Origin of the sequence: Gemmata sp. SH-PL17 (assembly GCF_001610855.1) — a bacterium.
In the GTDB taxonomy this organism is placed as follows: domain Bacteria; phylum Planctomycetota; class Planctomycetia; order Gemmatales; family Gemmataceae; genus Gemmata; species Gemmata massiliana.
In genome coordinates this window covers 1,669,104-1,726,774 of the sequence record NZ_CP011271.1, presented here as the reverse complement: position 1 = coordinate 1,726,774, position 57,671 = coordinate 1,669,104, and the positions used below count along the sequence as shown (strand labels likewise).

The following is a 57,671-nucleotide window of genomic DNA, read 5'->3' as shown; positions in this document are numbered from 1 at the left end:
ATCCGCATTTTGCACGACGTCGCGGGCCAATCCCGCGAGAGAAACTGATCCGGGTGAGCGTCGAGCTGCTTCCAAAAGCAAGTCAGCGAGCTCGGATTCATGTCCGTCTGGGAATGCAGCTGCGAGCACCGAAATGGGGTAAAGGGCGTTGAGGAATCGCTGAATGTCTTGGAATCGCTCCCCGTACGTCCCTGAGGACTGTCTGCCGGTGTGCGCGAAACTGTAGTAGTCGATGTTCAAGGCTACGATCACACCGGGCCGCACCTTCCCCAAGTCAACCACGTTCGTCAGCGATTCAGGCAGTAAGGCGTGCACCGCTACCATTCGGTGCTTGGCTTCCGTGCAGGTGTTTGAGTCCGGTTCGACTCGCTGGTAGAGCGTCTTGCCCCGTACAAGCGCTCTGGCGACGACATCGCTGTTGGCCGTGTCGCTAATCGGAGATGCATATCTGACGGTGCGGGAATGCACTTGCCACCCGTCATCGCCAAACTTAGCGACGCGATCCAATCCGTAGTCCGAGTAAGATTCGCACACTCGCACTGTCATCATGCATCTTGCCGTGTCATTCCGGTGACACACCATCACACACGCCGAAGTGTCATCAGTGGATGGGCCGAGGCGGGTAGCCGCCTCGCAAAGACGCCGACTAACACCAATTGGCATTAGACAAATGACTTCGGCCACCTCGACGGCTGCCGCTCGCGACGGCAGCGTGAAATTCCGGTAGAGTACCCCACGGATGTCGGCCTCAATATCTGTCCAGGTTTCTCGGAGGGACAGCCACCCTCCTGCGGGCGCGTTTTCTGTTCCTACGCCGACCGTGCTCATGGTTTCTCCTTCGAGTCGATTAGGACACTTCTGGCGCGGGGGGCGTGACGAGCACGGTCGGCGGGGACGCCAGCCAACGCCGAATCACCCACACAGCGGTGTACACTAGGGGCGAGCACAGCAGCAAGCACATCGTTTTCACCACCAACTGACCGACGAAGATGTCGAACACCGGACCCGTGCCGATGAACGCGACAGTGACGAACACGACCGTATCGAGCGCTTGGCAAAAGAGCGGAACGACCGTCTGCCGGAGCCACAGTTGTCTGGGGACTACCTGCTTCAGCCGAGCGATTAGGACGACATTAAGCATCTGCCCGACCACGTAGGCGCACAGTCCAGCGAAGAAGAGCCGCGGGGCGGATCCGAGGACGAACGCATACGCATGCTGAGCGTTCATCCCGCCCGACCCGGACCAGCACGGAGCGGCCGGAGCGGCGATTCCGATCGTGTAAATGATGGTGGCGATCAGGTTTCCAATCAGTCCGGCTCGGAACGCCAGCATTCCGCCTGTTCGGCCGAAGAACTCCGTGTTCACACCACCGAGAGCGAAGAGAGTGATGAAGCTGAACACGGTAGCCGATGCAGCGTAATCAAACGGAAGCCAGATAATTTTGCAGCCACCGGCCGTGCTGGCGATACTGATCGACACGCTCAGCCCGATGAGGGTTGCCAAAAGTGCGGCTTCTCGCGTAACAGGAATGGTCTTTTGCTGGTTGGTCATGGCAGAATCCTTTGCTCACAGTGGCACCGAAATGGGTGAAGTAAACTCATCAACAGGGGCGGTTAGCGGCTCCAAACGAACGCATCCATCAACACCGGGTGATTGGACAGTATGCGGTTGAAGAAGGCGACCAAGGCAGTGGTAGCCTTCTCACCCAGTGTCATGTTGATCGGGAAATCCACCGCATTGCTCCCGGTTGGGTAATGCGCGAACGCCCGACAAGGAGATCCCCGGCCTCCGTTGGCTGACCGATACACGCAGTACTTCGTGAAGGGATCCGTGTAACCGAACTCAGCGTGCGGAATCCCGATGATATTTCTCGAACTGTTCTTCGGGCCGCTTTTCTCTTGAATCGCACCGATCGCGTTCTGAAATGCGGTGAATCCTCGTTGGAACTCCTCAGGGTGTTGGGGCCGAAACCCTGCCTTTCGGAGGAAGTCGTAGAGCTCGATGTTCGGCCACAGGTAAACGAAATACGCCCCCCGAGCGGCAGCCTCGGCGATCAAGCGACCGAACGTGGCCCAGACACTGACCCCGAACTCGTACGGCACATCATCCCAGCAGTACAGGACGAAAAGATCTTTCTCGTGCATCGACCGAAAGAGGGTATCGATGTGCCAGCTAAAATTTGTGTCGAGGCGGTGGACTAGTTGCTCGCCGCGCTGGTCGTGGTACTCCAGAGAGTCTTCCAGAGTTTTCGGCGCGTGCTCCGGTTGGGGGGGGTGATTTAGTCGGGTAGCGTCGCCAGTGCGAACGAGGGTAAAATTGTAATCCTCTTTCAATTTCACCATATTTGGCTCCCGGCCGAAGTGCTTGGCTAGAGCCATGAGCACTTGGTCCGGGAACGCATTCCGCTTCAGCCAGGTTCGCAGCGTGTTCTCCGGCACACCGACGGATTTAGCCAGAAAACTAAAACTGTGCTTTCTCGCCTTCGCCTCATGGCGGATGAAGTCGCTGAACATCTTTCGCTGGCTAGGAGTTGCATTCTCGATCGGTTCATTATTTTTGGCTGGCATTGCGACACGCTGTTGAAGTCGGAGGAGCGGCCATCGGAATCACACCGATGACCAGTCCCATTTGTTTGAGAGATCGAAGGCAACCCGACGTGAGGGTCACTTGACACAAGCAGATTCAGAGTTCATCTGAGTCCGCGGCTGCCACTCGCCGCGGCTCGCCACCGCCAGCGACCGTGCCGGAAATGTGTTTTGACTTCCAGTTGATAATTCCGCCGAGAGCGAGCGCGCCGATACCAAGAGCAAGAGCAACGAGGCCGATAATCCCGATGATCGCGACGTTGGGGTCCACATGAGCCTCCTAGTGGATGAGTTGGAAACAGACTAAGCATAACGACTCAGAAGCGGTCATGATGGTTCTGAACCACTCATGAACCAAATAGTAACGCGGTCGACTCATCCGTCAACGCGAACTTGGCGAGATTTTGAAAATACTTCCGAGGCAGATTTGCTGTTGTGACTGGAGAGATTCGGTTCGTCGTCTTCGACTTAGTGGTGCATAAGTGACCGGTTTTGACTGGCAATGGCAGTGAAAATGGCTGAATTTAAGGGCAAATAGCCGTCCTAGACCGGTCGCCTTGTACCCAATGACTTCCCGCCGCGCAAGCAAACGCCCGTGCAGCACCGCGACCTCATCCACCGGAAATTAGCCCGTATCCGGCTTTCCTCTCCCCCAGCTCATCAGCAAACACGGCGATGGGCTCCGCGAGTAGCCTGGCACGACAGTGCGAGGGGTCAAATCGCCATCTTCATCGCAATCCGTCTGCCGACGCAGTGCCACCGACTCGAATCGATGGCGCGGTCTTGCGCATTCGGTGTTTATGGTGCATAAAGGACGTTCGGAACCATAAAATACCAAGTCTTCTGGCCCCTGAGGTTCATCGAGTGACTGATCGCCTTGCGTCGCACTCAAATAAGTCTCCCTTTCCGATTTGAGCGCTCGGTGCGGATCTTGTGGTCGTCCCGGCTGGTGAACCAGAATGAGATTCCGGGCCTCGGTGCAGTGACGCGCGGGTTCAATGCAATGGAGAAATGATCGCATTAGACCGGTCTCGTTGTGGAGTGCGGCGGCCGCGCGGGTGGCGTCGCAGTCGTGCCTGTTGACGCCCACGCTGTCGGGAGCGCGGAACTCCGGCAGCGGTTCGGTCGCATTCGGGTGACTCGCTGAGATTAACCACTTCGTCACTTCTACCGAATTGATCGGCGAAAAACGCTTTACCGCTCCCCAGAGACGCGCTCGACCCACTTGCGATCGGGTTCGCCCTTGAGCGTGTCCACCTCCACCCGCAGCCGGGCGATCTCGTCGCGCTGGCGCTCGATGATCCGGTACGCCAACTTCTCGCGCGGCTTGCCCCCCAGCAACCACTTGTAGTGCTTGAGGAAGGCCGCCACCTGGGCGTCCGGGACGGGTGCGCGTCGGGCGTTCATCTCTCGCTAGTAGCACGATCAGAAAGTTCTTTCAACCCCCACGCGAACGCGCTACGACTGGCCGCTCTGGTGCGGCTTTTTTGTCGCGTTCCGTCGGGTGGTCCGGCGGAATCAAGTGGGCCGGGCGAGTGCTGGTAACACTCCCCGGCCCGTGGCCCTGTCGTGAAAGGACAGGACGATGGCCACGATACGTTCGCTGTTGGCCCTGGGCAACGCCAAGCTCGGGCGCGCGATCCACCACTTCGATCTGCCCGCGGTGTCCACGTGCCCCGGGCGCTCGAAGGTGTGTGAGGCAGCATGTTACGCCACGCGCGGGCGATTCCACACCGGTTTGGTGCGGGACCGGTTGCGCTGGTGCCTCGCGCAGTCGAAGCGCCCGGACTTCGCGGACCGCATGGTGCACGAAGTTCGGGGTAAGGGTGCGTTGGTTGTTCGGGTCCATGTGTCTGGGGATTTTTACGACCCCGAATACGCAGGCAAATGGCTCTCGGTTTTCCGACGGTGCCCGACCGCCACGTTCTACACCTACACGCGCTCCTGGCGCGTGGGGGACGTGGTGCCGGTGCTGGAACAGATGGCCGGGCTCGGGAACGTGCGCCTCTGGTTCTCCGCGGACGCCGAGACCGGGTCGCCCGATCCGCTCCCCGAGTGGGTCCGGGTGGCGTGGCTCCAGACGGACCCGGACGAACCGGTCGCGGGGAACTTGGTGTTCCGGGACGAACCGGTTCGGGGCACGCGCCCGCGCACGGCCCTGCCGGTGGTGTGCCCGAACGAGACCCCGGCCGGGCACCGGTTCGGGGTCAACTGCGGCAACTGCGGGCACTGCTGGAAGGCGTGACCGCGCCCCCACACCCAACCGGGTGTGGGGGCTTCTTTGAATATGAAAAAGGTCCCACCTCTCGAGCCTGCGGCGCCGAGCATGCCGTTGACACGCACTCCGGACCGGAGCGCACGTATTAAAGAAATGGCGAGTAACGATTTCTGAGCGGTGAATCACAGGCGGTGCCAGAACCGGCTGCCGATTTTGCCTCAAAACAGGTCGCTGGAGCCCGGCTCGGGTCAACCTCGGGCTCAAGAGGGGGAGGATCGTCCCCCTCGGAAGATCGCCTCTGGCCGTCGTCACCGTGCCCCAACCGTGATGAGGGCACGGTGACGGCGGCCGACGGCGACGGAGGGGGACTCAAGGGCGAATGCTCGCTAGCTGTCGTTGGCGCAAAGCACACTTTCTCAACGCCTTGTGCGAAACCGGGCGCCGGCGAACGGGCCGAGATTACCCGCCCACGGACCCGGATGAGAAAAATCGTGCGCGGTTTGCCCCCGCCCGGGACATGATGTGGCCATGCGACGCGTTTTCGACCTCTGGCGACGGTTCGGTGCGGTTCCGGCGAGCGGCGTACCGGACGACGAGTTGCTCCACCGGTTCGCCCGGAACCGGGACCCGGACGCCTTTGCCGCGCTCCTGAACCGGCACGGCCCCCTCGTCTACGGCGCGTGCCGCCGGCTCCTGCCCGACCCGCTCGACGTGGAAGACGCGTTCCAGGCCGCGTTCCTCGTGCTCGTGCGCCGCGCCGAGGCGCTGCGCGGGCGCCCGGTGGGGCCGTGGCTGCACCGGGTCGCCGTGCTCACGGCCCGCAGCCTCCGGAGGCGGAACGCGGTCCGGTTCGCGAACGCGAGCGCGCTGGTGGAAGTCGCGGCCCGGCCGAGCGCGCCCGATGCGCGGCTCGACGTGGACGCGGCCCTGTCGGCGCTCCCGCGCAAGTACCGGGAGCCGGTGATCCTGTGCCACCTCCAGGGGTGGACGCGCCGGGAACTGGCGGACCACCTGGGGTGCCCGGAGAGCACCGCCGCGTCGCTGGTGGCCCGGGGGCTCGCGAAGCTCCGGCACCGGTTGGCCGGGTGCGACCCGGCGGTGGTGCTCGCCGTAGCCGGGTCGGCGGTCGTGCCGCCTACCCTGACTGCCGCTGCGGTTCGAGCCGCGATCGTGTACGCGACGTCGTTTTCGGACGCGGCCGTTCCTCCGGCCGTGGCCGCCCTCACGAATGGAGTCCTGCGCATGGTTCGGCTCAAGAAACTGGCCGCGGTAAGCACGGTTCTGGTGGCGGTGCTGGCCCTCGGGGCCGGGTTGGTCGGCTGGCCCGCACCCTCCGCGCGCGCCCAACCCGGGCAACCGAACGTACCGGCGAGTGATCGGGCGAAGGTGGAACGGGAACTGGAGGCCGCGAAGCGCCGGGTCGAGGAGCTGGAGGCCGAGCGGAAACGGTTGGCCGAGGCCGAACAGAATGCGACCCCGCGCCTGCTGATCGAGGTCGGGGGCGGCCCGAGCCCGCGGATCGTGGTGACCGAGTTCAAGGCCGGGGGCAAGGCGGTCGGCACGATCGAGACGACGAGCCTCGAGATGCTGGGCCGGTTCCTGGCGCGCAGCCGGAACGATACGGCCGGTCCCAAGACCTTAAGCGTTCGCGTCGACGAGCGGTGCCCGCAGGCGGTCCTTAAAGAATTCGTGGCCACGGTCAAGGCCGCCGGGTTCGATCCCCTTCCCTTCACGGTCGTGGACGCTGTCAGCGGGCCGGCGCCGGTGGAGCTCGGAGCGAAGAGCTTACCGCCCTATGTGATCGAGCCGCCGGACATGCTCTCGGTCGAGGTCGTGGTGAAGCGGAAGGATCCGAAGAACCCCGTTACCGTACCGCTCCCGGTGCAACCGATCAGCGGGCCGTTTCAGGTGCGCCCGGACGGGACCGTGGGGCTCGGGTACTGGGGGAACGTGGCGCTCTCCGGGCGCACCCTGGATGAAGCGGTCGGGGTAATCCGGTCCCACGTGGCCGGCAGCGGGGCGCTTAAGAACCTCGGGATCGGGGCGGATGCGCTGGCCGTGATCGTGGACGTGGTGGCGTACAACAGCAAGCGGTACTACGTCATTCTCGGCGGGGGTGATGCCGGTGACCAGGTCATCGCGCTCCCGGTCACGGGCTCCGACACGGTTCTGGACGCGCTGGCGAATTCCCAAATCGCGCAGGTGGCGATCAAACCCGGCACCGAGATTTCGCTCGCTCGCATGGAAAAGGGCAGCAAGGAGTGGAAGATTCTGCCCGTGGATTGGGTGGCGCTCACACAGCACGGGATTACTCACACCAACTATCAGCTGGTGCCCGGGGACCGGATCCACGTGAAGCCGAAGAAATGACGGACCGGTTCGGATCGCGTGAAGGGGTTCGTGCGAGCCGCCGACCGCAAATCGGAACGACCCGAAAGGGGCCATACGTTCGGTTCAACTTGGTTCGCCCGTTCCAAATGTGAGCCGTTCGGCCGGTGGGTTTGCCCACCGGCCGTGACTCTTTGGGAGTGAGCGCCGGCGCAATTCGGCGGCCCGGGTCGTCGCGATCTGGCGCGCGAGGATCTCGAGCGGACTTACCGACGAGGGGGCGCCCGAAGGCCCTTGTAGCAGCCAGGCGCGCCGTTCACTTCGGCTCGATCGAACGAGTGGCCGCTTTTCGGTACGTTCCGGGTTCCGATCAGGAACGTGTTGCGCGGGCGGAAGGAACGTGTCAGTGTCGCGGGGCTGCGGGCGTCGAGAGCGCACCTATGCAAGCAAGGTCGGGGCTCTTCGGCAAGATCGCTTGATGACGTGGGGATTATAAGCCCGCGGATAGTACAGCGGGATGAACCGCCCGGTCCGCAGCAACCATTTATACAGAGTCAAGGACGCTACTCCGACGGGTTCTGATACCCTCGTAGCTCCATTCTGGTTCGAGCACACGCAACGCGCGGACCGTTACCTCGCACCGGGCCGGGACATCGACCGGTTGCAACCGGTGCCCGGTTACGTCCTCATTTCCGCCCGGCTCCATCTCGTCACCCGCGGCACGCCGGGCCTAATTACCCCGCCTCGATCAACCGCGCAGTGAAGCGGTCCCGAGCACCGCGCATCCGGTGTCGCGCCGCGAGCGAGCTTCCGAATCCGACCGGATGGGCGTGCGGGAGTGGCCGTGTTCTCCTGCCGTCATCGGGCCCGGCCCTCGGGTCTTTGGTGTGGGACGCTGAACCGGGCGCCGGGGGCCGCAAGGACAATGACGGTTCCTCCGCTGCGCGGCCCCGCCGTAATTGTCCGTGCACCCGCGCTGCGCTCCCGGCTCGACCCGGTTCTGGTCACGGTCCCACAAGGCCCGAGGGTCGGGCCCCACAACGCAACGAAGGAGAAACCTCATGTCACAACCCGCACACAAGATCCGCACTGGCGCACTCCAGGTCACGATCTGGCGCAACCCGGCCGAGAAGGGCAACTGGTACTCGGTCAAACTTACCCGCGGGTACAAGACCGACGACGGGTGGCGCGAGACCGACAGTCTGGGTCACGACGACCTGCTCGCGGGAGCGAAGCTGTTGGACCTGGCGCACACCTGGGTGATGCACCAACTCGAGGCCGACCGCAAGGGCCGCAAGCTGTCCGAACAGGTCATGAAGTAACCACCCATCGGGCGGGCCAACGGCCCGCCCCACCGGGTACGATCGGCGGTTAATAGTGGCTCCTCGGTCGCGTTCCTCGCATCCCGAGCGAGGGAACGGCCGCGATTGGGGAGCACCCACAGGCGACCGAGTTCGGCGGACGCCACAGGGGCAGTTGGTTGTGGTACGGAACAGCGTCGTGTTGCTGGAAGGAGTCCCGCGTGGATCAAAGGGGACGCGCCCGGCTGTCCGTCGGTGACAATCGCGAAACACGACGAACGCAAGTCCACTTCGATCGGGCGAAACCGCCTCATCGCCAGTCGAAACCCATGAGCACCCACGACGTGTCCCCGGCCTTATACACCTCGGACGGGCGACCGCCATCGGCGTCCATCACCACCACGCGAGCGGAGTACTTCTTGTCCGCACACGCTTCCTGGTGCAGGACCGCCAACCGCCTCCCGTCCGGTGACCACACCGCCGTCACCCCTGTTCGCCCGGTGTCCTCAAAACTGCCCCGCGTCTCGAACACATCCTTCGGATTTTTCCCGTCGGCGTCCACCACCGTTACGAACAATTGGCTCCTTCCCTTGAGGCTGTTGCCTCTCACGGCGTCCCACTTCTGTCGCACGAACGCGATCCGCTTCCCGTCCGGCGACCACTGCCACCCAAACGGACCCACGCCGTCCTTGTCGTCAGCGACGACGACAGCCTTTCGTGTCTTCACATCGACCGCAAGGAGCTGCCGGCCAAGAAATTTCACACGCAACATGCCCCCGATCTTCTTGTTTGGGTCGATGGCCACTCGCTCCGTCCACAATAGCACGCGGGCGCCGTCCAGCGAGAACTGGGGTGGGAACGGCGAGCGGATGACGTGATCGGCCCCGAGGAGCGGAACGGTTTTGCCCTCGTCCAGGGACACCAGGTGGCACGACCAGGTGTACTGGTCGTCCGCGATCGACTTGTCGATCGCCACGGCCGATCGGCCGTCCGGGCTGACGGCCCGCACCGCGAACTTCTCCGGCACCTTCAGCGCCGTCCGCGTGCCGGTGGTCGTGTCGTACACCCACGTTTTGAGCGCCCCGGTGGTGCCGTCGTCGGCCAACTCGCGGCCGGAGAGGACCAGCCGGTCGCTGCCGAGCCAGACGGGATCGTATGCCCCGAATCGCTTCACAACTCGGGGCGTCTCGCCGGGTTTGAGCGTCAGCAGCCGGACGCCCCGTCGCACAACCACTCCCTTCGAATCGTCAACGGGTTCGGGTGGGTCCGTTTCGCCAGCGAAGACCACCCGCGTGCCGTCCGGCGACGAGACGGCGTTCGAGGTCATCACCCGGAGGGTGGCGTCGGGGACGGCGGCCGGCCCGTCCAGCACGGTACCGTCGGGCCGGAGGAGGACCGGCTTGTCGCCGACCCACACGAGCAGTCGCGTTTCCCGCGGCGGCCCCTTGGGCACGGGAGCCGCGGTCGCCCGCGGGACGGGGCGCTCGCCCCACCCGCCGATTGCGAGCAGCGCACCGACCAGGGCGAGTGTGAGAGCGGCTTTCGCAATCGTCCCCTTCAAGGTCCGTCCCTCCGAGATGAGGTGAGCGACGGCCGGGCGGGTGGTACCGCCGACCGCCGCGAGGGCCGCCGCTCGGACCATAGCCGCCGGGGGCCACCCGATCAGCCCGACGAGAACCGTCGGCACGGTCAGCCCGCGGGCGTCGAGCCGGGCCCGCAACTTCGCCCGCGCCCGTTCCAACCGCCCCTTCACCGATCCGACCGTCCACCCGAGGCGCTCGGCCGCCTCGTCCAGGGTGCAGTCGTCCACGCCGCACAGCACCAGTACCGCGCGCTCGACGTCCGACAGTTGCGCCATCTCGTCGTCCACCGCGGCGAGGACTTCGCGGGCGGAGAGGGTGTCGAGCGGGTCGGCCGACACCGACGTGTCACCGGGCAGCGGGGCCGACGGACGGTCCTTGCGGGCGGCCCTCAGCGCGAGCCGGTGGGCGGTGAGGTGCAGCCACCCCGCGAGCGCGACGGGTGGGCGGATGGACTCGGCTTTGCGGGCCAGAACGAGGAACGCGGCCTGGAACACGTCCTCGGCGGTGGCGTCCGAGCGGCAGCGGGTGCGGGCCACCTGCCACACCAGGCGGGCGTACCGGCGGACGAGGACGGCGAACGCCCACTGATCGCCGTCGGCGACGAACCGCCCGAGCAGGGCGGCGTCCGACTCGGCGGACGAGTCCGCGAGCCCGAGCGAGCGGAGCACCGCCGGCAGAGAGGATGCCTTCATACCACTGATAAAGCCCGCCCGACGCCGAACGGCACGGCGGCACGGACGGAATTGTTTGAACGGTGTGGTGTAACCGAGTCTCGGATCGGTTACCGCCAGCCACAGTGGCCGCGTTGTGCGGGCAACGGTGAAGCAGGCGCTGTGAGACGCGGACCGGAAATGAAACCGCCCGGACCGGGGAGGCGGGCTCAAGGGCGGCCTCACCCGGTGCGGGCGGCGTTCCGGGGGCGATCCGGAACAGGAGCACTGGTGTTTTGGAACCCGCTGGGCGGACCGGGTGAATCGCAAGCGAAACCGCTGGGCGATCAGGGCGATGTTGGGCGAACGGCTGCTGCGATGAGAGCCCTAAAAGCACGCGGCGCGCCGCTCTGTGAATTCTCCCCACACGAATGCCGTAACCCTTGGCATCGCATCGAGTTCAAAGCGGTGGTGCTTGACTCGACTGAACACATGGCCGTGTCCGAGAAGTTGACGAGGGACCCGTTCGTGTCGACTTTTCTTCCGTGCGCGTTTGATTTCGGCAGGGACCGTGGGGTATAGTTCCTTGAGACCAGCCACGACAGTCACGCTGAATGGGCGACAGCGTAACCGTCCGCGGCTGGTCCTTTTTTGCGCCGCTCACCAGCGTTCCACTTCGATCCGGGCGTCCTTCCCCTGGCGCTCCAACATCCGCACCACGCGTTGGGCATCGTCCCGGTCCCGGTAGGTGCCGTAGGTGTCCCAGTGCCCGCGGTGACGCACCTGCACCTCGAACCGCACGTTGCGGCGGTCGTGGCGGTCGAACACGTCGGGAGCGGCGGTTGCGGTCGACGCCACACCGGCGACGGCCCCGGTGGCGAGCACGGCGGACAGGATCAGTTTGCGGATCACGGCTCTCTCCTCGTTGCGGGTCGGCTCCGGTCGGCCCTGGTGCGAGAAGAACGGTTCGGGGGCGGTGCGTTGCGCCCACCGAGCCGCGCTCTCATTTCGGCTTCACCGGCTTGTCACGGGTGATCTCCAGGTGGCGCAGGGCCCCCGCCTTCGGCTTGAACTGGTCGTAGGTGGCAACGAGCGTGTACTTCGGGCTCAACTGGATGTGGACCCAGTCCGTCGCGTTCCCCACACTCAACGAGCTCTTTCCCAGCTTGTCCGCGTCGAGCTTCAGCGCCGCCACCATTCCCTCCCACGACTCCGGCACCTTTCTCTTGCCCCCGGCACCCGCCTCGTAGAGGGCCGCCAGCCGCTCGGCGAACACGGCCGCCTCTTCGTCCGTGTAGAGCGGATCGCCCCGCCCGGGGAGCGCGAGTTCCTTCCCGTCCTTACCGCGCATCTTGAGCCACGGCTCGTCCTTGGTTCCCTTCCCGGTGGTCCGCAGCACTGCGTTCGGGTTGGTGACGTGTGAGGCGGTTAACTCGCGCCCGTCGGTACAGGTCCAGCGCAGGTGCCCGGTACCGGACGTTTTGGGGACGTAGCCCGGGCCGAGCAGGGCCACCGCCTCCTTCAGGGTCAATCCGTCGCGCACCTTATCGAACGCGGCCGCCGGGGCCGGGTCGGGTGCCATATCCCCGGACACGAACGGCCGGAACTCCTTGTCGCCCGCGCCGGAAAGCCCGGCGATGAGGATGAATGCGGTCAGCATAGGTGAGCCTCGCGTGGGGCGATTACCCGACTATACCGCCGTTCGGTCGGGAACACCGTCTCGCGTTCGTAACGGGCGGCTTCGGCCTCACACAACGCGGGAGCGACCCGCGTTCCACACACACAATGCTTCGGGTGCTTGTGATAATCCGCACGGCTTTGCCGGTCCAGAAATAGCGCCCGATTTATCATCTCCGGGCAACGTCCTTCTCATTACAACCGCACTCGGGAATGCAACGTCCGTTGGTCCGTTACAAAAGTTTGAAACGGCTGGAAAGAAAGACCCCGTGTCGTGTAATTCCTCCCACCCCGGCGCGCGCCGTGCGGTGGACCGGAAGGTTTTGAACCGGTGCGTGTGGGGGTACCGATGGGCGCGATCGTGGACGGGGTGGTGACGGAGTTCTCGGACCTGTCGGCGGTCCAGGCCGTTCAACTGGCGTTACGGCTGGGAATCGCCGCCGTGCTGGGCGGGCTGATCGGGCGCGACCGGGAGAAGGCGGGCAAGGCGGCGGGGGTTCGTACCTACCTCCTCGTATCCGTCGGCGCGGCCGCGTTCGTGGCGGTGCCCCAACAGTCCGGGGCAACGGCGGCGGACGTCACGCGGATCCTACAGGGGCTGGCCGCCGGTATGGGGCGCGAGCTGTCGGCGCTCCTGGTCGGTCTCACCGGGTTGTTCGCGCTGTCGGTGCTCGGCCACGGGAACGGGCACCACGGGACCGGCCCGTGGACAAGAACCGGTCAGCTCGCGAGCGATGAGTCCTCACCCTTGGACCGTTGCCCTTTCGGCGCCGGGTGCCGGCGCGGCTCGCTTGTTACCGCGCGGACCCCGACGACTTTGGTGGCGTGAAGGAAGTAGGCCAACTCGAGCAGCGTTTCGGTGACGGGCTTGGTGACTTGCTTGCGGCGGGTCTTTTTGGCGGCGTTCATCGGGACATCCTGTTCGGGTGGGGGCGTCCGTTCGCTCCCGGATCTTTGCACGCGGCGTGCCGCCCCGAACAAAGTCGATTTGACAACGGTCCCACCAAAGAACGCGACCCGCCCCATTGGAGGCGGGTCGGGTCGCGTTCATCGGATCGGGCATCAGCCCGCGCAACTCGCGCACGCCGCCGCGTCCGACTTCCATCCCTTTTCGGTTTCGGCCGAGTTCTTGGTCAGGTGCACGTGGTCCTCGTGGACCCGGCCCACCCACGCGGTTGGCACGAAGTGGTGCTGCCCGTCCGGGCTGTCACTCTTGGTCAACTTGATCGCGTTCCCTTCGAGGTGATCGACGACGCCCACCTTCTTGCCACAGGAGGCGTACACCTCCATGTGCCCCTTGATTCCGGCCACGCCTTGGTTCTCGCCCGTATCGGCGCACCCGAACCCGGCCTTCTCCTTCACGTAGGCCGCGGCTTCGGACGCGCCCTCGGCGATCTTGTGCCCGACGTTCTTGGCCGCGTCGGCGACGGCGTGGGCGGCATTCGAGACCTTATCTTTGATGTCCGACATGGTGTGTCTCCTGTGTGGGATCAAGAACGGTCCGCCCGAATTGAGGGGCGGACCGCGTTGGGAACCGGCGTGCGCGGCTCACGCGCCGCTCTTGTCCTTCAGCTTCTGCCCGGCGTCCTTGACCGCTTGGCCCGCGGACTTGGCCGCGTCGGCGGTCTTCTCGGCCACCGTTTCGGCCCCGTCCTGGATCTTTTCGCCGGCCTTCTTCGCCGCGTCTTTGACGGCCTCGCCAGCGTTCTCAATCTTCTCGCGAATGGTATCGGCCATGATCGGTTCTCCGTTTTGGATCGGGGTGCTCCCGGCTGGCTTGGCCGAGGTGGTTAGAGCAACGTGCGTGCCGGCCCCAGAAATTGCACGAGTTCAACGAACGGTGCCTGATGGACGAGCACCTGGATGGGGCGCGAGTAATGGCATTCCTGGGCGCGTGCCCGGCACCACCGAAATGGATCTGCGCCGACGCGTACGGGGGTTCGATGGGGTACGCACACGGGCGCGTCGCGGACGGTACGGTCGTTTAATGGCTCGTGGGCACTGGCCCGTTGCTCGCGCGGGATACTGGTGCGCGGAACACATCGCCCGAATACAGGATCGAATTGGTCACGGGCCGTGACTTCGCGGCGCGCCGACGCTGTTGGTACGAGCCGCTCGCTCCGGGCGCCGTGACCGGTGCGCTCCACGCCCCTTTCGTCTCCGATCCTCCACGTGCTCCCACGAGTGGAAAGGGACCGGCCCGGTGCCACGTACCGCCGATGAGTCAGTCAACTGAGTTATTTGGGTGCGGATAAGAATGTTTTTCAGACGTCTTCCCTCAACTCCGTTGAGGACGAATTTCGCCGCGAAACGCGCCCGGTCGGCTTTCCGGGCACTCGTTTGGACAGTCCGCTGACTTACGTGCCGGCCGACGGGACGGCTCGCCATCCGGCCAGCCGATATGACGGCCTTCTGGCTTTCACGTCGGCCCGCTGTCCGGGTCGCACGCCAACCGGCCGGGTTGCTGGCTTGTCAGCCGGCCATTCGGCCGGCCTGCTGACAAGCCGTCTTGCTGGCCTGCCGTCTTGCCGGCAAGACGGCAGGCAGGTTTTCCAACCGGGTGGCCCGCCACCCGGCCGCGGCTCCGGCTGGCGAGCCGGCGGGCCGTGTTGCCGGAATGCCACACGGCCGACAAACCTGTCGTCGGGCCGCACATCCCGCTTGCCAGGCGCCAACAACGGCGCTACGGTCCGGGGCATGATTATTGTCCTCGCGAACTCCAAGGGCGGGGTCGGCAAGACGTCGATCTCGGTGCACCTGGCGGCCTGGCTGGCCGAACAGGGGCACTCGGTCGTGCTCGCCGACTGCGACGCTCAGGAATCCTCGAGCGAGTGGGTCGCCGAAGCCGCGCCCGGGATCCGCGCGGTCCGGTTCGCGGACCCGACCGCGATCCTCGACGCCATGCCCCAACTGGCCCAGGAGGCCGACTTCGTGGTCGCCGACGGGCCCGGGAGCAACACCGAGACGAGCCGCGCGCTGCTGCTCCGGGCCGACCTCGCGCTGGTCCCGTGCAAGGCGTCCATGCTCGAGGTCCGGGCCCTGGCTCAAGCCACGACCGTGCTGCGCCAGTCCCAGGACATCCGCCAGGGCAAGCCGGACGCGGTGATCGTGCTCTCGATGGTGGGCAAGCGGTACCGGCTCACCCAGGACATGAAGGACGCGGCCGCGGCCCTCGAGTTGCCCCTGGCCCGGACGGCGCTCACGCTCAAGCAGATTTACGCGGACGCCCCGGGCCAGGGGACCGTGGTGTGGCGCATGGGCACCCGGGGGCGCGAGGCGGCCGCCGAGATGGAGGCCCTGTTCCGCGAGGTGCTACCCCACGCGGTGGCCCGAAAGACGCGGCGGAGCAAGCCGGCCGACGTGGCGCAACACGAAGCGAAGAGGAGGTGGGGATGAGCGAGCGCCGTCCGCTGATCGAAGGATTAAAATCGCACCCGGCGAACGACTCGCAGGTCGAGAAGGAGTTCGTGTTCGGGGGCCGCGAGCACCCGATCCCGCCCGTGGAACGCGCGGTGGTGGCGCCGGTGCGGGCCCCGCTCACGACCCGGATCCGGGCCGACTACGTGGCCGCCCTCAAGCGCGCGAGCCTGACCCGGCAACTCGACGGTCAGATCCCGAACTCGGTCCAGGAGTTCCTGGAAGAGGCCCTGGAACCGTGGCTCCGGTCCCACGGGTACATCCCGTAGCGGTCATGGGCGCGCTCACCGACGGCCTGCACCTGACCCGCACCCAGCGCAAGCGCCTGGACGCCGCGAGTGCGATCATGAGTGCGCGACCCGAGCGCATCGACTTCCTGCACACGGTCCAGTGCCAGTGCGGGATCCCGTACGGCAATCCGGGCGACGAGGTACGCGAGTGGGAGCGCAAGCAGGGCCTGGCGACGCTCCGGATCGAGGCCGGGTCGGCGTACGATCCGGCAACCGGGGACTTCGTCCGGCTGGGACTCCCGTACGGGGAGAAGCCCCGGCTCGTGCTCATCCACCTGGCCACCGAGGCGATCCGCACGGGCTCGCCCGTGGTGGACGTCGAGGACTCGATGACCGCGTTCGCGCGGGCCCTCGGGATCGCGGTCAACGGCCCGCACCTGCGGCACCTCAAGGACCAACTGTCCCGGTTGGCCGCGGCCACGGTGCGCATGGGCATGGTCGAGGGCGGCCGGGCCGTGCAGTTCAACACTCAGATCGTCAGCGCGTTCGACCTGTGGTACCCGACCGAGCCGGGCCAGCGCATGCTCTGGCCCTCGACCGTGCGATTGAGCGCCGAGTATTTCGCGAGTTTGGAGCGGCACGCGGTCCCGCTGGACCGCCGGGCCGTGGGCGCGCTGTCGGGTTCGGCCCTGGCCCTGGACGTGTACACGTGGCTGGCGCAGCGCCTGCACCGGGTGCCAGCGGGCAAGCCCCAGTTCATTCCCTGGACCGGGGTGTACGACCAGTTCGGTCAGGGGTACGCGCGGATCCGGGACTTCCGGCGCCGGTTCCTCGAGACGTTACGGCAGGTCCAGGCGGTGTACCCGCAGGCGCGACTTTCCGCGGACGAGAAGGGCGTGACCCTCGAGCACAGCCCGCCGCCGGTAAGCGGACGCTTGAACACGTTGGTCATCGGGTAATTCACTCGGATGGGAATGCCCTTCACAATCAGTCAGAAACGGGCCACAGAAGCGCGAAAGGTACGGGCGGGCAGGGTGATAGCCGGGACGAGCGTTCCACTACGGGAAGGGGCATTTCCGGTGCCCGGACGAGGGCGCGAACCCAGAACGTCACCACACACGGCCGTGAATGACACGGGACGCGACCGATCCGCGGTCAGAGAAGTTATCCCCGGTATCCACCGAAACAAGCCCCAACTATCGGAAGAAATAAAGGTGTATATAGGTTTGGGCGACCAAGTGTACGCGGAGCCCCCGCGGAAACGGGCGGGCGGGCGCGACCAAGTGTACGTAACGGGCGCGACCAGGTGTGCGGGGATAACTCCAGAGCGCGACCAAGTGTACGTGGACAACTGGCGCTGCATCAGTTTCTTGAAATTCTGCTATTTCTGAAGCCGATCGAGAAATGGGTTCGCATCGTTACCTGAGCCGCGTGGCCGGAGCCGAGTTGGGTGCGATTCTATCTGGGGGCCGCGCTTTCGAGGCTGCCGTAATCCGAGTGCGCGAGCCGGGCGGTCGTGGTGGGCGAGCCCACCGGTCAGGCGTGCTCTCGCATCAACCCGACCGCACCGGTCGTCGACCGCGCGGAATGCGCCTCCGAGCGATTTCGCCCGGAGGTCACATCCCGCATGAGAAGCGGTCGGACCGTGGCCCGTTGCGACGGGGGTGCGGCGTCTCCGCTACCAGTAAGCTGCGTTCGACGCGCCCCCGCCGCCCGTGTCCTGGTGCTGCACCGCGCCCCCGTCCTTAAATCCGGAGGTCGTGCCGCCGGCGAACGCGTTCATGACGCTGCTGGCCCGCACCAGGGCCCCGCCGCCCGGGGTGTTGTTCAGGGAATAATCGCGTGCCGACGCGTCCACGAACGGGTCCGCTGACAGCGTCACGTTCTGGCGCTGGTTGGGCAGCGAGATGTTGTTGTTGATGGGCCCGGCGGTGTTCGACCCGAGGTAGCACCCCGTCACGTGGTAGTGGTCGTACGCGGCCCCCGCGTTCACCCCCCAGCCCGCGTTGCCGTAGATCACGCTGTCCAGCAGCCCGCCGCCCGCGTTGCCCACGGCCCCGTTGAACCGGACCCCGTCGCCGCCGTTGTTCGCGAACGTGCACCCGGTCACGTGGCCGGTCCCGAACTGGAAGTCGAACCCGTGCGAACTGGCCCCGGTGTTGTTGACCGAGACGCACCCGACGATCAGCCCGGAACTGGCCCCCACGCCCATTCCGGTAAACGTGTTGTCGTGGCTGTAGCAGAAGAGCCCCTGGCTCGGCAGCAGCGCCGCCGCGACCGAGCACCCGGTCGCCTCGCACAGGGTGCACTCGCCGCCGAAGATGGCCGTGTTCTTGCAGTTCTGGCCCTTGCACTTGTACGCGCTGCCGTTCGTCGCCTGGATGCCCCGGCTCTGCGTCAAGCCCGCGCCGTCGGCGGTCACGTTCTCGATCCGGTTCCCGGTCCCCACGGTGACGAGCGTGAACGAGCTGATCCCGCTCGCGAGCACGACGGGCTTGGCCCCGTAATCCCCCGGCACCGTCCCGAACCCCACGATCCGCGCCGCGTTCGCGTTCGCCGCCTGGACGGCGACGCTCAGGCACCCGCCCGCCACGTTGTTCGAGGCGCTCGTGACCGTGTACGTCCCGGACCGGATGTAGAAGTTGTTCCCCGCGACGTGGACGCTTCCCGCCTTGCCCGGCGAGGCAAACGCCCCGCCGAGCCCACCGGTGCCGCCCGTGCCCGCCCCGGACGTGATGTTACCCGGCCCCACGACCGTGGCGACGCCCGCGGCGACCGACGCGATCACGTACACGCCCGCGGTGAAGTTCGTCCCGCCCGTCACGACGATCGCGTTCCCGACCTGTTGCCTGCCGATGGGGTTCGCCGCACTGGACACGGTCAGCCCCGCCCCCGTTGACGCCAGGTCCGTGTAGCTGATCCGCGCGGTCGCCCCGCGGGAGTAATCGATCGCCCATGTGGCCCCGGTCGGGCCGGCCACGGTCCCCACCCCGGCGGACGTCGTCGGGTACCGCGTGCCCCCGTTCTGCCCCGCGCCCGCCGCCGCCGACAGGGTTGCCGCGCCCGCGCTCACGGAGGCGATCGGGTACCAGCCCGGGTTCCAGTTGGTACCGCTCGCGATGTAGACCCACGCGCCGACGTCCCCAGAGGCGAACGCGTAGGAGGCCGAGGTGAACACCGGAGAGGCCCCGGTACCGCTCGAGGCGACCCCGTCTGTCAACATGCCCGCGACCTGCCCCGGGTCGAACCCGCCCCCGTTGGCCGTGTCGCTCCCGGACGTTTGAATGTACCAGATCGTGCCGGCTCCGAGTGGCATACATTACCCCTTAAATTGTCGCACGTTGGGATTTCTGAGCGAACGAATTTGGAAAAATCGACAAGGTACCAAAGTGGATCTGAACGGAGGACCGCGGGTCGGTCAGTTCGAGCAAACAAATGATGCACACGGTGGTAAACTGTGAAGCTCGGCGGGGCGTAACCGAACCACCGGGTTCAAGGATCCTCGACGTACGGCGGGAGCGGGAACCGGATCTGAGGGAACCCGGTGGGGCGCTCGTGCCGGTGGCTCCAGCGACTGGGCAGTGCGGTCGTCAGGCACTGCTCCCCGTACTTGTGCGCGGCGAGCTCCGCGGGCCTGTTGGGCACGCGGCACGTCACGCCCCCGAACGTGCCGCGCCGCGCCGGGAAAACCAGATCCTTCGGGAACGCGTTCTCTTCCGAATGGTGAACCGAGTTGGCCCGGACCGTCTCGCCGTCGAGTCGCGCGGGTACGAGCTCCAGGAACGGGAACGCGTGGTGGTACCCGGGAATCTTCGGGTCCCGGGGGTCAAAGACCAGCACGTTCCCGTTCGCGTGTGCGGTGACCTCCAGGCCCGGTAACCGGCCCCGTAACTCCGGAACCGACGGGGGATCGACACACAGCACGTCGATGTCGTCGTCCCAGGGCAGGGCCGCGCCGTACCGGACGTACCCGAGTAACGCGCCCCAGCACAGCACGTGCCCGGGAAGAACCGCGTCGACCCGCTCGAGCAGCGCGTACGACTTCGCCCGCTCCCGGGCACTCATCACGGGCGCGAACAGCGCGCCCGGGTCGCCCCACAGGGCCCGGTACCTCGGGTCGGTGTGGTACAGGTAGCACACCCGGCACGTGTCCCGGTTGTCGCACGTGCACGGGCGCGCGAGGGGTCCGGCAAGCGTCATACGCCACCCGCTCCCGGGTCCGGCCCCCCGGGCGCCTCACGGGGCGCGAGGGCCGGGGCGACCAGGAACTCGATGTACCGCTCGTGCGGGTTCCCGTGCTTCGGGTAGAACCCCCCGAGGTGCGGGTCCCCGCCGTCACAGACCAGGGACAGCCCGTTCATCCCGGGGCCGAGAACAGCCACGTCTCGTGGCGGAACCGGTCGGGGGACGGGACCGGGACCGGGAGCCGGCGCACCCACGCGGCCCGGGCCCACCAGAAGTTGCCCGCGTACATCTCGTTCCCCTTGCGGCAGAACCCGATCGTGTCGTACCGGTCCAGTTCCGCGACCCGCTCGCGCCACGGGACCACCACACTGGCCATCATGGCCCAGCGCCACTTCGTGTAGTACAGTCCCTTCCCGGTCACGTTCTTGGTGTGGAAGTACAGCACTTTCTCCCCGGCGTTGGCGCGGTCACAGTGGGCCTTGAGCGCGGCCAGGGTCGGGTACTCGAACCGGTTCTCCGGGTGCCGGGTGACCTCGACCGGAACCCCGAACCGGCCCGCCAGGGCCCGCAACTCGAACGCGTCCACCTCGGACCCGGTCAGGTGCGCGCGCACCGGCCCCGGGAACCGGGCCCGGGCCAGGCAGTGCAACTGCTCGGCCGCAACGTCGTACCAGTTCCCGAACGCGTACAGGTGCCAGAACGCGGTCACGCGAGGGCCCTCCGGACCAGATCGGCCAGGCGCGAGGGGCCCGACAGGAACTGGTCCCGGGTCTGGCCCTCGAGCCACCCGCGGAGCCCGTGGAACGAGGTCATGAACCCGAACACGTCGAACTGGCCCAGGTCGTCGCCCCCGAGGTCCCCGCAGAACCAGTGCGGCTCCATGACCGAGACCGGGGACACCAAGTGCGTCGGGATCTGCAGGTACGCGCACCACGGGTGCCGTGCGAACGCGTGCTCGATGGCCTCGGTGGACGCCGAGAGCCAGCCCATGTTGGCCCCGTACTCGCGCACCTGCCCGAGCGCGTACTCGGCCGCGGCCCCGAGGATCACGGACCCGGGCCGGGCCACGAAGAAGTTGTCCATCCAGGACCCGTGCCACTCCCGGAACCCGACGTAGTCGAAGTCGGCCGCGAGCCCGACCAGGGACCCGAGGGGCTTGAGGCACACGAAGTCCATGTCCAACCACAGGCCCCCGGCGCGCGCGACGAACGCCTTGCGGATCCAGTCGACCCGGTGCGTGACGTACACGTCGTCGAGCTCGCGCGGGAGCGGCCCGAGCACCCCCTCGACGTCCCGCCGGGTCAGGACCCGGGCCGTCGGGTTGTGGGCCCGGACCGTCTCCAGGCACAGGTCGTAGTACCAGTGGCGCCGGTCCCCTTCCCAGTACAAGTAGATCCCGCTCATCCGGTGCTCCGCTCGTCACGTGGGTCCCGGGCCCGGCGCCACCGGGCCAGCGCCTCGTCGGCGCGCGCGGCCCGGACCTCGAGGACCGGGCGCGCGGTCGCGGCGCGCAACTCGTCGCTCCCGACGTCCGGGTGCCACACGACCGGGACCCCGTTGGGGATCTGCTCGGCCTCGTCGGCCAGGACCTCGACCAGGGCCCCAGCCGCGCGCGCCGCCCCGCGCCCGGGCCCGCCACGAGCTCGCGCAGCCCGTTGTCCAGGTCGGTCGCCGGGTCGCGCCAGTACCCCGTGTGCCACCCGTGGTCCCGGAGCTCGGCCGCCACCTCGCGCGGGGCCCGGAGCAGCACCACCGGTTCCAGTTCCGGGTCCTTCGGGTCCAGTTCCGGGATGCCCCGGAGCCCGGCGTCCAGGGTCGGGGCGTCGACCGCTCGCACCCCGCGCCCGGCCGCGCGGCCCAGTTCCTCGGGCGTGGCCCGGGGGTGCCACACGGCCCCCGCGCGCCCGTTCCCGTTGGCCACCTCCCAGGCGATCATGTCGACCCAGGCGCGCAGGGCGGGACCCGGGTCCGGGTCGGCGAACGCGCGGATCAGGCCCCGGTCGACGCCCGTGGCCGGGTCCCGGTCGTACCCGGTGTGGAGCCCGCGCCGGCGCAGGGCCGCGACCACGTGCCGGGGCCCGCGCACGAGCACCACCGACTCGTCCCCGCTCGGGGGGACCCAGAACTTGGACGGGTTCCGGGCCCCGCTGATGTCCGAGGGCCCCTGGGCCTGGCCCACGAGGAACGGGTCCGGGGCGTAGACCCGGTACCCGGCTTGCATGGGCCCCATGACGTGGTCGCAGTGCCCGGACGCCGCGCACCACCGGCTGTACAGGTCGCGCAGGAACCGCCCGCGGATCGCGTACGCGTGGGTGCGCTGACAGTTCGTGCACCGGACGACCCCGGGGGCGACCGGGGGCGCGGCTCCCATGTGCTGGCCCCCGAGCATGAGTTGGTCCCAGTCGCCGGGCACGGCCGCGAGGAACGCGCCCACCGCGGCCCGGAAATCGGGCCGGAAGCACGCGTCGTCCTCGAGCACCAGGAGCGTCCCGACCCGGTCCATGATGGCGCGCTCGAGCACCTGGCGGTGGCTCTGCATGCACCCCCAGGCCCCGCCCCCGGCCCCCCAGCGCTCGGGCACCGGGACCTCGGCCCCGTCGACCGCCTCGAACACCACCGGGTCCGGGAACGGCCACTCGATCCGCTCGAGTGCGTCCCGGAACGCGGTCAGCCGGTCGGGCCGGCGCCGCAGGTTGATGAGCACCACCCGATCGAAGGCCCCGATCATCCCACGCCCCTAACATCACGAGGTTGCACCAGCGGCTCCGTGCCGGGTTCCGACCACGCCAGTTTGCGTATCTTCGCGGTAAGCCACAAGGGAGAGCGGCGGCGTGCAACGAGCCGCCTACATCGGTCGGGCGCCTGTCTGTTCCGGCTCCCGTCCGTTCGAAAGCCGCCGGGCTCGGAACCTGCAATTCGCTCCGGAAGGTTAATAGAAACCGGGAACAAAAAAGAGCCTCTGCGGCGGCGCTATGTGCGGAGCTCGGGCGCGGCGTAACATAGTCTCGCTTTAACTCTTCCTTTCGTTACGCCGTCGTTCCTCAACCGCACACCCTCACTCGGTAATCGTGCACAGCATTGTTACACCCGAGCAACAATTCATCCCGACAAAACTGAATTCCCCGTGGAACGGGCTGAGGCTCTGAGGAACAAAGGTTCCCATGGCAACGGACCCATCGGCCGCAGTGTACGACCACACGCCATTCACGCAAGTGATCGTGACCATAAAGCCTTTAGTCGGTGAGCACATCCCCGTTGTCGCGCCCCCGGCCCACGTGCCGTTTCCAGGGTTCGTTAATGTGAAGCCCGAGGGGATCCCGCAACCACCAGGCGACGCTGTGAACGTGAGTGTCGAGCTCACCCCCGCACACGTCGGCACCGAGCCCGACGAGCTCCCGGAACTGCTCCCGCTCGACGAACTGCCGCGTGAAGAACCACTGGAGCTGCTGCGCGACGAACCGCTCGAACTGCTCCCACTCGACGAGCTACTACTGGACGAGCTGCTGCGCGACGAGCTACTACTGGACGAGCTGCTACTGCAACTGGACCCGCCCCCGGTCACCATGACCATGAGTTTCAGGGCCGAGTAGTCCTCGATTCCCGCAGCTTCCCGGTAGCTCAAGGTCAGTTTGTAGTCCCGGAACCCGGGCTGCAGGTCGTAGGACTGGGACTTGATCCACCGGTCTTCGCCGTCCACCGTGTCGACGAGGGTCACGACCGCCGAGGTGCACGCGGTCCCGTCCAGGCGCACGACCAGGGTGTGCGGTTGCGCGGCGTCCTCGGGGAACCCGGCGATCGGGGCCCCGAGGGGCGCCAGGTCCACCACGAAGGTGCTACTCGGGGGGAGGGACGGGCTGGTGACGAACGTCGCGTCGTCGGGAACCAACTCATTGAGGCGCGGCCACAGGGGGACCGGGGTCCACCCGCCGACGTAATCGTCCGCACTCGGCCGCGCTGGTTGGGACATCCCGCACCCGTGGAACACGTGCACGAATTGTGCAAAGGGAATCGAACGAGCGGGTCAATTATTCGCACACGTGCCCCACTTGTCCAGCACTTTTCCCAAAAACGTTGTTCGCCCCCAGCCGAGCGAGTCACGAGGCGTATAACAAAGAATTATACAACTAATATTCAATAATCAAATTGACTGTAGGCCATCCGGGATGAGATAAATCCTGTCCGATTTTCCTTGACAGGGTTGCAACCGTTGCCATAGATTCCACTCGTTTTGCGACAGATCAGACGCAGGCGCGGCCCCGAACGCCGGCTCCGTCGATTCGATCCCCGCTCCTGGAGCGACCGATGTGCGAACCCGGAGCGGGCCCCACGCGATCGTCACGCGTGAAGAATATCTTCTTTAAAGGCAAGATATTACGCCCCGGAGCCGATCGAGGCGCGAAGTTCGGAGCCGCGACTGGAGCCCCAGGACCGTGTTCAGCCGAGTCACAAACAGGGTTGTCAATTAACGCGCCACGTTCCGTAGACGAGCGGCTCTCGGTCCGTCCGAAGGTGGTTCCGGGAACGAGTCGCTTGACCTCCGCACGTCAACCGATCGCTCGGTTCGAATCGGGAGCGACTCGTTGTTGCTGTCGAGCCCATTACGAATGCCCTGATGGCAAAATGGAAGCGGCCCCATTCGCGCGGCTTGCCGGTTACAGGTAACGAGAACCGACGGGCGACGGGATCAACCGGTACGTTCTCCAAAACCGTGGCCGTGAGCGGCGGCACCAGCGTGAGCAAATACCGCACCTGGAGAGGTAGGGGCGCGGCCCTTCGATCGGGGCCGAGTTTCATAACGGTTTGTTGACTGGTCCGAAATCGACAAGAGGGGCCCGAGGCCGGGCCCGAACGTGATGGGCGGTTCGCTACCGGCGGCGCCCCACACCACGCCCGAACAATCCGTCCGAACACCGTTGGCTCGGGAGCGAGTGACTCATGGCGCAGGTACGGGCGAGTTGGGGCGAGTTGGTGATCCCGGACCCGGTCCCGTTCGGCCCCGGGTGCCCGCCCGGGGGCGTCGGGGCCACGTTCCCCACGTTTCCCGACCTCGGGACCGCGACCGCGTGCACGGACGGCACGTGCGGGAGCGGGGCCCCGGTGACCCCGCTCCTGTACCGCTGGCTCCCACTGTGCCGGGGGCAGCTCAACGCCTCGGCCCCACCGGGCGCGGTCCCGGTCTTCAACAGCCCGGTGCTCGACCAGGCCACCAAGATGCTCGACCGGTGGCGCCGCGAAGTAGCGCCCCCGATCCCCGGGCTCGACGCCGGGCCCGCGCGCGTGAACCCCGGGGGCGGGCACATCACCCTGGCCCTGGGCCCGCCCGACGAGGGCCCCGTGGTGCTCCCCGTGGCCCTCGTCTACAACTCGCGGCGCCCCGGCCCGGGCGAGGCCGGGTACGGGTGGACCGTGTTCCCCAAGTCCGCCATCACCTCGATCACCAGCACCGCGCTGGACCTGGCGACCGGGGACGGGACCGTCCTGCGGTACAACGGCAAGGACCCGGACGAGCAGTATCGCACCCCCGGGGCTCGACCGACGCCCTGGCGCGCGACCCGGCCTCGGGCACCTGGACCCGGACCGCGGCCGACGGGTCCGCGGTCCATTACACCGCGGCCGGGCGCGCGGACTACATGTCCACCACCGGGGGGAACCGGTGGACCCTGACGTACGGTTCCGGGGACCGGCTCGCCGCGGTCAGCAACCCGTTCGGGACCCGGACCACGCTCACCTACGACGGATCCGGGAACCTGCACCGGATCACCCAGCCGAGCGGGCGCCTGACCACGGTGGTGGTGAGCGCGTCCGGGGACCTGACCGCTCTGACCCAGCCCGACGGAACCCGGTACAGCATGACGTACGACGGGGCCCATCGGATGACCGGGTTCACGGACCCGCTCGGCTCCACGACCCAGTACGGGTACACCTCCGGGAAGCTGTCCGCGGTGACCGGGACCAGCGGCTCCCAGACCGCGTTCGCGTACGCTCCGTACCGGGGCAACGGGCTCAACGCGCAAACCCGGGTCACGGACCCGGTCGGGAAAATCACCACGGTCGCGTTCAACGCGTTCGGGAACGTGGGCGCGGTCACGAACCCGCTCGGGGAGCGCACCTCGTACCTGTGGGACGCGCACCGGCTCGTGGGGTTCGTCACCGCGCGCGGGAGCCGGACCACGTTCACGTACTTCGACCGGGCCGACCGGACCGCGTCCCTCGAGACCATCGTGGACGCGCGCGACGGCACGTACACGATCGGGTACGACGCGACCGGGCTCGTTGAGGCGCTCACGGACCAGGAGGGCAACGGGGCCACGCTCGCCTGGGACGGGCCGGGCGAGCGCACCGCGGTCACCGACGCGCTTGACGAAACGGTCGAGTACGATTACGACGAATTGGGGCGCGTGATCGCGGTGACGGACCCGCTCGAGGCGATCACGACCACCGTGTACGACGACGACGGGTCGATCGGGGCGATCGTGGACGCGCTGGAAGCCCGAACGACGTACGCGTACTCGGGGACCCGGCAGCCCCTGCGCGTGGTGGACCCGCTGAGCCGGGTGTCCACGCTCGCGCACGACCCGATGAACCGGCAGACGGCCCGGATCGACCCGCTCGGGCAGCAGACCAGTTTCTTCTACGACGCGGCCGGGAACCGGACCGGGACCCGGGACCCGCTCGGGCGCCGCAACTCGACCACCTACGACTCCTCGAGCCGGGTCACCGCGACGACCGACCCGTCGGGCGCCCAGACGCTCTACGCGTACACCCCGGACAGTTTGGTGCAGCGGGTCACGGACCCACTGGGCCGGGCCACCACGACCGTGTACGACGCGGTCCGGCGCCCGGCGGCCTCGGTCGACCCGCTCAACAACCGCACCACGACCGTGTACAACGCGGCCGGGCGCGCGGCCGCGCGGGTGGACCCGCTGAACCGGCGCTGGAGCACGGTGTACGACCCGAACGACCGCCCGATCGCCCAGATCGACCCGCTCGGGAGCCGCACGAGTACCGTGTACGACCGGGCCGGGCGCGCGGTGGCGAGCATCGACCCGTTGTTGCGGCGCACGAGCACCGTGTACGACCCGAACGACCGGGTCGTGGCTTCGATCAACGGTTTGGCCCAGCGCACCACGACCGTGTACGACGGGGCCGGGCGCGCGGTGGCGCGCGTGGACCCGCTACTTCGGCGCACGAGCACCGTGTACGACCGGACCGGGCGCGCCCTGGCGAGTGTCAACCCCTTGGGCCAGCGCGCGAGTACGATCTACAACGCCGCGGGCCAGTCCGTGGCGAGTGTGGACCCGTTGCAACGGCGCACGAGCACGGTCTTCGACGGCGCCGGGCGCACCCTCGCGAGCGTTAATCCGCTGAACCAGCGTGCGACCACGGTTTACAACGCGGCTGGGCAAACCGTCGCGACGATCGATCCTTTGGGGCGTCGGTCGAGTACGGTTTACGATCAGACTGGGCGCACGTGGGCTAGTATCAACGGGCTCGGGTTCCGCACGACCACGGTGTACGACGTGGCGGGTCAGTCCATTGCCTCGGTGGACCCGCTGCTGCGGCGCACGAGCACCGCGTACGACCGCGCGGGCCGGTCGCTGGCTTCCATCAACGGCCTGAGCCAGCGCACGACGACGGTGTACGACGTAGCGGGCCAGTCCGTGGCGAGTATCGACCCGCTGTTGCGGCGCACGAGCACCGCGTACGACCGGGCCGGTCGCTCACTGGCCTCGATCAACGGCCTGAGCCAGCGCACGACCACGGTGTACGACGCGGCGGGTCAGTCCGTGGCAAGCATCGATCCGTTGCTGCGGCGCACGAGCACGGCGTACGACCGCGCGGGCCGGTCACTCGCTTCCATCAACGGCCTGAGCCAGCGCACGACCACGGTGTACGACGTGGCGGGCCAGTCCATTGCCTCGGTGGACCCGCTGCTGCGGCGCACGAGCACCGCGTACGATCGCGCGGGCCGCTCGCTCGCCTCGATCGATGGGTTCGCCCAGCGCACGACCACGGTGTACGACGTGGCGGGCCAGTCCATTGCCTCGGTGGACCCGTTGCTGCGGCGCACGAGCACCGCGTATGACCGCGCGGGCCGGTCACTCGCTTCCATCAACGGCCTGAGCCAGCGCACGACGACGGTGTACGACGTAGCGGGCCAGTCCGTGGCGAGTATCGACCCGCTGCTGCGGCGCACGAGCACCGCGTACGACCGGGCCGGTCGCTCACTGGCCTCGATCAACGGCCTGAGCCAGCGCACGACCACGGTCTATGACGTGGCCGGTCAGCCCATCGCCTCGGTGGACCCGCTGCTGCGGCGCACGAGCACCGCCTATGACCGCGCGGGCCGGTCGCTCGCTTCCATCAACGGCCTGAGCCAGCGCACGACCACGGTGTACGACGTAGCGGGCCAGTCCGTGGCGAGTATCGACCCGCTGTTGCGGCGCACGAGCACCGCGTACGACCGGGCCGGTCGCTCACTGGCCTCGATCAACGGCCTGAGCCAGCGCACGACCACGGTGTACGACGCGGCGGGTCAGTCCGTGGCAAGCATCGATCCGTTGCTGCGGCGCACGAGCACGGCGTACGATCGGGCGGGCCGGTCGCTGGCTTCCATTAACGGCTTTGCCCAGCGCACGACCACGGTGTACGACGTGGCGGGCCAGTCGGTGGCGAGCATCGACCCGCTGTTGCGGCGCACGAGCACCGCGTACGATCGCGCGGGCCGGTCACTGGCTTCGATCAACGGCTTCGCCCAGCGCACGACGACGGTGTACGACGTGGCCGGGCAGTCGGTGGCAAGCATCGATCCGCTGTTGCGGCGCACGAGCACCGCGTACGATCGCGCGGGCCGCTCGCTCGCCTCGATCGATGGGTTCGCCCAGCGCACGACCACGGTGTACGACGTGGCGGGCCAGTCCATTGCCTCGGTGGACCCGCTGCTGCGGCGCACGAGCACCGCGTACGACCGGGCCGGTCGCTCACTGGCCTCGATCAACGGCCTGAGCCAGCGCACGACCACGGTGTACGACGCGGCGGGTCAGTCCGTGGCCTCGGTGGACCCGCTGCTCCGGCGCACGAGCACCGCGTACGACCGGGCGGGCCGGTCGCTGGCCAGTATCAACGGGCTCGCCCAGCGCACGACCACGGTCTATGACGTGGCCGGGCAGTCGGTGGCGAGCATCGACCCGTTGCTGCGGCGCACGAGCACCGCGTACGACCGGGCGGGCCGGTCGCTCGCTTCGATCAACGGGCTCGCCCAGCGCACCACGACCGTGTACGACGTGGCCGGGCAGTCGATCGCAAGTATCGACCCGTTGCTCCGGCGCACGTCCACGGCGTACGATCGGGCGGGACGGTCGCTGGCCAGTATCAACGGGCTCGCCCAGCGCACGACCACGGTCTATGACGTGGCCGGTCAGTCCATTGCCTCGGTGGACCCGCTGCTGCGGCGCACGAGCACCGCCTATGACCGCGCGGGCCGGTCGCTGGCTTCCGTCAACGGCCTGGCCCAGCGCACGACCACGGTCTATGACGTGGCCGGGCAGTCGGTGGCGAGCATCGACCCGTTGCTGCGGCGCACGAGCACCGCGTACGATCGCGCGGGCCGCTCGCTCGCCTCGATCGATGGGTTCGCCCAGCGCACGACCACGGTGTACGACGTGGCGGGCCAGTCCATTGCCTCGGTGGACCCGCTGCTGCGGCGCACGAGCACCGCGTACGACCGGGCCGGTCGCTCACTGGCCTCGATCAACGGCCTGAGCCAGCGCACGACCACGGTGTACGACGTGGCGGGTCAGTCCGTGGCGAGTATCGACCCGCTGTTGCGGCGCACGAGCACCGCGTACGACCGGGCCGGTCGCTCACCGGCCTCGATCAACGGCCTGAGCCAGCGCACGACCACGGTGTACGACGCGGCGGGTCAGTCCGTGGCAAGCATCGATCCGTTGCTGCGGCGCACGAGCACGGCGTACGATCGGGCGGGCCGGTCGCTGGCTTCCATTAACGGCTTTGCCCAGCGCACGACCACGGTGTACGACGTGGCGGGCCAGTCGGTGGCGAGCATCGACCCGCTGTTGCGGCGCACGAGCACCGCGTACGATCGCGCGGGCCGGTCACTGGCTTCGATCAACGGCTTCGCCCAGCGCACGACGACGGTGTACGACGTGGCCGGGCAGTCGGTGGCAAGCATCGATCCGCTGTTGCGGCGCACGAGCACCGCGTACGATCGCGCGGGCCGCTCGCTCGCCTCGATCGATGGGTTCGCCCAGCGCACGACCACGGTGTACGACGTGGCGGGCCAGTCCATTGCCTCGGTGGACCCGCTGCTGCGGCGCACGAGCACCGCGTACGACCGGGCCGGTCGCTCACTGGCCTCGATCAACGGCCTGAGCCAGCGCACGACCACGGTGTACGACGCGGCGGGTCAGTCCGTGGCCTCGGTGGACCCGCTGCTCCGGCGCACGAGCACCGCGTACGACCGGGCGGGCCGGTCGCTGGCCAGTATCAACGGGCTCGCCCAGCGCACGACCACGGTCTATGACGTGGCCGGGCAGTCCGTGGCCTCGGTGGACCCGCTGCTCCGGCGCACGAGCACCGCGTACGACCGGGCGGGCCGGTCGCTGGCCAGTATCAACGGGCTCGCCCAGCGCACGACCACGGTCTATGACGTGGCCGGGCAGTCGGTGGCGAGCATCGACCCGTTGCTGCGGCGCACGAGCACCGCGTACGACCGGGCGGGCCGGTCGCTCGCTTCGATCAACGGGCTCGCCCAGCGCACCACGACCGTGTACGACGTGGCCGGGCAGTCGATCGCAAGTATCGACCCGTTGCTCCGGCGCACGTCCACGGCGTACGATCGGGCGGGACGGTCGCTGGCCAGTATCAACGGGCTCGCCCAGCGCACGACCACGGTCTATGACGTGGCCGGTCAGTCCATTGCCTCGGTAGACCCGCTGCTGCGGCGCACGAGCACGGCATACGACCGCGCGGGCCGCTCACTGGCTTCGATCGATGGCTTCGCCCAGCGCACGACCACGGTCTATGACGTGGCCGGGCAGTCCGTGGCCTCGGTGGACCCGCTGCTCCGGCGCACGAGCACCGCGTACGACCGGGCGGGCCGGTCGCTGGCCAGTATCAACGGGCTCGCCCAGCGCACGACCACGGTCTATGACGTGGCCGGTCAGCCCATCGCCTCGGTGGACCCGCTGCTGCGGCGCACGAGCACCGCCTATGACCGCGCGGGCCGGTCGCTGGCTTCCGTCAACGGCCTGGCCCAGCGCACGACCACGGTCTATGACGTGGCCGGGCAGTCGGTGGCGAGCATCGACCCGTTGCTGCGGCGCACGAGCACCGCGTACGATCGCGCGGGCCGCTCGCTCGCCTCGATCGATGGGTTCGCCCAGCGCACGACCACGGTGTACGACGTGGCGGGCCAGTCGATCGCCTCAGTGGACCCGTTGTTGCGGCGCACCAGCACCGCGTATGACCGCGCCGGGCGCACCTGGGCCTCGATCAACGGGCTCGGGTTCCGCACGACCACGGTCTACGACGTGGCCGGGCAGTCGATCGCGAGCGTCGACCCACTGCTCCGCCGCACCAGCACCGCGTATGACCGCGCCGGGCGCACGTGGGCCTCGATCAACGGCCTGAGCCAGCGCACGACCACGGTGTATGACGTGGCCGGTCAGTCCGTGGCGAGTATCGACCCGCTGTTGCGGCGCACGAGCACGGCATACGACCGGGCCGGGCGCTCACTGGCTTCGATCGATGGCTTCGCCCAGCGCACGACCACGGTCTATGACGTGGCCGGGCAGTCCGTGGCCTCGGTGGACCCGCTGCTGCGGCGCACGAGCACCGCGTACGACCGCGCGGGCCGCTCACTGGCTTCGATCGATGGCTTCGCCCAGCGCACGACCACGGTCTATGACGTGGCCGGGCAGTCCGTGGCCTCGGTGGACCCGCTGCTCCGGCGCACGAGCACCGCGTACGACCGGGCGGGCCGGTCGCTGGCCAGTATCAACGGGCTCGCCCAGCGCACGACCACGGTCTATGACGTGGCCGGGCAGTCCGTGGCCTCGGTGGACCCGCTGCTCCGGCGCACGAGCACCGCGTACGACCGGGCGGGCCGGTCGCTGGCCAGTATCAACGGGCTCGCCCAGCGCACGACCACGGTCTATGACGTGGCCGGGCAGTCCGTGGCCTCGGTGGACCCGCTGCTCCGGCGCACGAGCACCGCGTACGACCGGGCGGGCCGGTCGCTGGCCAGTATCAACGGGCTCGCCCAGCGCACGACCACGGTCTATGACGTGGCCGGGCAGTCGGTGGCGAGCATCGACCCGTTGCTGCGGCGCACGAGCACCGCGTACGACCGGGCGGGCCGGTCGCTCGCTTCGATCAACGGGCTCGCCCAGCGCACCACGACCGTGTACGACGTGGCCGGGCAGTCGATCGCAAGTATCGACCCGTTGCTCCGGCGCACGTCCACGGCGTACGATCGGGCGGGACGGTCGCTGGCTTCCATCAACGGGCTCGGGTTCCGCACGACCACGGTGTATGACGTGGCGGGCCAGTCCATTGCGAGCATCGACCCGCTGTTGCGGCGCACGAGCACCGCGTACGACCGGGCGGGCCGGTCACTGGCGTCCATCAACGGCTTGGCCCAGCGCACGACCACGGTGTATGACGTGGCGGGCCAGTCGATCGCCTCGGTCAACGGTCTCGGATACCGGACGACTCACGCATACGACGCAGCTGGCCGCCGAACGCGCCTCACGGATGCGAACCAGTATTCCACCACGTTCCTGTTCGACTCGGCCGGTCAAGACATCGGGCGCGTAGACCCGCTGTTGCGCCGGACCACGTTCTCCTACGACGCGGCCGGGCGCCGGACCTCACAACTGGACGCTCGACTTGCCCAGGTCGCGTACTTCTACGACGCGGCCGGGCAGCGGGCCCGAGAGTCGGACTCGGACGGGCGCCGGGTCACGCTCGCATACGATACGGCCGGACGCCGGGTGCTGGTCGCCGATTCGACCGGGCGCACCACTACCGTGTACGATTCGGCCGGGCAAACTGTGGTTGTGGCTCAACCTCTGAACAAGCGCGTCACGTACACGTTCGACGGGACCGGGCGCCGCCGCACCTTGCGCGACCCGGATGGGGGGCGAACCACGTACACTCACGACTCGGCGGGCCAGCTCACCTGGCTCACGAGCGCACAGAACGGTCGCACCACGTTCGCCTACGACGCGGCCGGGCGCGAGGTCGTCAAGGCCCTGGGGAACGGAACCCGCGTGACCCAGAGCTACGACACCACGGGCCGCGTCACCGGGGTCCACACGGGCGGCCCCGCAGGACTCGTCCGGCGCCTCACGTACACGCTCGATCTCCTGGGTCGGCGTGCGAACCTGGCCGCGTCTGACGGGAACCGGACCACGTACACCTACGATGCCACGGGGCAGCTCGTGCGCGAGCGCCGGTCCCCCGCAGGCGTAGACGTGACGCACACGTACGACCCGGCCGGGAACCGAGTACTCCAGGTCGATTCGGGAGTCCGGACCACGTACACGTATGACCCGGCGAACGAGCTCACGCGCGAGCTCAGCAGCGGGAACCGCACCACGTACACCTACGACGACGCGGGGAACCGGGCGCGGGCCGAAGCCCTGGGGGCCACCACTTACTACACCTGGGACGCGCGCGGGCACTTGAGTGTCGCCGAACCCGTGGCCGGTCCGGTGACGTTTACTTACGACGGGACTGGGCGCCGCGCCACCAAGGTGTCGGGCGCGGACACGACCCGGTACGTGTGGGACTTCAAGAAGCTGCTCCAGGAAGCGGACGGGGCCGGGACCACGGAGAACCAGTACCTGTCGACGGAGGGCGAGTACGGAGACCTGGTGAGCGCGTATGGGAGCGGCGGGACGTCGTACTTCGGGTTCGACGCACTGGGCTCGACCGAGGTGCTTTTGGACGACACCGGGAGCGTAACCGCGCGGCTCGCGTACCGGGCGTTCGGGCTCACCGAGGAGAGCGGAGCCGGGAACGACCCGGGCTTGGCCCTGCCGGCCCCGCTCCCGGCGGAGTTGGGCGGGGGAACAAGCGCCGGAACGGGCTCGCCCCTAGCTTGGGTCGGGCGCGAGAACTATTTCCGGGACACCGAGACCGGCCTGTACTTACTCGGGGCCGGGGGCGGGTCCGGAAGCGACGGGCGCTACTACGATCCGGCTACAGCTCGGTTCCTCAGCAAGGATCCCATTGAGGAGCAAGGTGGAAGCTTTAATTTCTACCTGTATTGTGTCAACGATCCAGTGAATAAGGCAGACCCGAGCGGAAATGATTTTGAGGCTTGGCTGAATAGGCAGGGTATCGAGCTGCCTTCATTACCAAACATCGAACTCCCAACACTACCTTCGTTTGAAGATGTTGCCAAGTTTGCACTGCGACAGTTGCCGGGAATGGATAAAGATAAAGCTGACCGACTGGTAGATGTGACGACTGGATTACTCAATAGAGTTAAAGATTTAAATGTAGAGAAAATCATTCGCTGCATCGGCTGCGGCCCGATAGAATTTATAACTAACGCGGGCAATGGCTTACAAACCGGCTTTGAGAAGTTTTTCAAGGCCGATAAACTCGAGTCTCGTGCAAAGAGTATTCTTTTCGAATGGCTTTTCAAAGATATCAATATAGATGATATAAAATCCACCTTGGGCGATACTCTTCAGGTGGATTTTGGTAAACCCGAAGAGATACTAGGCCTGTTGCTCAGATTGCTAGGGCTTACTGAGGATAATTTATTCAACCTTGCCGCTGATGCTATCGGTCGAGATAACATCGCACTGGTTATGTCTCTATATGATTTTTTTGAAGATATTCTTGCCGGCTCAGACGAAGGTACGGGAGCGAAATCTGCTGCCGCCAAACTTCAATCACTGATCGAGCTTCCAGCAGATGCTGGCGATCGATTGTCGATCGAGACGGTCCGAAATACAGCGATTGATCAGGGAGTAGCCGTGTTGGTTAATCGGCTCCCAGAAATCGTTACTAAGCAACTTGCCCCGTTACTGATTCCAGGAGGCGTTGGAGCAGCTGTAAAAGCAGTTCAGACAGTGGTAAAAGTGCTTGAATTTCTACTTAATAATGCCGACCGCGCGGTAAAACAAGTGGACGCCGCTGCGCAAGCAATCGAGCCTTTGGCGTGTGGCGGCAACACAGAGCCTTTGGCGAAGGCAGTTGAGTCTGGTCTTTCAGTACTTGCTGTTGCTGCTATAGACTTTGTGGCAAGTGTCACAGGAGTTTCTGACTTGCGACGTGGTGTTATTGGTGCCATTCCTAAAGGCAGGGCGAAAATTCAGGATGCGATTACAAAACTGATCACTGGTATCAAAAACAAGGCCACAACTCACGTCGACCAGATTGTTACCAAGACGCTAGGAGGTAACAAGCCCGAGGGCACTTTGGTGCTTCCGCCGGTTGGCGCTGATGGCAATAAAGTTTCTGTATGGATCGCAAAAATAGGCAATAACATGCCTAAAATTATGATGCGAGCTAGTCCAGATATAAGCGTCAAGGATGCTCTTGATTATTTCAAAGATTCTGGTTGTCCAAAAAAAGCTGAATTGGCACAAGCCAATACTCTCGTTGCTGAACTCGGGAAGGAATCTGAGTCGCTAGAGAAAATCGCAAAAGAAACCAAAGCGCCGAAAAAGAAAAGGCCTTCAGCAAAGGAAAAGGGGAAGGTGCTGGCTAATATCCTTGCCACGTTGCGAAAAGCGTGTCTGCCTACTTGTGGAGATGATATTAAGGAACTCCCAGACAACGAGTTGAGAACCGCAACACTGCTTAAGGATCCCTGTGGAATAACTACAAAGCAGGCAAATGCCTTTAGGGTGTGCATTGACGAGAAGGCGAAGTCTGACAATGAGGCATATTGGTTCCGTTATCAGCGGTATTTGCTAGGTGCCACTCAACGCAATCGCCGAGGAAAACTCGGTAATCCTTTTGAAAAAAATTGCGGGTCGGATGCACTCAGCTATAGTGAGCACCGTGCTAAAGCAGAAAAAAATCAAGCTAGCGCCCAACTGGGAGAGGGATATAAGCAATGTGCCCTAAAGAAAATAGGCGTTGGTAACAATGACGCATCTGGAAATTGGTATCAGTATCGAGCGGACATTGGAAATGGCGACATGCGTGTCGCTCGCCCTGATGGCTGGACTGATCGTGCCATTATAGATGTCAAGAGCGGGCGGGGTAATGAGCTGAAAATTGGGTGGACTAAGCAAGTACAGGTATACAACGCCTTGGCGAAAACATATAATCCCGTCCTATCGATCGTCATTATTGCCATAGGGAAGGATCCGAAAATATCCAAGTATGTGCTTGGCGGCGGCAGTTCTGTTTTGCGATCCGGAGCCCCACCCGTATATGTTCTTCTCTGGAGCCCTCCGAGCGATGACCCTGCCGCCCTTGGTACCAAATGTGACACTTTGGCAGGAGGCGAATGGTACTTATTCGATGATGGCCAATGGGTGGCCAAGACTGTTGATCAAGTGCAATCCATAACAGGCACTGGTATCGTGAACGCATCAGTTTTGCAAAAACCAGGAGTGTACCGAGGAACTGTTTCAGCCAAACCGGAATCTGACTCCGGAGACGATTGAGGTCAACTGAGGACAAAAGCAGATGCCTGACTACAATGTCGGACAGCCTTATTTGCGACTATTTACGCTTAGTTCTGATTGGAAGCGGCGCGGGTTCGCATTGGCCCCGCTGTTTGATCATCCGGGAATGTCGGCAACCCACTGGGGAGAGGATGATCCGCCGGAGCTACCTTTCTCAGTTAAGGATTATCTCGACTATTGGAACTCCCATGCTGAACCCATCGGGCCGATTGAACGGAAATCACATCCCACTTGGAATGGAGGATATGGCCCCGGAGGCGTATGGATCAATATGGACGCCAATGTCACGGCACAGGATCATGCGAATTTCTTTGACTGGTCCGTTAGCCTAGCCGATGCGATCGGTCCCGAATATGGGGTGTGTAACTACCTTCTTCGCTCGAGCACGAATGATACAATTCATAGAAATAGATCCTGGTCGATTACAGTTACCAATTTTGCCACTTACGGACCGCCTTGGTTTGGAGCCCGGACATTTTTGGGGTCTCGTCTTATTGAACGAATTGGGCGAGAGCGACTGGAGGCCGTTAAAGGGACTATCTATGATCGGCCGTGGGGAGTAATCCTGGATCTCGATGTTAATCTAGCTCATCCTGATCCTGATCAACTCGCATCTGCTCAATCGGCGGCTATGGCTATTCTATTGTCATCTGGTGTCTTTGGCGATTATTCTGACCGTGCAAATCCTCAACCCGGCCCAACTTGGCAGAGCATTGACCACTCGATTATTTTGAAGTGAATCAGGAATTGTTTATTTTATAATTTTATTGATTTTTTTGCAACTGCCCACCGCATTAGATGTGAGTTTACCATGCCTGCGAACGCAGATGATGTAGATCTATTGGTTTAGTTAAATAATTTGGTAAAGCCAGAGCTTTGACCGCTTCTTGTTCTAGCTATAAGCGTCAAGTGAAAATGCAATATTAAGTTATGTCATATTTTATTTCATATAAATAGATTCAAATTGACAACATCAATTAGTATAGTGAATAATTAATCTCTTTTTGTGCCGCCCGTGGGTGCTCGCAACGTCCAAAAGTGTTGCGTTGAAGAGAGCCGGGGAGATGCTCTGTTGAAACTATCAGATTTGAGGTGCCGGAGCTCTCGGAGATTCGTCGAATCGACCCCTCGCAGAATCCCGACAATTCGGATGGTTTCAACAGAGTATCGGGGAGGGGAATTTTAATGTATTACCGTCCATTGCCGTAGAGTCACGGATTGTATCGCGTGTGGTGGCGAGGTTGTTATCTAGAAGTTCACTAATGTAAATTATGTTTTGATTGTATTATAAGTAATAATATATAATTTATATAATAATTGAGCCAAAGTGCATTATGCCTGATAAGCCTCAAGCCGACCTACCGGTTCTGTTCCCCCCTGAGGTCGGGCCGTCCGAGGATCTAACGTGGCTCGCGCGGCGCGCGTCACCGGACCTCGATTCTCCCTTTGCGGGGGATCCGATGTTCGACGCCCTGTTCGACCAGTTGGCCCGTGCGCTCCACCGGCGCGCGAGCCCACACGCTGCGCTGGTCGGTGAGCGCGGGGTGGGCAAGTCCTCGCTCATCGCCGAGTTCGCGCGCCGGGCCGCATGGGACCGCGGGTTCCTGCAGTCCAAGCGCGTGCTGGTCGTGGACGCCCGGCACACTCCGCCCGACGAGGCCCGGGCCCGGCTCACCGCGATCCTCGGGCACGCGGCCCCGCACCCGGACTTGGTCGTGTGCCTGGACGGGCTCCACGGGCTCGTGCTCCCGGCTCAGCGCGAGTCCAACCGCCCGGCCCTGCTCGCGTCCCTGGCCCGGGCCCGATATCACCTGCTTGCGCCCCTCACGCCCCGCGAGTTCGACGACCTGGTTCCGGACGATCCCGAGTTCGCCGAATTGTTTACCGCGGTCGCCGCCCCAGAACCCGAACCCGGGACCGCGCTGCGCCTCCTGACTCACTTCGCGCGAGGGCTGTCCGAGCGGTACCAGGTGCCCGTCGAGTCCGAGGCCGTCCGCCAAGCGGTCGCCCTCACGGCCAATTACGTGCTTAACGACCAGCTCCCCGCCAAGGCCCTCAAGGTGCTCACGGCCGCGTGCGAGGGCGCGGATTACGAGCGACGCCATCTCGGGCGCCCGCACCCTGCCGTTTCGGGGGAGGACGTGGTCGAGGTCGTGGCCGCGCGAACCGGGATCCCGGCCGACACTCTGCGCGGGGTCGCGGACCGCACCGACTACGCCGCGGCGCTCGGCGAGGTGGTGTTCGGTCAGGCCCACGCGGTGCGCGAGGTGGCGACCGAGCTCGGGCTCATCAAGGCCGGGATGACCGACGCCACGAAACCGGCCTCGGTCATGCTGTTTCTCGGTCAGACCGGAACCGGGAAGACCGAGCTGGCCAAGGCCCTGGCCCGGTTCTACTCGACGTCCAAGCGCCTCAAGACGTACACCCTGGGGAACTGCGTCGAGGCCCACAGCGTGGCCACCATCATCGGGGTCCCGCCCGGGTACGTGGGGAGCGACCGCGGGGGCCGGCTGGTCACCGAACTCAACGCGGACCCGTACGGGGTGTTCTTGCTGGATGAGGCCGACAAGGCGCACCCGGACGTGCTCCAGCCGTTCCTGAACCTGTTCGACGAGGGCTGGGTCACGGACCAGCGGGGCACGAAGGCGCACGCCCAGAAGTCGATCTTCGTGCTCACCACCAACGTGGGCCAGCGCATGATCGCGGACATGCACAAGGAGGGGAAGTCGCTCGAGGAGATCACGACCCGGATGAAAGAGGCGCTGGGGCAGATCCGGCACGGGAAGTCGGACCGGCCCGTGTTCACCCCCGAGTTCCTGGCCCGAATCAAGCGCGTGATCGTGTTCCGCCCGCTCGACGGGCCGGCGATGACCGGGATCGCGCGCAAGCAGGCGGCCGAGTTGCGTCGCGGGTGGGCCGAAGGGCGCAACCGCCGGCTGGAACTGCCCGACGCGCTGGTGGAGTACGTGGGGTCTGCTGCCCGCCGGCTGGACGAACGGGCCAACGGCAAGGAGGGCGGGCGGATCGTGCGCAAACTGGTGGCCGAGTGGATCGAAGCCCCGCTCCAGCGCGCGATGGCTGCGGCCCCGGACGAGTACCGGCGGGCCGACGCCGTGGTACTCGAATTCACTCCGCCCGGCGAGCCCCCGGCGGGTGACCAGGCCTACCCGGTTCCGGACGTGACCGTGCGGTTCGAACCGGTCCTGACGCGGTGAGGGAAGCGCGCGGGCCAACGTGTGACTCGCCCGTGAGATGCGATCTCATGAACCCGGTCCGAGAGTGATCGCACCCCGCCCGAAACGCTTCTCGTTTAAAGCCGCTGTGAACTGTCCGCAGGAGTTCACAGCGCAAATGATCGGAACCGCGAATCGGCAGATCCGAACGGGTCCGGTCGTCCCCGATTCCTCGTGTTCATTGAACACACCGCGATCCGCACGTCGCGGGCCGATACAATTTCCGACAAATTTTCTCCTCGGCTCTTGCGTTCATCGGTCGCCGCGATCAGAATGCGTGGGATTTCACGTCCCGTTCCAACGAGTGCGCTCGCGTCATGGCGTTCGCTTCCCGCAGCACGGTCGCGATCGGTCCGGTCATGCCCGGGTGGGGGTCCTGGGACTGGGTCGGCACGTTCCTCGTCGAGCACCTCGACGGGGTGTACCGCACGACCACGTTCGGGGCCTGGGACGAACCCGAGGGGGACGTAGTGCTCGTCGTCAAGCACGCCCCGCCCCCGGACTGGGCGCGCGCGGCGGCCCGGCGCGCGGCCCTCGTGTACTGCCCGATCGACCACTACGGGCCGCGGCCGAGATCGAGGCCGACGCCGACTGGCTCCGCGCGTGTGCCCGGATCCTGGTCCACTGCCGGCGCCTGGAGCCGTACTTCGCGCCGCTCGGCCCGACCGCGTACGTCGACCACCCGCTCAAGTTCGCGGCCCCGACGCGCCGGGTTCCGCGCCCCGGCGGTCCGATCCTGTGGGTCGGGGTGCGCTCGAACCTCGGGCCCCTGGTCGAGTGGGTCAACGCGCACCCGCTCCCGGCGCCGCTCGACGTGCTCACCAACCCCGAGTCCCCGGGTCCGGTCCCGAGCGCCGCCGAGCTCGGGTTCCGCGCGGACCGGGACGTCCGGGTGCACGAGTGGACCCCCGAGCGCCACCGCCAGTTCGTCGTCACCGCCCGGGCCGCGCTGGACGTCAAGGGGGACGAGTTCCGGGCCCGGCACAAGCCCCCGGCCAAGGCCCTGGACTTCGTGGCCTCGGGGCTCCCGCTGGCCATGAACCCGGGCACCAGCTCAGCCGAGCACCTGGCCGCGCTGGGTCTCGAGGTGCCCTCGCCGCTCGACCCGGGAACCTGGCTCTCGGAGCGGTACGCCCAGGGCACCCGGCGCTTGGGAGAGCGTTTGACCCGGGAGCTCGCGCCCGCGCGCGTCGCGGACCGGGTCCGGAAACTCCTTGTGGGGGTGCTGCGGAGCCGGCCCGCGCGGGCACCACTTCCGGTCGCGCCCGCGGGGCTCGAGCAGCGGTACCGGGCGATTCAGGACCGGCTCGCGCGCGGCGAGTACGCGGACGCGCGCCCGGCCCTCGAGGCCCTGGACGCCGCCGACACGCCGGCCCGGCTCCGCGCGGTCGTGCGCAACGACCTGGCCGCTCTCGCGGCCCTGGACGGGAACCGCGCGAGCGCGGAAGCCGGGTTCCGGGCCGCCCTGGAGTTGGACCCGGGCTGCGCCCCGGCCGCGGCCAACCTGGCCGCCCTCGGGGCTCCCGCACCCGCGCGGGAGACCGAACCCGGGACCCCGACCCCGAATCACGAAACTGGTCCGGCCGTTCTGGGACCGCGGTCGGGGCCGCGCGCGGTGCGGGTCGCGGTGCTCAGCGTGCTGTTCAACTGGCCGAGTACCGGGGGCGGGACCGTTCACTCGGCCGAGCTCACCAAGTTCCTAGCCGCCGCCGGGTACGAGGTGCGCCACCTGTACGCCCGGTTCGAGCCGTGGGGCCTGGGCAAGGTCACCGCGCCGACCCCGTTCCCGGCCGAACCACTCGAGTTCACCGGCGCCGAGTGGACCACCGAGGGGCTCGTCACGCGGTTCCGGGCCGCGGTGGACGCGTTCGACCCGGACTGGGTCGTCCTCACCGACTCGTGGAACCTGAAGCCGGTCCTGGCCCGGGCCGCAGGGGGGCGGCCCTACGTGCTCCGGCTCCAGGCCCTCGAGTGCCTGTGCCCGCTCAACAACGTGCGCCTGCTCCCGGGCCCGGGCGGGGAGCCGCGCCAGTGCACCCGGCACCAACTGGCCACGCCCGACGCGTGCGCCCGGTGCGTGCGCGAGCTCGGGCACACGTCCGGGGACCTGCACCGGGCCGAGCGCGCGCTGGCCGGGGTCGGCACCCCCGGGTACCGGGCCGAGTTGTTCGCGGCGTTCGAGGGGGCCGCCGCGGTCCTGGCCGTGAACCCGCTCACCGCGGCGATGGTGGAGCCCCACGCAAGGGACGTGCGCGTGGTGACCGCGGGCATGGACCCGGACCGGTTCCCGTGGCCGTTCCCGAACGAGCGGCGGGCGGGCGCGACCCCGGGGCGCTTGCGGGTCCTGTTCGCCGGGCTCACGCGCGAGTGGATGAAGGGGTTCCACGTGCTCCGCGCGGCCGCCACGCGGCTCTGGGAGGCGCGCCGCGACTTCGAGGTCGTGGTCACGGACGCGGCGCCGGACGGGCCGGTCGAGCCCTGGGCCCGGTACATCGGGTGGCAGTCCCAGGGGGATCTGCCGGGGCACTTGGCCGGGGCCGATGTCGTGGTGGTGCCCACGGTGGCCCAGGAGGCCCTGGGGCGCACCGCGGTCGAGGCGATGGCCGCGGGCAAACCGGTGGTCGCGAGCCGGATCGGGGGGCTCCCGTTCACCGTGACCGACGGGGCCACCGGGGCCCTGTGCGCGCCCGGGGACCCGGTGGAACTGGCCGGCACCCTGGCCCGGCTCCTGGGCGACGCCCCGCTGCGCGCGCGCCTGGGGGCCGCGGGGCGCGCCCGGTTCGAGGAGCACTTCGCGTGGCCCGCGATCGTCGCGCGCCACTACCGGCCACTGTTCGGGGAACCCGTCCCGGTCAGCGACCCGGTTCCGCACGTTGTTGAACCACCGGGACCAGTGGCACCCGCCCCGCAGCCGCTGGTGGGGTGTGTGCTCGCGGTCCGGGACCGCCCGGCCGGGGTGCTCGAGCGCACGCTCCAGACGTACCAGTGGCAAACGGCCCCGGCCGCGGACCGGGTGCTCGTGGATTACGGGAGCGAACCGGCCCACGCGCGCGAGTACGAGAAGCTGTGCGCGCGGTACGGGTGGCGCCTGGTCCGGTGCGAGCCCCCGGAGCCCCGGTGGCACCTGGCGGACGCGTACAACCGCGCGGTCGCCGCGCTGGACCCGCGGGTCGAGGTCCTGTTCAAGAGCGACACCGACGTGCTCCTCGGCCCCGAGGTGCTGGGGGTCGCGGCCCGGCGCGGGCCGGCGCGTTCTGCCAGTTCCGGTACCTGACCCTGCCCCGCGACGCGGACGTGCCCGCGGCCCTCACCGACGCGGCCCAGCTCGGGCCCCTGCTCGAGCGCCTGGGCAAGAACCACGCGAGCGCCGGCCAGGGCCTGTTCGCGTGCCCGGTGGCGTGGTTCCGGGACGCCGGGGGTTCGACCGCGCGTACCGGACCTGGGGGTTCGAGGACCACGACCTGCGGGCCCGGGCCGAGTTGGCCCTGCCGGTCGCCGACCTGCCGTGGCGCGAGGCCGTGCTGCTCCACCAGTGGCACCCGCCGTCCCCGGAGGCCGGGACGCCGCGGAGAACCGGCGTACTTCGACCGCGCGACGGCCGCGGGACAGGTGGTGCGCAACGGCGGGCACCTGTCCCGCCCGACAGGCCCCACCCGGAACCCGTACCGGCCGCTCCCCGGGCGAGAAAGATCGTCGTGGCGACGCGCTCGATGAGCGCCGAACTGTACCGGCTCTCGGGCGAATTCCTCACGTTCGACGGACCGGCCAGGCGCACCGGAGTGCGGGTCACCGAAGCTGGGCCGCTCGGAGTATCTTCCCGGTACCTGGCCCGGGCTCCGACGCGGACTGGGTCGTTTGAACCTGGACGAGGACGCGCTTCCTCCTGGACCCGCCCGGCTCCTGGCGCTTGATCGTCACATGGAGCGGGTGGGTACGCGGCGTGCGGGGTGGCCGGACGGAGGGCGCAGTCCCAATCCGGGCCACAACCGGCCGCGTGCAACGCGTTCTTCAACGTGTTCGACCTGCGCCGGTGCCGGGCCGCGTGGGCCGACTGGGACCGCGTCGCGGCCCTGCGCCACGCGCCCGAGTACGAGCGCGCCCTGGCCCCGTTCGAGCCGACCGGGCCGTTCGCGTTCGACGACTTCGAGCCGTATTACGGGGTGTTCTTCGCGCTCCTGGGAGCCGGGGAGCGCGTGCTGAGGCTCGGGCCGCGACCTGGCGCGACGGGACCAGCACGCTGGTGCGAGGCCCGAGCGGCCCCCTGGTGCTCCACGCGTGGTACGCGCGCGAGTGGGTCCGGGATCCGGCGACCCGGGCCCGGTACGAGGGCGCGGTCGCGTTCGCCCGGGCGCACCGGGCGTGCGCCGGGACCGGGGCGGACGGCCCGCTGCCCGAGGTGCCCGATGCGGTGCTCGCGAAGACCCTGGTCGGGCTCGTGGTGTACGACCGGAGCGCGAACGCCGATCGCTGGCTCGCCGCGTGGCACCGGTCCGCGCGCGGGCCCGCGCGCCTGGCCGTGGTCCACAACCGGGACCGCGCGGACCCGGTCGCCACGCGCGCGATCACCGCGGGCCGGCCCGACGCGTACGTGCCGCGCGAGAACGTGGGGTTCGACATCGGGGCGCTCCAGGACGTGGTGACCGGGCGGTTCGCCGGGGCCCTCCCGGACTGGGAATACCTGCTCTGGTGCACCGACGACTTCGTGCCCGTGCGCCCGGACTTCCTGCTCCGGTTCATGGACAAGGCCCGGGACCCGGGGGTCGGGCTCGTGGCCGGGCGGTTCGGGTACTGGCCCGGGCGCTGGAGCGGGCTCGAGTCCGAGCGCCACTGCCGGACCGCGGGGTTCCTGGTCCGGCGCGACGTGGCCGCGCGGCTCCGGTTCCCGGTGGCGAAGGTGGTGACCCGGGACCAGTGCCTCGCGTTCGAGCACCGGCCCGGGCACCTGATGGAGCAGGTGCTCGCGCTCGGGTACCGGGTCGCCGACCTGGGCGACCCGGACGCCCGGGTCATGTGGGACGCGGACCACGAGGCCCACCTGGACCGCTGGCCCGCGTACGCCCGGGCCTTCGGTACGGGCCCGGGGGGCGGCGCGGCCCCCCCGCGTGATCACGGCTCGCGCTCGAGCCGCGGGGCCGTGCCCCGGCGCGAGCGCGTTCCATCTTGCTTAAACGAGGGAGCAGCTATGGCCGTCGAGCGGTTCGCGAACGCCGCACAGACCACGTTGACCGCCCCGATCGCGGCCGGGACCGCGCCCATCGTTTTTACGGTATTTAGCGCGAGCGCGTTCCCGAGCGCGGGCAACTTCCGGGTGCGCATCGATAACGAGCTCATGCTCGTGACCGCGGTGAGCGGGACCTCGTGGACCGCCACGCGCCCGGTCGAGGGCACGACCGGGGCCGCCCACGCCACCGGGGCCACCGTCACCCAGGTGCTCACCGCCGCCGCGATGAACGCGCTCGGGGCGATCAGCGCCGACCAGGCGTCCGGCACCGTGCTGGCCGGCCCGGCGTCGGGCGGGGCCGGGGCCCCGCGTTCCGCGCCCTGGCGGCGACCGACCTGCCCGGGTTCAACGCGAGCGGCCAGGGGTACCCGTCGGGCCCGACGTTCCTCCTGGCCCTGGGCGCCCCGGCCACGACCGGAGCGAACAAGACGAACGCGGTCATCGCGCCCCGGGCCGGGACCGTCACCAAGGCGTTCGCCGCGGCCAAAACCGGCCCCACCGGCGCGGACCTGGTGTTCGATATTAACGTCAACGGGGCGACCATCTGGTCCACGCAGGCGAACCGGCTGAAGATCGCGGCCGGGGCGACCAGCGGGACCCAGTCGACCTTTAACACGACCACGGTGGCCGAGGGCGACCTGCTGACCATCGACGTCGACCAGGTGGGGAGCACGGTCGCGGGCCAGGACGTCACGGTCTACCTCCTGATCCTGCTCCAGAACAGTTGATTCCGTTGCGGTCCGGGGCCCTCCCGGTCCCGGTCCGCGTAACCGAAGCGCGAGGTGGCTCGTGGCGGGCGCGACGAAGTACGTGGACAACGTGAACGGCAACAACGGCTTCAGCGGCGACAGCCCGGCCCAGGCGTACGCCGACGTCCCGACCGCGATCGCCAACATCAGCGGGGGCGGGAACACGGTTTACATCAAGAACAACGGCCCCTCGAGCCCGTACCAGCTCACGGCCGCGATCGCGCTCACCGCGGGCCTCAAGGGCGACGCGACCAACGGGCGCAACACGTTCGAGGGGTACACCACGACCCCGGGGGCCCGGGACGGGCGCCCGACCGTCACGAACGCGGCGAACAGTAGCAACCTGATCACGCTGAACGACAACGATTACACGGTGTTCCGCCACATCTACTTCTCGCACTCGGCGTCGACGCGGGGGGGCGCGTTCAACGCGGTCACGTCCGGGACCACGCCGCTCTACGTTCAGGACTGCGTCGTCGACGGGTGCCTGGGCGTGTTCGCGTCGGTCGGGTTCCTCAACGTCGTGGTCCTGGAGTCCGTCGAGGTCAAGAACACGACCTCCGTGAGTGCCGCCCTCTTGGTCCAAGGGGCCGCGTACCTGTACGGGTGCTGGATCCACAACAACCCCGCCGACGGGGTCCGGACGACGAACGGCTCGACGACCACCGTGTACCTCGAGAAATGTCTCGTGACGAGCAACGGGGCGGTCGGCGTGAACGACGTTTCGAGCTCGAGCGGCGTCGCGATCACGGTGAAGGATTCGGTCGTCTGGGGCAACGGGGGGTCCGGTATCAGGTCCGCGGCCAAGACCAGTTTCTCGACCACGCTCGACCTCTCGAACACGGTCTTCGGGGCGAACGGGGCCGGGGGCTCCGGGTTCAACATCGAGTGCCTGGACCCGCAAGTCGAGACGGACCTGAACGTTCGCCTGACGCGCCGGAACTTCCACTACACCAGCGCGTCCGGGAGCTACTCGGGCGTGGCGGCCGGGTTCGACGACGTCGCCCTCACGTCCGACCCGTTCACGAGCGCCGCTTCGAAAGATTACTCGCTGAACAACGCGAGCGGCGGCGGGGCGCTGGTGCGCGGCACGGCGTACCCGGCCAACTTCCCGGGTGCGGCGTTCACGAGTTACCGGGACGGGGGGGCGGTCCAGCACCGGGACGCGGGCGGGGCTTCGGCGGTCGCCTACTGGTAACGTGTCCTCCCGCCGAAAACGGGCCGATCGGCCCGCGGCGGGATGTGAACATCGGGGCGTCGGGACGGGTACCTTATGCGCGTGTGCGTGATCTACGACGACCGGGACCGGCCCGAGACGACCGGGGGGTACTGCCTGCGCGCGCTCCGGGAGTTGGGCCCGGTGGCGCACGCGCGCCCGGACCAACTGGGCGCGATGGCCCCGGCCGACTTCGACCTGTTCCTGCGGGTCGACGACGGGCTCGAGTACCCGGTCCCGGGGCACCTGCGCCCGCTCGCGTGGTGGGCCATCGACACGCACCTGGGGCCCGACCGGTGCCTGACCCAGGCACGGGCCGCGGACCTCACGTTCGCGGCCCAAAAGCCCGGGGCCGGGGCCCTGGAGCGGGCCGGGGTCGCGGGCGCCGAGTGGCTCCCGCTCGCGTGCGACCCGGGGGTCCACCGCCCGCACCCGGTCGGAGTCGGGCGCGACTGGTGCTTCGTCGGGAACCGATTCCCGGGCCCGCGCACCGAGCTCCTCGAGCTCCTGGCCCGGCACCTCCCGAACCACTTTACGGGCACCGCGTACTTCGACGAGATGGCCCGGGTGTACTCGGGGACCCGGGTCGCGTTCAACCGGTCCGTGCGCGACGACCTGAACATGCGCGTGTTCGAGGCCCTCGCGTGCGGCCCGCTCCTGGTCACCAACGCGCTGCCCCCGGACGCGGGTCAGGACGAACTGTTCCGGGACGGGGAGCACCTGGTCACGTATTCAGGTCCCGAGGACCTGCTCGACAAGGTCCGGTTCTACCTGGCGCGCCCGGAGGCGCGGGAGCGGGTGGCCCGGGCCGGGCGCGCCGAGGTCGCCGCGCGCCACACGTACCGGCACCGGATGGAGCGGGTCCTGGCCGCGGCCGCCGCTCGGCCCCACACGGTGCCCGTGTCGCCCCCGGCCGCTCGAAACCCGGAGCCCGCGCCCGCGTTCGATCCCGGGTACTTCGAGTTCGACCGGCCCGAGTTGCTCGCGCTAGTGCCCGAGACCGCGGCCGACGTGGTGGACCTCGGGTGCGGGGCCGGGCGCCTCGGGGCCGCGCTCAAGGCGCGCCAGGCGTGCCGCGTGGTCGGGGTCGAACACGACCCGGGGGCCGCGGCCGCCGCGCGGGCCCGGCTCGACCTGGTGCTCGAGGGCGACGCCGAGGCCCTGGACTGGCCGTTCCCCGACCACTCGTTCGACGCGGTCGTGTGCGGGGATGTGCTCGAGCACCTGCGCGACCCGCTCGCGCTCCTGAAACGGGTCCGCGCCTGGCTCCGGCCCGAGGGGGTTCTGGTCGTGAGTCTCCCCAACGTGCGCCACCACACGGTCGTGCGCGCGCTCCTGGGCGGGGACTGGACGTACGAGCCGGCCGGGCTGTTGGACCACACGCACCTGCGGTTCTTCACCCGGCGCGAGATCGAGAAGCTCCTGTTCCGGGCCGGGTTCGCGGTGCCCGAACTGGTCCCGGTCCCGGGGCCCGGGTACGAGGACTGGGCCGCGGCCGGGCGCCCCGGCGAGGTCGCCGCGGGCGGGCTCCGGGTCGGGGGCCTGGACCCGGCCGACGCCGAGGAGTTCTACGCGTACCAGTGGCTCGGGGCCGCGCGCCCGCGCCCGGACCCGGACCCCGGGCTCACGTCCGTTGTGATCCCGACCCACAACCAGCTCCACTTCACGCGCCGGTGCGTGGACGGGATCCGGCTCCTGACCGACGAGCCGTACGAGCTCGTGTTCGTGGACAACGGGTCCGCCGACGGGACCCCCGAGTACCTCCGGGCCCTGGCCGCCGCGGACCCGCGCGTGCGCGTGGTCCTGAACCCCGACAACCGGGGATTCCCGGTCGCGTGCAACCAGGGGATCCGCGCCGCCGCCGGGGCCCAGGTGCTGCTCCTCAACAACGACACCGTGCCCACCACCGGGTGGCTCGCCCGGCTCCTGGGGCGCTCCGCTCGGGCCCGGGCGTCGGGCTCGCGGGCCCGTGCTCGAACCGGGTGAGCGGGGACCAGCAGGTCCCGGTGACGTACGACGAGTGGGACCTGGGCGGGCTCGACGGGTTCGCCTGGGAGCACGCGCGCCGGCACGCGGGGCGCACCGAGGGCACGGACCGGCTCGTGGGGTTCTGCCTGCTGATCTCCCGGGCCGTGATCGACGCGGTGGGGCTCCTGGACGAGGGGTTCGGGCTCGGGAACTTCGAGGACGACGACTACTGCCACCGGGCCCGGGCGGCCGGGTTCCGGGCCGTGATCGCCCGGGACGCGTTCGTACACCACGTCGGCGGCGCGACGTTCCGCGCCACCGGAATCGACTACACCGCGCTCCTGGCGCGGAACGCCGAGCGGTTCCGCGCCAAGTGGGGCCCCCAGGCCCCTCCGGACGGTCCGGGTGCGACCGGGGGCCGGGCGCGCCCCGGGACGAGTTCGGGGTCCGCACGCACCCCGGGGGCGGGTTGGTCCTGACCCGCCACTCGGGCCCCGTGCACCTGTCCGGGTGCCTGATCGTGCGCGACAACGCGGGCACGATCAGGGCGTGCCTGGAGAGCCTGCGCCCGTGGGTCGACGAACTCGTCGTGGTGGACACGGGCTCGGTCGACGGCACCCCCGAAATCGCCGCCGGGCTGGGGGCCCGGGTGTTCCACTTCCCGTGGGTCGACGACTTCTCCGCGGCCCGCAACGAGTCCGTGCGCCACGCGCGCGGGGCGTGGGTGTTCTGGATGGACTCGGACGACGTGATCGACGCGCCCAACGGGCGCGCGCTCCGGGACCTGGCCCGCGGGCCGCACGGGGCCGCGGTGCTCGGGTACGTGGTCCGGGTCCACTGCCCGGGCCCGCCCGGGACCGACGACCTGACCGTGGTGGACCACGTCAAACTGTTCCGGAACCGGCCCGAGCTCCGGTTCGAGCACCGGATCCACGAGCAGATCCTGCCCGCGATCCGCCGGGCCGGAGGGGAGGTCGCGTGGACCGACCTGTTCGTGGTCCACGCCGGGTACGACCACACCCCGGCGGGCCAGGTGCGCAAGCGGGACCGGGACCTGCGGATCCTGCACCGCGAGATCGACGAGCGCCCCGGGCACCCGTTCACCCTGTTCAACCTGGGGATGACGTACGCGGACGTGGGCGAGCCCGGGCGCGCGGCCGGGTACCTGGGGGACAGCCTGCGCAACTCCGCGCCCGGGGACTCGCACCGGCGCAAGGCGCACGCGCTGCTCGCGTACTGCCGCGCGGCCGCGGGGGACCGGGCCGGGCCCTGGGCGCGTGCGAGACCGGGCTCGCCGAGTGCCCGGGCGACCTCGAGCTCCGGTTCCGGCACGGGGTGCTGTTGCACGCGGCCGGGCGCCCGCGCGAGGCCGTCGCGGCGTACCACCGGGTGCTCGCGGCCCCCGGGGACCGGTACTTCGCGAGCCTGGACCGCGGGGTCACCGGGTTCAAGGCGCACCAGAACCTGGCCGCGGCGCACGCGGACCTGGGCGAGTGGGCCGAGGCCGAGGCCGCGTGGCGCGCGGTCGTCCGGGACGCACCCGGGTACCGGGCCGGGTGGCGCGGGTGGGGCGAGTTCCTGGTGCTCCGGGACCGGCTCGCCGAGGCCGACGAACTGGCCCGGGGCCTCGGCGCGGACCCCGCCCTGGCGCTCGAGGGGCACGTGCTCGCCGGGCGCGTGGCCGCGGCCCGGGGGACGGACCCGCGGCCCGGGCCGCGTGGGAGCGCGCGGCCGCGGGGGCCCCCGCGGACCCGGAACCGCTCCGGCTCCTGGCCCGCGAATACTTCGCGGCCGGGGCCGACGAACCGGCCGCACGCGTGCTCCGGGCCCTGACGGCTTTGGCCCCGCACGACCCGGCCGCGCACCACAACCTGGGCGCGGTGCTGCTCCGCTCGGACCGGGCCGCCGAGGCCGCCGGCGCGTTCCGGCGCGCGCTCGAGCTGCGCCCCGGGGCGCTCGAGACCCGGGTGTGCCTCGGGTACGCGCTGCGCGCGACCGGGGACCGGGCCGGGGCCGCCGGCGCGTGGCGCGCGGTCCTGGCCACCGCGCCCGACCACGCCGAGACCGCGGCCGCCTTGCGCGATCTAGGGGGCCTCGCGTGACCCGTTCGGTCCCGTACTGATCCCGGGTGCCCGGGGCTACGCGGCAGCGCCCGGGCCTCGTACCGCGGGACAACGCGCTTGGTCGAACGCGGGCATGGACGAGTCCCCGGGCAGGTAATCACGCGCCCGGCGGACCACTCTTTCACTGATCCGCCGTGGGTACGCACCGCGCGGTCGGGAACCGGGCCGTACTGACGGCCCTCCATTCGCTCGTGGCGACGGCCGCGCTCACCACGAGCCCGTTGTCCCTAATCGTGAGGTTTCCGGGCACCGGAGCAGGACGGCCTGATGCGGTTCCGCGTGCCCCGTAAACTCGGTGCGGTCGACGACCCGCGCGTTCCAACCACTCGAATCCCCGATCCAGAGGCCCGCCACCGGCAGGTCCTCGACCAGGGCGAGCAGTTGGGCCGGGGTGTACTCGCGGCAGTGGTGCGGGTTCGCGGCCCGGGACACGTTCCAGTTCGGGGTGGTCAGGAACACGAACCGGGTGGCCGCGCGGACCAGGGCCCCGACGAACCCCAGATCGTCCTCCACGTGCTCGAGCACGTCGAACGCGGTCACCACCCCGGCGTCGCCCTTCGGGAGCTCCGCGACCGGGCACGAGAGGTCGACCGGGAGCCCCGGTCCCGGGTCCTGGAGGCGCAGCCGCCCGGCCGCCGGGGCCAGGCGCAGGCGCGAGAACCCGAGACCGGCCCCGACGTCCAGCACGTCGGCCCCCGCGAACAGTCCCGCGGCGAGCTCGTGCCACCCGGCCTGACAGTCCTCGCGCCCGGCCCCGCCCCCGTGCCCGGCGAGATCGACCCAGTCCGCCTTGGCCGGCACCAACCGCAGCCCCGGGACATGCGCGCGAGCGACCCGGTACCCGGCGGCGTAGCAGTCGGCCAGGGGCAGGTCCGCGGGCGGGTGCGCGAAGTAGTGCGGGCTCGGGTGCCAGTGCACCTCCCGGTCCGGGTTGAGGGCGACCGTCTCGCAAATGAACGCCCCGTCGCCCCCGTGCATCTCGCCCCACCGGCCGAGCGGGATCCCGACCGGGTGAACCAGGTTCGGGGTCCCGACGTGCCCGTGGGCCAGAACCCGCGCCGTCCCCACCAGGTGCCCGTCCGCGTGGTGCACGAACGGGAACACGTGGAACGCGCCCGGGTGCGCGCGCAGGGCGCCTCGGACCCGGGCCAGGGCCCCGGGGAGCAGCACGTCGTCGTCGTCGGCGTGGGTCACGTACCCGGTCCGGACGAGGGGGAGGGTCCGGTTGCGCGGGGTGTGCCCCCAGTCCCGGTACGGGCCGCCCTCGAGGGCCACGTGGCGCCCCGGCAAACCCGCGCCGGCCCAGACCCGGGCCACGTCCCCGTGCCGGTCGTCACTGACCAGGAGCACCTCATCGCCCGGGAGCAGGTCCTGCTCGCGAACGCTCGCGAGCAGGCGCCCGAGCGTCGGGCGCCCGATACTCGGGATCAGAACACAAATCGATGTATCAGGCATGTGATCCCTTCGTCACCGCGCCCGGGCGCCCCACGGGCGCACCATGCACACGGGCTCCTCGCGCCACACCGGGCCGTCCGGAAAGTGCGCGCAGGTCTGCGCGCAAAAGTCGAAATCCCCGGCCCCCCACATCCCGTACCGCCCGAGCCGGGCCGGGTCGTTCGGGAACACGAGCATCGGGGTCCCCAGGTTCCCGACCTCGAGCACCGGGCGCGCCCACAACAGCGGGTTGAGCGGGTGCCCGGTCATCCGGAAGATGTGCGGGCGCCCCGGGTTCTCCCCGAGGGCCCGGCGCACGGCCGCGAGCGCCCCCGGGTGGTACTCGTCGTCGTCGTCCAGGGCCATCAGGTACGCGCCCCGGGCCAGGCGCGTGTCGAGCACCCAGTTGCGCGCGTGGTGCCCCCAGGTGCCCGTGGGTCCCGGGTTCTCGACGAACCGCCCCGGGAGCCCGAACTGCTCGAACAGCTCGCGCGCCACCGGCTGGGACCCGTCCCCGACCACGAGCACCTCGTCCCCGGGTCCCCACGCCTGCCCGCGCAGGGACCCCAGGGTCCGCGCGAGCGTCGGGCGCGAGATCGTCGCGATCACCACCGAGACGCTGAACTCACCCATAGCTGTACACCCCGTCCCGGTACTCCTGGTCCCACCCGCCCGTGTGGAAGTCCCCCGGGAGCGCGACCCCGAACCGGGCCGCGAGGGCCCGGTACTCGTCGGCCGCGTGGCTCTCGTGCCACAGGAACGCGCCGCCCGCGCGCCGGTCCACGGGCAGCGCGGGCCACGGCCAGTACACCCCGCCCAGGAGCTCGCGCACGAGCTCGAGGACCGCGGCCTCGGCCGGGAACCCGCCGTCCCGGCGCCCCCAGTACGCGCCCGGGGCGCACCGCCCGAGCACCCCGGGCCGGTGCCACGCGCCCACGTCCAGGAGCGCGGCCTCTGTCCGGAGCGGCCAGCGCGGTGCCCCCGAGGACGCCCGGGACGCCACCGGGAGCCCGGACGCGAGCAGCTCCCGGGCCCCGTCCTGAAGCCAGTACGCCCCGGTGAAGACCATGCGCTGGGACACCTTGGCCACGACTTCGAGCCCGCGCGCGGCCCCCCACATGACCCCCTTCCAGTACACCGCCAGGTCCCCCCCGGTGTGCCCGAGCCGGGTCGCGTTGGGCCACAGGTACACGTCCGGGTACCGGTCGCACACCGCGGCCAGCGCCGGCACCCCTTCCGGGTGGTCGGTGCTCACGAGCACCGGCACCGGCCCACACGTGGCGCGGGCCACCCGGATCTGGAGCTCGACCAGTTCGGGCCACTTGTACGACCCGATCGCCAACCCCACGCCCGGATCCCCCGGGCGCAGAGGGGCGACCGCGGAGCAGTAGTCCGGGCACCGCGCGCAGCACCGCTGGGCCCCGGAGCACGCCGCGAACCGGGTCGTGAGGTCCCCGTGGAGCGCGCACCGCAGGAGCGGGGACCCGCACGGTTGACCGGGCTCGCGTGAGCCCAAGTGGGCACACGGCGCGACCACGGGCGCCCCCCAGGTCAGGGGCCCCGGTCCGGGCGCGCCCGCGGGTACGCGTTCGTGTTCCCCGGTTTCCGGGAGCCCCCACAGGCGCTGGTACGCCCGCACGTGGGCGGCGAGCCAGCACACCCGGCACTCGTCTGCCGGCACCGGGTGCTGAGCGTGACACGGTTTCATGTGATGAAAAAATAGTAATTCCGAAGGTGACGATAAAAAACAAGATATTACCGTCGGGTGAGCCACGGATCAAGTTCCGGAACTCGAGAGCTACCCATTCGAGATTACGCCACGGTTTGCGGTGGGCTCTGCGACGTGGTGCAAGCGGGATAGGAAATGCGTGAGGTGCATACGTCGCAAGTGCAATGTGGGACGAATCATGAGCGCACCGCGCTTCCCGGCTGAGGAACACGACCGTTTGCGGGAACTGGCGGCCGAATGGGGCAAAATTGCCTCCAAGCGAGCGTTCGGGAATGACGGGGCCGGGGTTGGACGTGGATTTCCGCACAATGGAGCAGATCGCCACTGCGGCAGCCCAAGGGTTGACCGAAACGCGCGGGTGAGGGGGGCGTGATCTAATTTAAGAACGTGCGCTCTCTGCTCGTCGGTATTGAACTCGTGGTCACTGTAAGCTAATCGATACGCGATATCTCCGTCATATAATGATAATACATTCACAATAATTTGTTGCCGACTCGAACCTGTCACTACATACCGACTTCTCTGAACCAATTGGCGCAGCCAGAAACTGCGTTTAGCCCGAACGGGAGAATCCCGTAGTCGGCTATAAGGGTGGCGCCGTGCTTGCCTGCAACTGTCAGCATGGTGATTGCATCGGGCCGTAGTTAACCGTCATCCACTCGCTTGCGAATGGTTCAATACATGTCGTCGTAGGCGCCGGGGGCGGCGTCCTTCTTGCTTTCCTTCTTCTGCTCTTCGGCGATCATCGCGTCGGAGGTGAGGAGCAGCGTGGCGACGCTGGCGGCATTCTGGAGCGCGCTGCGGACCACCTTCGTCGGGTCGATGATGCCGGTTGCCACCATGTCCACGTAGCGGCCCGCGCGGGCGTCGTACCCGTAGTTCTTGTCGTCCTTGGCGAGCACTTCATTCGCGACCACGTTGCCGTCTTCGCCCGCGTTCTCTGCGATCTGCTTCACCGGCGCGCGGCACGCTTGCACGATGATCTTGTACCCGACCTTCTCGTCGTCGGTCAGGCTGGCGCCGGCCTTCAGACCGGTGCTGGCACGGAGCAGGGCCACGCCGCCGCCGGGCAGGGTGCCTTCCTGGTGCGCGGCCTTGGTCGCGTGCATCGCGTCCTCGACCCGCATCTTCTTTTCCTTCACTTCGCTCTCGGTCGCCCCGCCGACGTTGATCTTCGCGACCCCGCCGGACAGCTTCGCGACGCGCTCCTGGAGCTTTTCCTTGTCGTAGTCGCTGGTGCTCTTTTCCAGTTCCTTCTGGATGGTGGCGATGCGCTCCTTGATCGCCGCCTTCTTGCCGCCGCCCTCGATGACGGTGGTGTTGTCCTTGTCCACCTTGATCTTCTTGGCGGTGCCCAGGTCTTCGAGCGTAACGGTTTCGAGCTTCATGCCCAGGTCTTCAAAAATCGCGGTGCCGCCGGTGAGCACCGCGATGTCCTGGAGCATGGCCTTGCGGCGGTCGCCGTAGCCCGGGGCCTTCACCGCGCACACCTTGAAGGCGTAGTTCGACTTGATGACGTTCACCACGAGCGTGGCGAGCGCTTCGCCGTCGACTTCTTCGGCGATGATGAGGAGCGGCTTGCCCTGTTGGACGACCTTCTCCAGGATCGGGAGCATGTCACGGGCGGCGCTGATCTTCTTCTCGTACACGAGGACGTAGGCGTCTTCGAGTTCGCACTCCATCGTTTCGGAGTTGTTGATGAAGTACGGCGACAGGTAGCCGCGGTCGAACTGCATCCCCTCGACGAACTCGTAGTTCGTGTCGATGGTCTTGGCCTCTTCGACGGTGATGACGCCGTCCTTACCGACCTTGTCCATCGCCTCGGCCAGCTTCTTGCCGATGTCCGCGTCGCCGTTGGCGGCGACGGTGGCGACGTTCTCCAGGCCCTTCTTCCCGCCGACCGGGATGCTCATTTCCTTGAGCTTGGCGACGATGTCCTCGACGGCCTTTTCCATCCCGCGCTTCATGAGCATCGGGTTGGTGCCCGCGACGACGGCCTTCAGCCCCTCGTTGAAGATCGCTTCCGCGAGCACGGTCGCGGTGGTGGTACCGTCACCGGCCACGTCGGAGGTCTTCGACGCGACCTCCTTGACCATCGCGGCGCCCATGTTCTCGTAGTGGTCCGGGAGCTGGATCTCCTTCGCCACGGTCACGCCGTCCTTGGTGACGGTCGGGCTGCCGAACGACTTCTGGATGATGACGTTGCGGCCCTTCGGCCCGAGGGTGACATTCACCGCGCGGGCCAGTTTGCTGAAGCCGCGCTTCATGGCGGCGCGGGCTTCCTGGTCGAACGCGATCTGCTTGGGACCCACTCGGGGCGCAGCGGAGCGGTCCGCCGCGGCGCGATGGCCACTGCCAATTGCTGTTGCTGGGTTTGAAGAAGCGGGGGCCGCGAACACCAATTGCTCGCAGGTGAACTCGCTCGGGATCGGGACGGCCAGGCTGAGAAATCCATTGGAAATAGCCGTCTGGAGAACGGCCGCCTTCGCCCTCAATTCGGCGTCACTGGCAATCGCAACTTCCGTTGCGACTGCGCAATCGGTATCGACAACTGTGAACAGGTACCGGAAAAGCTCCTTGTCTCGCGTCGAGTCATTTGAAGCGGCCATGGTCACCTCCCACTATGCTCACGGGATTCTCCAGCAGAGTGATCGCGACGTGCTTTCTCAACACCCCACCAACGGCCTCGGCTGTTGTGAGGATGGCCTGCTTGGCATCGTTAAAAGAGGTTGGCGCGGCCGAGTCTGCTGCTGCCCTGATCGTCGCAGAGTCGAGATCGGATTCTGGGCATTCGATCAGTAAGTAGAAGGCGTAGATCTCGGATTCCTTCTGGCTGATTCCAGCCGATATGCCGTACTCACTAACAAGCGATCTGGTAGCGATTGGAAGCAAGTGTTTGAGCTTCGGGAGCAGCACGTCCGCTTCGACCTGAAGGGCGCTGGCAAATGTGTACAGCATATCAACGGACGGTATGGCAGCCTTCTTCGCTCGGGTGAGGTGTCCCCGGTTCCGGTTGATCGCGGCACTGAGTTGGGTCCAATTCCCTGGGGTTAGGCCAGAAGCTGCCCGCTGCGCGAGGATGCCGTTGATTGTGGGGGTGAAGAGCTCGGCGAAAGCGGTCGTGAACGCTTCCTTGAT

At 67.7% G+C, this 57,671-nt stretch carries 42 protein-coding genes and 1 pseudogene (3 of these 43 running past the window's edge); 21 read left to right on the top strand and 22 right to left on the bottom strand.

All coding sequences use genetic code 11. The features are described from left to right. Positions 1–8, bottom strand: the beginning of a protein-coding gene (locus VT84_RS42140; protein ID WP_410000378.1) for an IS3 family transposase. The gene continues 421 nt to the left of window position 1, outside the view; only the first 8 of its 429 coding nucleotides appear in the window; the start codon lies at positions 6–8; its stop codon lies beyond the left edge, outside the window. Next, on the bottom strand, positions 1–828 hold the 5' portion of the coding sequence (locus VT84_RS39500; protein WP_162271630.1) for a hypothetical protein. The gene continues 36 nt to the left of window position 1, outside the view; only the first 828 of its 864 coding nucleotides appear in the window; its start codon is at positions 826–828; the stop codon falls past the left edge of the window. Before VT84_RS39500 ends, VT84_RS42140 begins: the two co-directional genes overlap by 44 nt. A 19-nt stretch (positions 829–847) precedes the next feature. Next, positions 848–1,552 carry a queuosine precursor transporter gene (locus VT84_RS07100; protein WP_082839043.1) on the bottom strand — a complete coding sequence of 235 codons (705 nt, stop codon included), beginning with the start codon at positions 1,550–1,552 and terminating at the stop codon, positions 848–850. A gap of 62 nt (positions 1,553–1,614) precedes the next feature. After that, a complete protein-coding gene (locus VT84_RS07095) occupies positions 1,615–2,514 on the bottom strand; it encodes a helix-turn-helix domain-containing protein (RefSeq protein ID WP_082839042.1) in 900 nt (299 codons plus the stop codon). A 169-nt stretch (positions 2,515–2,683) separates the two neighbouring features. Continuing rightward, a complete protein-coding gene (locus VT84_RS38240) occupies positions 2,684–2,857 on the bottom strand; it encodes a hypothetical protein (RefSeq protein ID WP_157469290.1) in 174 nt (57 codons plus the stop codon). A 923-nt stretch (positions 2,858–3,780) separates the two neighbouring features. Then, entirely contained in the window at positions 3,781–3,993 is a 213-nt protein-coding gene (locus VT84_RS07090) for a hypothetical protein (protein ID WP_082839041.1), read from the bottom strand. A 178-nt stretch (positions 3,994–4,171) separates the two neighbouring features. On the opposite strand from VT84_RS07090, the gene VT84_RS07085 reads away from it, so the two are divergent. The 3 genes from VT84_RS07085 to VT84_RS07075 all read left to right on the top strand — a co-directional run bounded on the left by VT84_RS07085 (position 4,172) and on the right by VT84_RS07075 (position 8,454). Beyond that, positions 4,172–4,831, top strand: a complete 660-nt coding sequence (locus VT84_RS07085; RefSeq protein ID WP_239465719.1) for a GP88 family protein — start codon at positions 4,172–4,174, stop codon at positions 4,829–4,831. Positions 4,832–5,332: 501 nt separating this feature from the next. Next, positions 5,333–7,174, top strand: a complete 1,842-nt coding sequence (locus VT84_RS07080) for a sigma-70 family RNA polymerase sigma factor (protein WP_082839040.1) — start codon at positions 5,333–5,335, stop codon at positions 7,172–7,174. A 1,019-nt stretch (positions 7,175–8,193) separates the two neighbouring features. Continuing rightward, complete coding sequence (locus VT84_RS07075; protein WP_082839039.1) at positions 8,194–8,454, top strand: hypothetical protein; 261 nt, start codon at positions 8,194–8,196, stop codon at positions 8,452–8,454. A gap of 289 nt (positions 8,455–8,743) precedes the next feature. On the opposite strand, the gene VT84_RS07070 is transcribed toward VT84_RS07075, so the two are convergent. The 3 genes from VT84_RS07070 to VT84_RS07060 all read right to left on the bottom strand — a co-directional run bounded on the left by VT84_RS07070 (position 8,744) and on the right by VT84_RS07060 (position 12,326). Continuing rightward, positions 8,744–10,708 (bottom strand): sigma-70 family RNA polymerase sigma factor, encoded by a 1,965-nt coding sequence (locus tag VT84_RS07070; protein ID WP_082839038.1) that lies wholly within the window; start codon positions 10,706–10,708, stop codon positions 8,744–8,746. Between the two features lie 618 nt (positions 10,709–11,326). Further along, complete coding sequence (locus VT84_RS07065) at positions 11,327–11,578, bottom strand: hypothetical protein (protein ID WP_082839037.1); 252 nt, start codon at positions 11,576–11,578, stop codon at positions 11,327–11,329. A gap of 91 nt (positions 11,579–11,669) precedes the next feature. Continuing rightward, positions 11,670–12,326, bottom strand: a complete 657-nt coding sequence (locus VT84_RS07060; RefSeq protein ID WP_082839036.1) for a hypothetical protein — start codon at positions 12,324–12,326, stop codon at positions 11,670–11,672. Positions 12,327–12,692: 366 nt separating this feature from the next. On the opposite strand from VT84_RS07060, the gene VT84_RS07055 reads away from it, so the two are divergent. Continuing rightward, positions 12,693–13,172: an MgtC/SapB family protein gene (locus VT84_RS07055; protein WP_082839035.1), complete on the top strand. Its 480-nt coding sequence runs from the start codon at positions 12,693–12,695 to the stop codon at positions 13,170–13,172. Between the two features lie 233 nt (positions 13,173–13,405). On the opposite strand, the gene VT84_RS07050 is transcribed toward VT84_RS07055, so the two are convergent. Both VT84_RS07050 and VT84_RS07045 read right to left on the bottom strand, forming a co-directional pair. Further along, a complete protein-coding gene (locus tag VT84_RS07050) occupies positions 13,406–13,813 on the bottom strand; it encodes a DUF2171 domain-containing protein (RefSeq protein ID WP_082839034.1) in 408 nt (135 codons plus the stop codon). A gap of 78 nt (positions 13,814–13,891) precedes the next feature. Further along, complete coding sequence (locus VT84_RS07045) at positions 13,892–14,080, bottom strand: hypothetical protein (RefSeq protein WP_082839033.1); 189 nt, start codon at positions 14,078–14,080, stop codon at positions 13,892–13,894. A gap of 960 nt (positions 14,081–15,040) precedes the next feature. On the opposite strand from VT84_RS07045, the gene VT84_RS07040 reads away from it, so the two are divergent. Genes VT84_RS07040 through VT84_RS07030 form a run of 3 tightly spaced genes read left to right on the top strand, consistent with a single transcriptional unit; the run spans position 15,041 to position 16,949 of the window. Further along, positions 15,041–15,739, top strand: coding sequence for a ParA family protein (locus VT84_RS07040; RefSeq protein WP_082839032.1), 699 nt, complete (start codon positions 15,041–15,043; stop codon positions 15,737–15,739). Continuing rightward, positions 15,736–16,029: a hypothetical protein gene (locus VT84_RS07035; protein ID WP_082839031.1), complete on the top strand. Its 294-nt coding sequence runs from the start codon at positions 15,736–15,738 to the stop codon at positions 16,027–16,029. Before VT84_RS07040 ends, VT84_RS07035 begins: the two co-directional genes overlap by 4 nt. 5 nt (positions 16,030–16,034) lie before the next feature. Further along, positions 16,035–16,949 (top strand): replication protein RepA, encoded by a 915-nt coding sequence (locus VT84_RS07030; protein WP_082839030.1) that lies wholly within the window; start codon positions 16,035–16,037, stop codon positions 16,947–16,949. A gap of 719 nt (positions 16,950–17,668) precedes the next feature. Here VT84_RS07030 and VT84_RS07025 read toward each other — a convergent pair. The 6 genes from VT84_RS07025 to VT84_RS07005 form a co-directional block, all read right to left on the bottom strand. Next, positions 17,669–19,306, bottom strand: a complete 1,638-nt coding sequence (locus tag VT84_RS07025; protein ID WP_082839029.1) for a hypothetical protein — start codon at positions 19,304–19,306, stop codon at positions 17,669–17,671. A 176-nt stretch (positions 19,307–19,482) separates the two neighbouring features. After that, the gene (locus tag VT84_RS07020) at positions 19,483–20,190 is read right to left on the bottom strand and encodes a LicD family protein (RefSeq protein ID WP_082839028.1); all 708 of its coding nucleotides are present in this window, start codon (positions 20,188–20,190) and stop codon (positions 19,483–19,485) included. Continuing rightward, positions 20,187–20,351: a hypothetical protein gene (locus VT84_RS38235; protein ID WP_157469288.1), complete on the bottom strand. Its 165-nt coding sequence runs from the start codon at positions 20,349–20,351 to the stop codon at positions 20,187–20,189. Before VT84_RS38235 ends, VT84_RS07020 begins: the two co-directional genes overlap by 4 nt. Continuing rightward, positions 20,348–20,884 carry a hypothetical protein gene (locus VT84_RS07015; protein WP_082839027.1) on the bottom strand — a complete coding sequence of 179 codons (537 nt, stop codon included), beginning with the start codon at positions 20,882–20,884 and terminating at the stop codon, positions 20,348–20,350. The genes VT84_RS38235 and VT84_RS07015 overlap by 4 nt, the downstream gene beginning before the upstream one ends. Continuing rightward, positions 20,881–21,579 carry a hypothetical protein gene (locus tag VT84_RS07010; protein ID WP_082839026.1) on the bottom strand — a complete coding sequence of 233 codons (699 nt, stop codon included), beginning with the start codon at positions 21,577–21,579 and terminating at the stop codon, positions 20,881–20,883. The genes VT84_RS07015 and VT84_RS07010 overlap by 4 nt, the downstream gene beginning before the upstream one ends. Then, entirely contained in the window at positions 21,576–21,875 is a 300-nt protein-coding gene (locus VT84_RS07005; RefSeq protein ID WP_082839025.1) for a hypothetical protein, read from the bottom strand. Before VT84_RS07005 ends, VT84_RS07010 begins: the two co-directional genes overlap by 4 nt. 1,461 nt (positions 21,876–23,336) lie before the next feature. Here VT84_RS07005 and VT84_RS38230 point away from each other — a divergent pair. The 14 genes and pseudogenes from VT84_RS38230 to VT84_RS40575 all read left to right on the top strand — a co-directional run bounded on the left by VT84_RS38230 (position 23,337) and on the right by VT84_RS40575 (position 51,349). Next, the gene (locus tag VT84_RS38230) at positions 23,337–23,765 is read left to right on the top strand and encodes a hypothetical protein (RefSeq protein WP_157469286.1); all 429 of its coding nucleotides are present in this window, start codon (positions 23,337–23,339) and stop codon (positions 23,763–23,765) included. A gap of 1,345 nt (positions 23,766–25,110) precedes the next feature. Next, positions 25,111–25,839: a hypothetical protein gene (locus VT84_RS06990; protein ID WP_082839023.1), complete on the top strand. Its 729-nt coding sequence runs from the start codon at positions 25,111–25,113 to the stop codon at positions 25,837–25,839. Continuing rightward, complete coding sequence (locus tag VT84_RS06985) at positions 25,806–36,839, top strand: RHS repeat-associated core domain-containing protein (protein WP_082839022.1); 11,034 nt, start codon at positions 25,806–25,808, stop codon at positions 36,837–36,839. The genes VT84_RS06990 and VT84_RS06985 overlap by 34 nt, the downstream gene beginning before the upstream one ends. Positions 36,840–36,861: 22 nt before the next feature. Then, positions 36,862–37,599, top strand: coding sequence for a hypothetical protein (locus VT84_RS38225; RefSeq protein ID WP_157469284.1), 738 nt, complete (start codon positions 36,862–36,864; stop codon positions 37,597–37,599). A gap of 595 nt (positions 37,600–38,194) precedes the next feature. Continuing rightward, entirely contained in the window at positions 38,195–40,075 is a 1,881-nt protein-coding gene (locus VT84_RS06980; RefSeq protein WP_082839021.1) for an AAA family ATPase, read from the top strand. Positions 40,076–40,460: 385 nt separating this feature from the next. Further along, positions 40,461–43,367, top strand: a complete 2,907-nt coding sequence (locus VT84_RS40005; RefSeq protein WP_204249722.1) for a glycosyltransferase — start codon at positions 40,461–40,463, stop codon at positions 43,365–43,367. A gap of 990 nt (positions 43,368–44,357) precedes the next feature. Beyond that, the gene (locus VT84_RS06970; protein ID WP_082839019.1) at positions 44,358–45,884 is read left to right on the top strand and encodes a hypothetical protein; all 1,527 of its coding nucleotides are present in this window, start codon (positions 44,358–44,360) and stop codon (positions 45,882–45,884) included. Then, a complete protein-coding gene (locus tag VT84_RS06965) occupies positions 45,827–46,042 on the top strand; it encodes a hypothetical protein (RefSeq protein ID WP_082839018.1) in 216 nt (71 codons plus the stop codon). The genes VT84_RS06970 and VT84_RS06965 overlap by 58 nt, the downstream gene beginning before the upstream one ends. Positions 46,043–46,103: 61 nt before the next feature. Then, positions 46,104–47,261: a right-handed parallel beta-helix repeat-containing protein gene (locus VT84_RS06960; protein ID WP_082839017.1), complete on the top strand. Its 1,158-nt coding sequence runs from the start codon at positions 46,104–46,106 to the stop codon at positions 47,259–47,261. A gap of 75 nt (positions 47,262–47,336) precedes the next feature. After that, positions 47,337–49,265: a glycosyltransferase gene (locus VT84_RS06955; RefSeq protein WP_082839016.1), complete on the top strand. Its 1,929-nt coding sequence runs from the start codon at positions 47,337–47,339 to the stop codon at positions 49,263–49,265. A 20-nt stretch (positions 49,266–49,285) separates the two neighbouring features. Continuing rightward, a complete protein-coding gene (locus VT84_RS39495) occupies positions 49,286–49,726 on the top strand; it encodes a glycosyltransferase family 2 protein (protein WP_162271629.1) in 441 nt (146 codons plus the stop codon). After that, positions 49,621–49,950 (top strand): annotated as a pseudogene (locus VT84_RS41975) (glycosyltransferase); the annotation flags it as partial. The gene VT84_RS39495 and the pseudogene VT84_RS41975, both read left to right, overlap by 106 nt. Before the next feature lie 632 nt (positions 49,951–50,582). Next, on the top strand, positions 50,583–51,080 hold the full coding sequence (locus tag VT84_RS40580) for a hypothetical protein (protein WP_239465959.1): 498 nt from the start codon (positions 50,583–50,585) through the stop codon (positions 51,078–51,080). Next, on the top strand, positions 51,065–51,349 hold the full coding sequence (locus VT84_RS40575) for a tetratricopeptide repeat protein (RefSeq protein ID WP_239465958.1): 285 nt from the start codon (positions 51,065–51,067) through the stop codon (positions 51,347–51,349). The genes VT84_RS40580 and VT84_RS40575 overlap by 16 nt, the downstream gene beginning before the upstream one ends. Positions 51,350–51,577: 228 nt before the next feature. On the opposite strand, the gene VT84_RS06945 is transcribed toward VT84_RS40575, so the two are convergent. The 5 genes from VT84_RS06945 to VT84_RS06925 form a co-directional block, all read right to left on the bottom strand. Next, positions 51,578–52,825 carry a glycosyltransferase gene (locus tag VT84_RS06945; protein ID WP_082839015.1) on the bottom strand — a complete coding sequence of 416 codons (1,248 nt, stop codon included), beginning with the start codon at positions 52,823–52,825 and terminating at the stop codon, positions 51,578–51,580. A 12-nt stretch (positions 52,826–52,837) separates the two neighbouring features. Beyond that, positions 52,838–53,437: a glycosyltransferase family 2 protein gene (locus VT84_RS06940; RefSeq protein ID WP_082839014.1), complete on the bottom strand. Its 600-nt coding sequence runs from the start codon at positions 53,435–53,437 to the stop codon at positions 52,838–52,840. Beyond that, positions 53,430–54,464 (bottom strand): hypothetical protein, encoded by a 1,035-nt coding sequence (locus VT84_RS38215; RefSeq protein ID WP_157469282.1) that lies wholly within the window; start codon positions 54,462–54,464, stop codon positions 53,430–53,432. Before VT84_RS38215 ends, VT84_RS06940 begins: the two co-directional genes overlap by 8 nt. A 743-nt stretch (positions 54,465–55,207) precedes the next feature. Continuing rightward, entirely contained in the window at positions 55,208–56,800 is a 1,593-nt protein-coding gene (gene groL / locus VT84_RS06930; RefSeq protein ID WP_082843232.1) for a chaperonin GroEL, read from the bottom strand. A 325-nt stretch (positions 56,801–57,125) separates the two neighbouring features. Further along, positions 57,126–57,671, bottom strand: the 3' portion of a protein-coding gene (locus tag VT84_RS06925; protein ID WP_082839012.1) for a hypothetical protein. Its footprint extends 9 nt past the window's final position; the window shows 546 of its 555 coding nt (coding positions 10–555); the start codon falls outside the window, past its right edge — the gene reads right to left on this strand; the stop codon is at positions 57,126–57,128.

Excerpts from the sequence above, each read along its gene's own strand:
- VT84_RS07100 (WP_082839043.1), bottom strand. The coding sequence starts at position 1,552 with ATGACCAACCAGCAAAAGACCATTCCTGTTACGCGAGAAGCCGCACTT.
- VT84_RS07095 (WP_082839042.1), bottom strand. The coding sequence starts at position 2,514 with ATGTTCAGCGACTTCATCCGCCATGAGGCGAAGGCGAGAAAGCACAGT.
- VT84_RS07090 (WP_082839041.1), bottom strand. The coding sequence starts at position 3,993 with ATGAACGCCCGACGCGCACCCGTCCCGGACGCCCAGGTGGCGGCCTTC.
- VT84_RS07085 (WP_239465719.1), top strand. The coding sequence starts at position 4,172 with ATGGCCACGATACGTTCGCTGTTGGCCCTGGGCAACGCCAAGCTCGGG.
- VT84_RS07080 (WP_082839040.1), top strand. The coding sequence starts at position 5,333 with ATGCGACGCGTTTTCGACCTCTGGCGACGGTTCGGTGCGGTTCCGGCG.
- VT84_RS07075 (WP_082839039.1), top strand. The coding sequence starts at position 8,194 with ATGTCACAACCCGCACACAAGATCCGCACTGGCGCACTCCAGGTCACG.
- VT84_RS07070 (WP_082839038.1), bottom strand. The coding sequence starts at position 10,708 with ATGAAGGCATCCTCTCTGCCGGCGGTGCTCCGCTCGCTCGGGCTCGCG.
- VT84_RS07060 (WP_082839036.1), bottom strand. The coding sequence starts at position 12,326 with ATGCTGACCGCATTCATCCTCATCGCCGGGCTTTCCGGCGCGGGCGAC.
- VT84_RS07055 (WP_082839035.1), top strand. The coding sequence starts at position 12,693 with ATGGGCGCGATCGTGGACGGGGTGGTGACGGAGTTCTCGGACCTGTCG.
- VT84_RS07050 (WP_082839034.1), bottom strand. The coding sequence starts at position 13,813 with ATGTCGGACATCAAAGATAAGGTCTCGAATGCCGCCCACGCCGTCGCC.
- VT84_RS07045 (WP_082839033.1), bottom strand. The coding sequence starts at position 14,080 with ATGGCCGATACCATTCGCGAGAAGATTGAGAACGCTGGCGAGGCCGTC.
- VT84_RS07040 (WP_082839032.1), top strand. The coding sequence starts at position 15,041 with ATGATTATTGTCCTCGCGAACTCCAAGGGCGGGGTCGGCAAGACGTCG.
- VT84_RS07035 (WP_082839031.1), top strand. The coding sequence starts at position 15,736 with ATGAGCGAGCGCCGTCCGCTGATCGAAGGATTAAAATCGCACCCGGCG.
- VT84_RS07030 (WP_082839030.1), top strand. The coding sequence starts at position 16,035 with ATGGGCGCGCTCACCGACGGCCTGCACCTGACCCGCACCCAGCGCAAG.
- VT84_RS07025 (WP_082839029.1), bottom strand. The coding sequence starts at position 19,306 with ATGCCACTCGGAGCCGGCACGATCTGGTACATTCAAACGTCCGGGAGC.
- VT84_RS07020 (WP_082839028.1), bottom strand. The coding sequence starts at position 20,190 with ATGACGCTTGCCGGACCCCTCGCGCGCCCGTGCACGTGCGACAACCGG.
- VT84_RS38235 (WP_157469288.1), bottom strand. The coding sequence starts at position 20,351 with ATGAACGGGCTGTCCCTGGTCTGTGACGGCGGGGACCCGCACCTCGGG.
- VT84_RS07010 (WP_082839026.1), bottom strand. The coding sequence starts at position 21,579 with ATGAGCGGGATCTACTTGTACTGGGAAGGGGACCGGCGCCACTGGTAC.
- VT84_RS38230 (WP_157469286.1), top strand. The coding sequence starts at position 23,337 with ATGGCAACGGACCCATCGGCCGCAGTGTACGACCACACGCCATTCACG.
- VT84_RS06990 (WP_082839023.1), top strand. The coding sequence starts at position 25,111 with ATGGCGCAGGTACGGGCGAGTTGGGGCGAGTTGGTGATCCCGGACCCG.
- VT84_RS06985 (WP_082839022.1), top strand. The coding sequence starts at position 25,806 with ATGTCCACCACCGGGGGGAACCGGTGGACCCTGACGTACGGTTCCGGG.
- VT84_RS38225 (WP_157469284.1), top strand. The coding sequence starts at position 36,862 with ATGCCTGACTACAATGTCGGACAGCCTTATTTGCGACTATTTACGCTT.
- VT84_RS06980 (WP_082839021.1), top strand. The coding sequence starts at position 38,195 with ATGCCTGATAAGCCTCAAGCCGACCTACCGGTTCTGTTCCCCCCTGAG.
- VT84_RS06955 (WP_082839016.1), top strand. The coding sequence starts at position 47,337 with ATGCGCGTGTGCGTGATCTACGACGACCGGGACCGGCCCGAGACGACC.
- VT84_RS06945 (WP_082839015.1), bottom strand. The coding sequence starts at position 52,825 with ATGCCTGATACATCGATTTGTGTTCTGATCCCGAGTATCGGGCGCCCG.
- VT84_RS06940 (WP_082839014.1), bottom strand. The coding sequence starts at position 53,437 with ATGGGTGAGTTCAGCGTCTCGGTGGTGATCGCGACGATCTCGCGCCCG.
- groL (WP_082843232.1), bottom strand. The coding sequence starts at position 56,800 with ATGAAGCGCGGCTTCAGCAAACTGGCCCGCGCGGTGAATGTCACCCTC.